Annotated in this window: 57 protein-coding genes (2 of these 57 cut by a window edge); 17 read left to right on the forward strand and 40 right to left on the reverse strand. The window is 36.7% G+C overall.

Annotated elements, in window-relative coordinates:
* The 5 genes from Q7I96_08780 to Q7I96_08800 form a co-directional block, all read right to left on the reverse strand.
* Positions 1–511, reverse strand: partial view of an ABC transporter substrate-binding protein gene (locus tag Q7I96_08780; protein ID MDO9627700.1) — the 5' portion only. 197 nt of this gene lie to the left of the window's left edge; 511 of the gene's 708 nt are visible here — the first part of the coding sequence; it begins with the start codon at positions 509–511; the stop codon falls past the left edge of the window.
* 141 nt (positions 512–652) lie between these two features.
* Positions 653–994 (reverse strand): DUF2149 domain-containing protein, encoded by a 342-nt coding sequence (locus tag Q7I96_08785; protein ID MDO9627701.1) that lies wholly within the window; start codon positions 992–994, stop codon positions 653–655.
* Positions 987–1,634, reverse strand: coding sequence for a MotA/TolQ/ExbB proton channel family protein (locus Q7I96_08790; protein MDO9627702.1), 648 nt, complete (start codon positions 1,632–1,634; stop codon positions 987–989). The genes Q7I96_08785 and Q7I96_08790 overlap by 8 nt, the downstream gene beginning before the upstream one ends.
* Positions 1,635–1,691: 57 nt before the next feature.
* Complete coding sequence (locus tag Q7I96_08795) at positions 1,692–2,516, reverse strand: hypothetical protein (GenBank protein ID MDO9627703.1); 825 nt, start codon at positions 2,514–2,516, stop codon at positions 1,692–1,694.
* A gap of 117 nt (positions 2,517–2,633) precedes the next feature.
* Positions 2,634–5,399, reverse strand: a complete 2,766-nt coding sequence (locus Q7I96_08800; protein MDO9627704.1) for a chitobiase/beta-hexosaminidase C-terminal domain-containing protein — start codon at positions 5,397–5,399, stop codon at positions 2,634–2,636.
* 338 nt (positions 5,400–5,737) lie between these two features.
* Here Q7I96_08800 and Q7I96_08805 point away from each other — a divergent pair, with 338 nt between their 5' ends.
* The 3 genes from Q7I96_08805 (at position 5,738) to Q7I96_08815 (ending at position 8,869) form a co-directional block, all read left to right on the forward strand.
* Entirely contained in the window at positions 5,738–6,808 is a 1,071-nt protein-coding gene (locus Q7I96_08805; GenBank protein MDO9627705.1) for an ABC transporter substrate-binding protein, read from the forward strand.
* A gap of 205 nt (positions 6,809–7,013) precedes the next feature.
* Complete coding sequence (locus tag Q7I96_08810; GenBank protein MDO9627706.1) at positions 7,014–8,033, forward strand: iron ABC transporter permease; 1,020 nt, start codon at positions 7,014–7,016, stop codon at positions 8,031–8,033.
* Positions 8,030–8,869 carry an ABC transporter ATP-binding protein gene (locus Q7I96_08815; GenBank protein ID MDO9627707.1) on the forward strand — a complete coding sequence of 280 codons (840 nt, stop codon included), beginning with the start codon at positions 8,030–8,032 and terminating at the stop codon, positions 8,867–8,869. The genes Q7I96_08810 and Q7I96_08815 overlap by 4 nt, the downstream gene beginning before the upstream one ends.
* Positions 8,870–9,015: 146 nt before the next feature.
* Here the strand turns inward: Q7I96_08815 and Q7I96_08820 are convergent, their stop codons facing one another.
* The 17 genes from Q7I96_08820 to fdhF form a co-directional block, all read right to left on the reverse strand.
* On the reverse strand, positions 9,016–11,040 hold the full coding sequence (locus Q7I96_08820) for a molybdopterin-dependent oxidoreductase (protein ID MDO9627708.1): 2,025 nt from the start codon (positions 11,038–11,040) through the stop codon (positions 9,016–9,018).
* A gap of 63 nt (positions 11,041–11,103) precedes the next feature.
* Complete coding sequence (locus Q7I96_08825) at positions 11,104–11,451, reverse strand: NifB/NifX family molybdenum-iron cluster-binding protein (protein MDO9627709.1); 348 nt, start codon at positions 11,449–11,451, stop codon at positions 11,104–11,106.
* 53 nt (positions 11,452–11,504) lie between these two features.
* Positions 11,505–12,950 carry a nitrogenase iron-molybdenum cofactor biosynthesis protein NifN gene (gene nifN, locus Q7I96_08830; GenBank protein MDO9627710.1) on the reverse strand — a complete coding sequence of 482 codons (1,446 nt, stop codon included), beginning with the start codon at positions 12,948–12,950 and terminating at the stop codon, positions 11,505–11,507.
* Entirely contained in the window at positions 12,943–14,484 is a 1,542-nt protein-coding gene (gene nifE / locus Q7I96_08835; protein MDO9627711.1) for a nitrogenase iron-molybdenum cofactor biosynthesis protein NifE, read from the reverse strand. The genes nifN and nifE overlap by 8 nt, the downstream gene beginning before the upstream one ends.
* A gap of 285 nt (positions 14,485–14,769) precedes the next feature.
* Positions 14,770–16,158 carry a nitrogenase component 1 gene (locus tag Q7I96_08840; GenBank protein ID MDO9627712.1) on the reverse strand — a complete coding sequence of 463 codons (1,389 nt, stop codon included), beginning with the start codon at positions 16,156–16,158 and terminating at the stop codon, positions 14,770–14,772.
* Between the two features lie 26 nt (positions 16,159–16,184).
* On the reverse strand, positions 16,185–17,654 hold the full coding sequence (locus Q7I96_08845; GenBank protein MDO9627713.1) for a nitrogenase subunit alpha: 1,470 nt from the start codon (positions 17,652–17,654) through the stop codon (positions 16,185–16,187).
* A 157-nt stretch (positions 17,655–17,811) separates the two neighbouring features.
* Positions 17,812–18,180 carry a P-II family nitrogen regulator gene (locus tag Q7I96_08850; protein ID MDO9627714.1) on the reverse strand — a complete coding sequence of 123 codons (369 nt, stop codon included), beginning with the start codon at positions 18,178–18,180 and terminating at the stop codon, positions 17,812–17,814.
* 70 nt (positions 18,181–18,250) lie between these two features.
* On the reverse strand, positions 18,251–18,568 hold the full coding sequence (locus Q7I96_08855) for a P-II family nitrogen regulator (protein ID MDO9627715.1): 318 nt from the start codon (positions 18,566–18,568) through the stop codon (positions 18,251–18,253).
* 38 nt (positions 18,569–18,606) lie between these two features.
* Positions 18,607–19,434: a nitrogenase iron protein gene (gene nifH / locus Q7I96_08860; GenBank protein MDO9627716.1), complete on the reverse strand. Its 828-nt coding sequence runs from the start codon at positions 19,432–19,434 to the stop codon at positions 18,607–18,609.
* Between the two features lie 379 nt (positions 19,435–19,813).
* Complete coding sequence (locus Q7I96_08865) at positions 19,814–21,112, reverse strand: formylmethanofuran dehydrogenase subunit B (GenBank protein MDO9627717.1); 1,299 nt, start codon at positions 21,110–21,112, stop codon at positions 19,814–19,816.
* Positions 21,113–21,131: 19 nt separating this feature from the next.
* Positions 21,132–21,935, reverse strand: a complete 804-nt coding sequence (locus Q7I96_08870; GenBank protein ID MDO9627718.1) for a formylmethanofuran dehydrogenase subunit C — start codon at positions 21,933–21,935, stop codon at positions 21,132–21,134.
* On the reverse strand, positions 21,932–23,650 hold the full coding sequence (locus tag Q7I96_08875) for a formylmethanofuran dehydrogenase subunit A (protein MDO9627719.1): 1,719 nt from the start codon (positions 23,648–23,650) through the stop codon (positions 21,932–21,934). The genes Q7I96_08870 and Q7I96_08875 overlap by 4 nt, the downstream gene beginning before the upstream one ends.
* Before the next feature lie 31 nt (positions 23,651–23,681).
* Entirely contained in the window at positions 23,682–24,077 is a 396-nt protein-coding gene (locus Q7I96_08880; GenBank protein MDO9627720.1) for a molybdopterin dinucleotide binding domain-containing protein, read from the reverse strand.
* A complete protein-coding gene (locus Q7I96_08885; GenBank protein ID MDO9627721.1) occupies positions 24,074–24,319 on the reverse strand; it encodes a 4Fe-4S binding protein in 246 nt (81 codons plus the stop codon). The genes Q7I96_08880 and Q7I96_08885 overlap by 4 nt, the downstream gene beginning before the upstream one ends.
* A gap of 27 nt (positions 24,320–24,346) precedes the next feature.
* The gene (locus tag Q7I96_08890; GenBank protein ID MDO9627722.1) at positions 24,347–25,396 is read right to left on the reverse strand and encodes a 4Fe-4S binding protein; all 1,050 of its coding nucleotides are present in this window, start codon (positions 25,394–25,396) and stop codon (positions 24,347–24,349) included.
* The gene (locus Q7I96_08895; protein ID MDO9627723.1) at positions 25,396–25,851 is read right to left on the reverse strand and encodes a 4Fe-4S binding protein; all 456 of its coding nucleotides are present in this window, start codon (positions 25,849–25,851) and stop codon (positions 25,396–25,398) included. Before Q7I96_08895 ends, Q7I96_08890 begins: the two co-directional genes overlap by 1 nt.
* 291 nt (positions 25,852–26,142) lie before the next feature.
* Complete coding sequence (fdhF, locus tag Q7I96_08900) at positions 26,143–28,902, reverse strand: formate dehydrogenase subunit alpha (GenBank protein MDO9627724.1); 2,760 nt, start codon at positions 28,900–28,902, stop codon at positions 26,143–26,145.
* Positions 28,903–29,367: 465 nt separating this feature from the next.
* Between fdhF and mobB the strand changes: the two genes are divergently transcribed.
* From mobB to moaA, 3 genes are all read left to right on the forward strand, one after another.
* Positions 29,368–30,063 (forward strand): molybdopterin-guanine dinucleotide biosynthesis protein B, encoded by a 696-nt coding sequence (gene mobB, locus Q7I96_08905; protein ID MDO9627725.1) that lies wholly within the window; start codon positions 29,368–29,370, stop codon positions 30,061–30,063.
* Positions 30,064–30,244: 181 nt separating this feature from the next.
* On the forward strand, positions 30,245–31,018 hold the full coding sequence (locus Q7I96_08910) for a methyltransferase domain-containing protein (GenBank protein MDO9627726.1): 774 nt from the start codon (positions 30,245–30,247) through the stop codon (positions 31,016–31,018).
* 220 nt (positions 31,019–31,238) lie between these two features.
* A complete protein-coding gene (moaA, locus tag Q7I96_08915; protein ID MDO9627727.1) occupies positions 31,239–32,177 on the forward strand; it encodes a GTP 3',8-cyclase MoaA in 939 nt (312 codons plus the stop codon).
* A gap of 838 nt (positions 32,178–33,015) precedes the next feature.
* Here the strand turns inward: moaA and Q7I96_08920 are convergent.
* The 10 genes from Q7I96_08920 to Q7I96_08965 all read right to left on the reverse strand — a co-directional run bounded on the left by Q7I96_08920 (position 33,016) and on the right by Q7I96_08965 (position 40,988).
* Positions 33,016–33,138, reverse strand: a complete 123-nt coding sequence (locus Q7I96_08920; protein ID MDO9627728.1) for a hypothetical protein — start codon at positions 33,136–33,138, stop codon at positions 33,016–33,018.
* A gap of 27 nt (positions 33,139–33,165) precedes the next feature.
* Positions 33,166–33,912 (reverse strand): class I SAM-dependent methyltransferase, encoded by a 747-nt coding sequence (locus Q7I96_08925; protein MDO9627729.1) that lies wholly within the window; start codon positions 33,910–33,912, stop codon positions 33,166–33,168.
* Positions 33,913–33,985: 73 nt separating this feature from the next.
* Positions 33,986–34,966 (reverse strand): NAD(P)-dependent alcohol dehydrogenase, encoded by a 981-nt coding sequence (locus Q7I96_08930; protein MDO9627730.1) that lies wholly within the window; start codon positions 34,964–34,966, stop codon positions 33,986–33,988.
* Positions 34,967–35,080: 114 nt separating this feature from the next.
* Positions 35,081–35,617, reverse strand: coding sequence for a DUF2812 domain-containing protein (locus tag Q7I96_08935; GenBank protein MDO9627731.1), 537 nt, complete (start codon positions 35,615–35,617; stop codon positions 35,081–35,083).
* Complete coding sequence (locus tag Q7I96_08940; protein ID MDO9627732.1) at positions 35,617–35,943, reverse strand: PadR family transcriptional regulator; 327 nt, start codon at positions 35,941–35,943, stop codon at positions 35,617–35,619. Before Q7I96_08940 ends, Q7I96_08935 begins: the two co-directional genes overlap by 1 nt.
* 249 nt (positions 35,944–36,192) lie before the next feature.
* On the reverse strand, positions 36,193–38,151 hold the full coding sequence (locus Q7I96_08945; protein MDO9627733.1) for a histidine kinase dimerization/phosphoacceptor domain -containing protein: 1,959 nt from the start codon (positions 38,149–38,151) through the stop codon (positions 36,193–36,195).
* Positions 38,152–38,297: 146 nt separating this feature from the next.
* Positions 38,298–38,678 carry a hypothetical protein gene (locus tag Q7I96_08950; GenBank protein MDO9627734.1) on the reverse strand — a complete coding sequence of 127 codons (381 nt, stop codon included), beginning with the start codon at positions 38,676–38,678 and terminating at the stop codon, positions 38,298–38,300.
* 5 nt (positions 38,679–38,683) lie between these two features.
* Positions 38,684–39,049, reverse strand: coding sequence for a hypothetical protein (locus Q7I96_08955; protein MDO9627735.1), 366 nt, complete (start codon positions 39,047–39,049; stop codon positions 38,684–38,686).
* A gap of 208 nt (positions 39,050–39,257) precedes the next feature.
* Positions 39,258–40,097, reverse strand: coding sequence for a histidine kinase dimerization/phosphoacceptor domain -containing protein (locus tag Q7I96_08960; protein MDO9627736.1), 840 nt, complete (start codon positions 40,095–40,097; stop codon positions 39,258–39,260).
* 9 nt (positions 40,098–40,106) lie between these two features.
* A complete protein-coding gene (locus tag Q7I96_08965; protein ID MDO9627737.1) occupies positions 40,107–40,988 on the reverse strand; it encodes a hypothetical protein in 882 nt (293 codons plus the stop codon).
* A gap of 547 nt (positions 40,989–41,535) precedes the next feature.
* On the opposite strand from Q7I96_08965, the gene Q7I96_08970 reads away from it, so the two are divergent.
* The 4 genes from Q7I96_08970 to Q7I96_08985 all read left to right on the forward strand — a co-directional run bounded on the left by Q7I96_08970 (position 41,536) and on the right by Q7I96_08985 (position 46,185).
* Positions 41,536–43,230: a SulP family inorganic anion transporter gene (locus Q7I96_08970; GenBank protein ID MDO9627738.1), complete on the forward strand. Its 1,695-nt coding sequence runs from the start codon at positions 41,536–41,538 to the stop codon at positions 43,228–43,230.
* Positions 43,231–43,422: 192 nt separating this feature from the next.
* On the forward strand, positions 43,423–45,105 hold the full coding sequence (locus tag Q7I96_08975; GenBank protein MDO9627739.1) for a SulP family inorganic anion transporter: 1,683 nt from the start codon (positions 43,423–43,425) through the stop codon (positions 45,103–45,105).
* A gap of 197 nt (positions 45,106–45,302) precedes the next feature.
* Complete coding sequence (locus tag Q7I96_08980) at positions 45,303–45,854, forward strand: hypothetical protein (GenBank protein ID MDO9627740.1); 552 nt, start codon at positions 45,303–45,305, stop codon at positions 45,852–45,854.
* A 115-nt stretch (positions 45,855–45,969) separates the two neighbouring features.
* A complete protein-coding gene (locus tag Q7I96_08985) occupies positions 45,970–46,185 on the forward strand; it encodes a helix-turn-helix transcriptional regulator (GenBank protein ID MDO9627741.1) in 216 nt (71 codons plus the stop codon).
* A 100-nt stretch (positions 46,186–46,285) separates the two neighbouring features.
* On the opposite strand, the gene Q7I96_08990 is transcribed toward Q7I96_08985, so the two are convergent.
* The 3 genes from Q7I96_08990 to Q7I96_09000 all read right to left on the reverse strand — a co-directional run bounded on the left by Q7I96_08990 (position 46,286) and on the right by Q7I96_09000 (position 47,864).
* Positions 46,286–46,714, reverse strand: a complete 429-nt coding sequence (locus Q7I96_08990; protein ID MDO9627742.1) for a pyridoxamine 5'-phosphate oxidase family protein — start codon at positions 46,712–46,714, stop codon at positions 46,286–46,288.
* Between the two features lie 72 nt (positions 46,715–46,786).
* Positions 46,787–47,158, reverse strand: coding sequence for a hypothetical protein (locus Q7I96_08995; GenBank protein ID MDO9627743.1), 372 nt, complete (start codon positions 47,156–47,158; stop codon positions 46,787–46,789).
* Between the two features lie 481 nt (positions 47,159–47,639).
* Complete coding sequence (locus Q7I96_09000; protein ID MDO9627744.1) at positions 47,640–47,864, reverse strand: hypothetical protein; 225 nt, start codon at positions 47,862–47,864, stop codon at positions 47,640–47,642.
* Between the two features lie 202 nt (positions 47,865–48,066).
* On the opposite strand from Q7I96_09000, the gene Q7I96_09005 reads away from it, so the two are divergent.
* Both Q7I96_09005 and Q7I96_09010 read left to right on the forward strand, forming a co-directional pair.
* Positions 48,067–48,384 carry a hypothetical protein gene (locus tag Q7I96_09005; protein ID MDO9627745.1) on the forward strand — a complete coding sequence of 106 codons (318 nt, stop codon included), beginning with the start codon at positions 48,067–48,069 and terminating at the stop codon, positions 48,382–48,384.
* Positions 48,385–48,494: 110 nt separating this feature from the next.
* A complete protein-coding gene (locus Q7I96_09010; GenBank protein MDO9627746.1) occupies positions 48,495–49,346 on the forward strand; it encodes a hypothetical protein in 852 nt (283 codons plus the stop codon).
* Between the two features lie 79 nt (positions 49,347–49,425).
* On the opposite strand, the gene Q7I96_09015 is transcribed toward Q7I96_09010, so the two are convergent.
* The 4 genes from Q7I96_09015 to nuoE are packed head-to-tail and all read right to left on the reverse strand — an operon-like array spanning position 49,426 to position 52,533.
* Positions 49,426–49,965 (reverse strand): GAP family protein, encoded by a 540-nt coding sequence (locus Q7I96_09015; GenBank protein ID MDO9627747.1) that lies wholly within the window; start codon positions 49,963–49,965, stop codon positions 49,426–49,428.
* Positions 49,925–50,119: a hypothetical protein gene (locus Q7I96_09020; GenBank protein MDO9627748.1), complete on the reverse strand. Its 195-nt coding sequence runs from the start codon at positions 50,117–50,119 to the stop codon at positions 49,925–49,927. The genes Q7I96_09015 and Q7I96_09020 overlap by 41 nt, the downstream gene beginning before the upstream one ends.
* Before the next feature lie 47 nt (positions 50,120–50,166).
* Complete coding sequence (locus Q7I96_09025) at positions 50,167–52,029, reverse strand: NADH-ubiquinone oxidoreductase-F iron-sulfur binding region domain-containing protein (GenBank protein MDO9627749.1); 1,863 nt, start codon at positions 52,027–52,029, stop codon at positions 50,167–50,169.
* A gap of 39 nt (positions 52,030–52,068) precedes the next feature.
* Positions 52,069–52,533 (reverse strand): NADH-quinone oxidoreductase subunit NuoE, encoded by a 465-nt coding sequence (gene nuoE, locus Q7I96_09030; GenBank protein MDO9627750.1) that lies wholly within the window; start codon positions 52,531–52,533, stop codon positions 52,069–52,071.
* 311 nt (positions 52,534–52,844) lie between these two features.
* Between nuoE and Q7I96_09035 the strand changes: the two genes are divergently transcribed.
* Both Q7I96_09035 and fdhD read left to right on the forward strand, forming a co-directional pair.
* A complete protein-coding gene (locus tag Q7I96_09035; GenBank protein MDO9627751.1) occupies positions 52,845–53,159 on the forward strand; it encodes a carboxymuconolactone decarboxylase family protein in 315 nt (104 codons plus the stop codon).
* Positions 53,160–53,257: 98 nt separating this feature from the next.
* Positions 53,258–54,007 carry a formate dehydrogenase accessory sulfurtransferase FdhD gene (gene fdhD / locus Q7I96_09040; protein MDO9627752.1) on the forward strand — a complete coding sequence of 250 codons (750 nt, stop codon included), beginning with the start codon at positions 53,258–53,260 and terminating at the stop codon, positions 54,005–54,007.
* Positions 54,008–54,110: 103 nt separating this feature from the next.
* Here the strand turns inward: fdhD and hxlB are convergent, their stop codons facing one another.
* Positions 54,111–54,695: a 6-phospho-3-hexuloisomerase gene (gene hxlB, locus Q7I96_09045; GenBank protein ID MDO9627753.1), complete on the reverse strand. Its 585-nt coding sequence runs from the start codon at positions 54,693–54,695 to the stop codon at positions 54,111–54,113.
* 261 nt (positions 54,696–54,956) lie between these two features.
* Here hxlB and Q7I96_09050 point away from each other — a divergent pair, with 261 nt between their 5' ends.
* The 3 genes from Q7I96_09050 to thiC form a co-directional block, all read left to right on the forward strand.
* Positions 54,957–55,820: a LysR family transcriptional regulator gene (locus Q7I96_09050; protein MDO9627754.1), complete on the forward strand. Its 864-nt coding sequence runs from the start codon at positions 54,957–54,959 to the stop codon at positions 55,818–55,820.
* A 239-nt stretch (positions 55,821–56,059) separates the two neighbouring features.
* Positions 56,060–56,968, forward strand: a complete 909-nt coding sequence (locus Q7I96_09055; protein ID MDO9627755.1) for a carbohydrate kinase family protein — start codon at positions 56,060–56,062, stop codon at positions 56,966–56,968.
* Positions 56,969–57,382: 414 nt separating this feature from the next.
* A protein-coding gene (thiC, locus tag Q7I96_09060; GenBank protein MDO9627756.1) for a phosphomethylpyrimidine synthase crosses the window boundary here: on the forward strand, positions 57,383–57,671 show its 5' end (the start). It continues 1,013 nt past the right edge of the window; 289 of the gene's 1,302 nt are visible here — the first part of the coding sequence; the start codon lies at positions 57,383–57,385; its stop codon lies off the right edge, out of view.

Here is a 57,671-nt window from a genome sequence, read left to right on the forward strand (position 1 = left end):
TAAGGTCTCTGATTTTCCCAATTTGCAGAAATCTGCCATCAATATTAGTAAAAGCTAGACCCAATCCAGCCATGGCCCCTATAACCCCATCTTCTGTTCCACCCAGGCCTTCTAATCTTATTCCCAGGTTTCTAGCAAGTGTTCTTGATTTACCTTGATTTAAGACAGTGTCTTTTGCATCTCGACCATATGCCACCAATGGAGGCAAAATCTGACTGTGATGAGCTACGGCCAGACCAGGATCACTGCCTTCAATAAAGTCGTTGAGCATTTCTTCTCGGGCAATTTCAAAAATATCCGTTAATTCATTCTGGTCATCTGATTCCAGGTGGATTACCCCACAACTGTTGTGAGAGGTGTAGGGAATATCCGGGTGAAAGTAAAGCTGGTGCCGAGTAACTCCCCTAAGCGGATAATTTTTGGCCAGTTCATCTGCCACTGCCCGGGCCAATCGTCCGGTGCCTCTTGAATGTAAATTGTCAGTATCATCCATGCAAACGTAAATAGTCATTAAATTACCTCTTAAGATTATTTTTAAAATAATAAGGTTTTTAAGATTTAAATATTGCGATTAGAGCCCATATTACTATTTTTTATGATTCGATAGATTAAATTATCTTCTTTAATAACATCATAAAAAAAAATAAAATGATTATCCTCCCTGAACCATAATCAATTTTCCGGTTTTAGGATCTTTATATACTTTCCCCATTTCTTCCATTCCTTTCCCTGATCCAGAAGCAGATTGGGGAGTTTCATTAATTTTTTCACCCATTTTAACTTGAGCTACTTCTTTCATGGCTTTTATTGTGTCTTGACGTTCTTGAGGATTCATGTCACTAAAAATTACACTCTGCATATTCCAGGAGATAACTAAAAAAATTAAAAACCCCACTGATAAGACCAGCATGGCATCCACCAGATTGGCCGAACCTGCCATGGGATCTTCTTCACCTCCAATAGATATTAACCTCCTACTACTTCTTCTAAGCATTTTTCATCACTTCCAGAACTGATTCAGCCATCACTTCCAAGTTAGAAAGATCTTCTTCATACCATCTTCTTCTAATCTTAGAAATTACATAGGCCAGGCCCCCAGCAGCCAAACCAACTACCGTAGTGTCAAAAGCTACAATAATGGCTTGGGATAATCCCTGGATATCTCCCCCGCCTAAAGCAGCTAATCCAGGACCCATTGGTATTAAAGTACCCATTAAACCCAGAGTAGGTCCTAATCGAGTAACTATGTCTGTTTTCTCTAGCTTCTTTGCCGCTTTTATTTCTTCTGATTCCAACAATTTCCTGGCAAATGCTTCCCGAGATTTAGAACTTATCCTGAAACTTTCAGCTAACTGAATCAAAGCATTCTTTTGATTTTGAGAAATAATGGCATTTTTTACCGTTTCAACTATTTTCTGAGGATTTTCAGTATTTCCCACGGAAATAATCATACTTTCAATTTGCTTAATGTTGATACGAATTCTATGATAATATTCATAAAATAGGGTTCCCAAGCTGACTAAGGCATAGGCAAAAAATAGTAATAGGCCTATTATTACTGGTATGAGAAGTGCTTGGGAAATTAAATGCAAAGCACTGGTTAAAATTTCACTGTTAAATAAATTTTCCATCATTTAATAGACCTCTTGAATTAACTGGAGATTAATCATTTATTTTTATCCTTTTATTGATTAGTTACCCCGTATCCCTTTGAAATAACCAAATACAATTAGACCACAAATTATTAAACCGGCTATTAAAGCTTGCAATAAATTTGAAGGTGTTTGTTGAGGTTCAGTATTTTCTTTAGTAACTTCATAAGCATTTTTTCCTTCCTGGCCTTCACCTCCACCACTGCTTTGTAATATATTTGCCTTGTATTCCAGATTATTGCCTATACCTGTAGTATTATCGCTTTTGACTATATTGCCAAATATTTCTTCGTAAAATGAAGCAGTGCCATTACCTGTGCCGTTACCAGCACCATTACCACTACCCGTACCATTACCCGTACCATTACCCGTTTCATTTTTATTTATTTTAACTTTTAATGTGTCTGGAGATGCTGAAGACACATGGCTGGCAAACTGAGCTTGAGTAGTTTCTAAAGTGATGCTATTAAAATGACCATTTGCTCTCACTGTTTTTCCTTCAGCAGATGGTAAAACTTCAAAGGATATGTAAATAGTTTTAGTTTTACCATTAGAATCATGTCTCATGTTTCCAACCACCCATGAACCTGAAGAAGATGAATAGTCAGCTTTAGAAACTGAGGTATAGTGAGATAAATATTTTAGCCCATCAGGAACAGGAAGAGAAACAATAACATTGTTCCAGCCCACAGTTCCAGTATTATACGCATTAACAGTTATTTGAACCTGATCTCCAACATTAACGGATTGTTTATTAAATTGAACAGTTAAAACCCCGCTTGAATCAGCAAAAGCTATCCCCGAACTTGAGCACACAATAAAAAATGTCAGAATAACGGTCAAAAAAGGTTTAATATTTATCATTTTCATCATCCAATAAATTAAAAATCTTGCTAATTGAAAAGCTATTTTCAAATAATGTAATTTTAGGTCTTTTATCTTTTTTTAGAATATTTTAAAAAATAAAAAAAAAATAATATTTTATTTACGTACAGGGACTTGTAAAACCTTGGCTTTTATTCCTGTGCTGGATATTTCCATCAAAATTGATGAATAAACCCTTTTAGAAGGATATACTTTAGTTAAGTATATTCTCTGAGTAAAAGCAGTTTTTCCAGTCATGGTAAGCTTGTTATACACGTTTATTGTCTTTCTGTAGGGCGATTTATTGTAGATGAACTTTGCAAAAGTGAATTTAGTACCCACTGGATATTTACCCAGGTTTAAAACATATGCTTTGTTAGGATACAGATTTGTGCTGAATTTCTTGTACTGTTTCTGATTGTCCGGTAGTTGAACTGTTAAGTAGTAAATTAAGGATATCTTTCCCGTGCCCTTGTTAGAAACTGTTAAGGAAGCCATTGGAAAAGCTAACTGGTAAGTTTTAGTATTAACTGCCGCCCAGTTTCCTACACTATCAACCGCGGAGTATTTTAAATAGTTTGTTCCTTGTTTACTTATTTTAATAGGTGAAGTATATTTAATCTTAGTTGGGCTGGTAACTGGGTCGCTTCCATCAGTAGTATAATATATGGTTGAAGAATCACTTGATGTAATTTTTACATATTTATAGGTGTTGTAATTACCACTGGGGACGTCTGATGCTACAGATGGTGCGTGAGTGTCTAAGGTGTAGTTTTTAGTGTAAACATCAGACCAGACATTTTTCCAGTAACTATAGTTTCCTATGGCCGCGAATTTTACTATGGTATTGCCTTCTGTACTAACATTAACTGGACCCACATATTCCAGTCTGCTGGAACTATTACGAGGGTCTGAACCGTCTGTGGTGTAGTAAATAGTTCCATTTTTATCTGGAGTTAATATTAAGCTCACAGGAGACTTATAAGAACCGGATTCTGGAGTAGAATTAATTTTTGCAGCAATTGGGTTAAGATAACCATAGTTCAGGTACCCATTACCATTAGAATAGGCTATTTGGGGAACTCCCAGAGAGTCCATGGCCAGAGAAATCCATGGAAAAGCACCAGAAGTGATATTTATGTTTTGTATATTCCAAGCTGCGCTATTTTGATCTTTATAAGCTAATTTCAATACTTGATTAATTGTGTCTAAATAAGCTATTTGGGGATTTCCTGCCAAGTCCAGTACCATATTAGTCCCCTGAACAGTTGAATTATCAAGTATTTCATATATCCAGTTTATTCCATTCCATTGGGCGTATTTAAGTCCTCCATCCTGTAAGATGTAACTTATCTGAGGATTTCCCTGTGAATTCAAAGTCAATGAGTTCCAGGATCCCACATGAGAAGAATTGTCCACAATTACGTTTTTCCAATTATTAGGGCCGATTCTCATAGCATATCTTAGATCCCCATAATAATCATCGTGGTAAGCGATTCTAGGATTTCCAGTAGAATCCAGAATCAAAGAGTTATAATGACCCGCCGATCGGGCAACAGACTCTACAACCCAACTTGTGCCATTTTTGTAAGCATATTTTACTGTTTCTGCCCCATTATCAAAGAAACTTATGCAGGGACTGTTATTATACATGATGATGTTGGTATAGGATACATCTCCTGAAAAGATATTTTCGAAATGCCAACCGGAATGATCCTTGTAAGCGTATTTAAGAGCCGTATTACCATCATTATATACCACATATGGATTATTAGATGAATCTAGGGCCAAATCTGGATAAAACCCAGTTCCCCGGCTAGTAGTATTATTTGCTATGGTTTCATTAATCCAACCATTTTCGGTTTTATAAATATATTTTAAAACTGGCAATTGGGTGTAGATCAGATGAGGGTTTCCTAAGGAATCCATTACCAGAGAAGTGTAAGAACTGCCATTATCCAGCAAATCGCTTTTCCATGCACTATCCTTAGGTTCCACTAAGGAACTGGTAGTATTGTTGTTTAATATACCCGCAGTATTGTTTGAAATTGACAGATTAACCAGGAAATCAGCGACTGTGGCATTTTGTACATTAGGCATTAATTTAAAATTTAAATTAGTTTGTTGACCAGACAGATTTAGAGATACCCTGGCAGTTATATTAAGATATTTTTGATTACCTGCTCTTAAATTACCTAGATACCATATCCCGTCAGTATAATTATTATTGGTTATATTATTCCCGTGGGATACATATTCTAAACCTGGGGGCAGTAGTGCTTGAATTTGTAAAGCTGAAAGGTCTTTGGTTCCATTATTTTTTATAGAAACCGTGAAATTAATCAGATCTCCCGGATTAACTGTTGATTTATCCACCATGCTTTTTAAAATTATATTGGATGTATTAGTGGCGTTAGTATTGTTGGTGGTGTTGTTGGTATTATTTGAAGTGGAATTGTTACTTATAGTGAGACTCACCAGCCCATTATTGGTTGTGGCATTTTGATCAGTATAAAACAATGACGATGTGAAATCCACCATTTGTCCTTTCAATGCTTCCAAAACATTTACGGTTATATAAAGCTGTTTTGAAACACCAGATTTTAAATTTCCCACATTCCAAATCCCTGTTGCATTAGAATAAGTACCGCTGGAAGAGATATATTGTAATCCCGGCGGCAATAAAGCTTGTATCTGAACATTTGTATAATTTAGAGAACCATTATTGGTTAAATTTACCATAAAGGTCACATTATCACCAATATTTACCAGGGGCTTATCTACCCCATTATTAATTATTATTCCTGAATCTGCAAAAGCATACCCCGCCATTAAACTAATTATTAAAAACATGAGTATTGTTGAAATTAAAGACTTTCTCATATACCCCTCTCCATTTATTTTTATAAAATTTGATATTTTTGATTTATTGAAAAGAATATAAATACATATCGATAATTCTTGATAAAAAAATTAAAAAATATCAGCGTATAATTTAAAATAAAAATAAAGAATTTTAAGTGCTAATAAAATATTATTACATCGAAAAAAAGTTAACAATATGTTTATTAATGCAATTAGTTAATTATGATTATCAGTTAAATAATAAAATAAAATTATTATCTCCACCCGAATAGAACCTAATCTTAAAAAACTATCCTAAAATATCCTTAATTTCTTATAAAGTAAAATCTTAATCAGAAAAAAGCTAGGTGAATACATTGAATAAAAAATCCCCTGTAATTCTAATAATATCCATTATTCTCATAGCCAGCGGAGTAGTATGGCTATTTTTTGACACCAACCAATCCATTGGCATTGATATCCAGCAAGTTACAGATATGCTGGGCCGTAATGTAGATATTCCATCTGAAACCAATAAAGTCGCTTCTATTTCAGCATCCACCACTGTAGAGCTTTTTATGCTGGCTCCAGAAAAGATGATTGGATGGAATGAAAAAAGAACCCGTGCAGAAAATATTTACATGAAATCAACTTATTCCAGCCTTCCGGTTATTGGAGGAGGTAAAAAAGATGCTAATTACGAAAATATAATCTCCATGAATCCAGACATAGTCTTGATAGGGCATGGGGGAACTGTAGACCAGGTGGATCAAATTCAAAGTAAGTTTGGGAGCATACCTACCCTGGATATTGAAGGAGACAACAATTTAACCAGCATCACACCTTCACTGGAGTTTTTAGGAAAAGTAATCGGCAAACAGGAACAATCTGACAAGTTAATTAGCTTCTACAATGACATGACCAAGGAAGTAAATTCCACTGTATCCACCATTCCAGAAAGTGAAAGGAAAAAAGTGTACTATGCACGGGATTCCACCGGACTAATGACCAATCCTCCTGGTTCTACCCATACTCAGCTTATTGAAATTTGCGGGGGAAAAAATGTGGTGGAAGCTCCTTTAACAAAAGGTAGTGTAGGAGTTTCCATGGAATTAATACTACAGTGGAACCCGGACATTATAATCACCAGTAATCAACATTTCTATGATAATATTTATTCTAACTCATTATGGGCCGATGTTAAAGCAGTGAAAGAAAAACAAGTGTATATGGTCCCCACATCACCATTTAACTGGTTTGAAGGACCTCCTGGTGCCAATACCATAATAGGTATACCCTGGACCGCTAAAATCTTATATCCAGATAAATTCCAGGACATGGATCTTAAAAAAATAACCAAAGAATTCTACAACGAATATTACCATTACAACCTAACTGACCAGGAAGCAACCAATATATTAAGCTCTTCTGGTTTGAAAAATACTTGAAAAATTGAGAAGAAAATTGTAGAATAATTTAAAAACAAATATTAATAGTTTAAAAAATTATTCTTAAAGATTTTAAACAATTTTTTTCAAAAAAATTTAAAGAAGTTATTCCAAAAAACAGGCTGCTGATAATTTGACTAAATTAAGGTTCAGAAATTCTTCCCAAGATGCGAATATTAATGATTCAAATGCTAGCAAGTCCTGGATAAATAATTCTCTGGTAAAAAAATTATCAGTGACTTCTTTACTAGTAATCCCTTTAATTATCTTATTTTTTATTTCATTTTTAATAGGCAGATATCCCATATCTCCTTCAGAGGTTTTAATGGCCCTGGCTGCGAAAACAACACTGGTGAATTATAATATACCTCCTTCAGTAGAGGTAGTTATTTTTCAAATTCGATTGCCACGAATTATGGCTGCCATGATGGTTGGCGCGGCTTTATCCATAGCCGGGGCCTCATTTCAAGGTATGTTCAAAAATCCTCTGGTTTCTCCAGATAAATTAGGAGTTTCAGCCGGTGCCGGTTTTGGAGCTGCTCTTGCCATTTTATTCGTTGCCGGTCCATTTATGGTACAATTTTCAGCATTTATGGGAGGACTATTGGCAGTGGGCCTGACTTACATGATTAGTCAAACCTTTAAAGGTACTTCCATGCTCACTTTGGTTTTATGCGGGATAGCCATTGCGGCCCTGTTTTCCGCATTTATCTCAATGATTAAATATGTGGCAGATCCTTATGAACAGTTACCCACCATAGTTTTCTGGTTAATGGGTAGTCTATCTGCCGTTACCAACCAGGACATATTAATGGTTACCCCGCCCATGGTAGTAGGCAGTGGGATTCTCTTATTAATACGTTGGAGAATAAATGTGCTTTCCATGGGCGAAGACGAAGCTCAAACCCTGGGAGTTGACACTAAAAAACTTCACATCATTATAATAACCTGTTGTACTATCGTTACTGCTGCAGCAGTCAGTATAAGTGGAATAATAGGATGGATAGGTCTGGTTATTCCACATATTACTCGAATGATTGTAGGGCCAGACCATAAAGTACTTTTACCAGCCAGTATTTTTATGGGAGCTTTTTTTCTCCTATTAATAGATGATGTGGCCCGTACTATCACCACCGTGGAAATTCCCCTGGGCATATTGACAGCCATAATTGGGGCTCCCTTCTTTCTATATCTTCTAGCAAAAAGTAAAGAGGGATGGTCATGAGTATTTTAAGGCCCGCCACTATTGCTGATAGGCCGAATTCAGACATTTTAAAAAATTGCTTGATGCAGGTATCTGATGCCAGTTTCTCCTATGACGGCCAACACAATATATTTGAAAATATTAATTTTTCAGTGAAAAAGGGAGACGTTTTTTGCATACTAGGACCCAATGGTACAGGTAAAACTACATTAATCAAATGTATTAATGGTCTGATGAAATTAAGCTCTGGAAAAATTTTATTTAATGAAAAAAATATTTATTCTCTTAATAAAACAGAAATAGCTAAAAATATCGGTTATATACCTCAAATACACAATTCAACATTTCCATTTTCCGTTCTAGACGTGGTTCTCATGGGCCGGTCCCCTCACCTGGATATGTTTGCTTCCCCTGGAGAAAAAGATATTAAAATTGCGGAAGAATCCTTGAAAACTCTCAAAATTACCCACATGCGAGATGTATCATACACAGAAATAAGTGGGGGAGAACAGCAACTGGTATTTCTGGCCCGCATATTAACTCAAAAACCCAGTATTCTTTTACTTGATGAACCAACATCGCACCTTGATTTTGGAAATCAAATGAGAACACTCAATATAATAGAAAAATTGGCCAAAAATGGACTTTCCATAGTAATGTCATCCCATTTTCCTGATCAGGCCTTCATTTCCGCCAATAAAGTAGCTTTAATGAAAGGAAAAAGCTTTATTGATATAGGTTCTCCTGAAGAAGTAATCACCAAAGAGAATATGGAAGAAATATACAATATAAAGGTAAAAATAGTTGATATAGAACACAGAAAGGCCTGTATCCCATTAAAAGTGAATGGGGAATGAAATTATCTTTTTTTCTTGTTTAAAGTTCTTTTTCTTTTTAAAATAAATAAATAAATAAATTAAAAAAATAAGTATCAAATAATAGAAAAAATGAAAGGATATGAAAAATTTAAACATGAAAATTAATTTATTCAATTAATACCGGATTAATTATCACTTAATTTTCTAATCCTGACCATAGTCTCGTAATATGGAGTCCCATTACCTTTTTCACTGATCATATCTTCTGTTAAAATATTAACACATTTATTGTGAACAATCCAGCCCCCCCTATAAGTAGATACGCAGTCTTTCCGGGTATCAGGGTCTGATGAAATTTTAACTTCTAGTGAGCCTGATTTTGACTCTAAAATTGCTAAATCGCCATTTTTCAAACCAAGGCTTTCCAGTATCTGAGGGTGAACCTTAAGTTCTAAATGGTCCTTTACCATTTCTTTATCTGGAATTTCAGAACCCACCCATTTTTCAGGCATTATGGAAAGCAATCTTAAAGAATAATCACCCGAATCGCGTATATTCTCTATTTTACTGTCATTCTCTTTGGAAGAAAAATTATCCGGGGTAAATTCATTTTTTTCAGAATATTGATCGCATTCATTCATTTCAAATTCGTTAATAAACTGGAATTTTCGAGATTCGGTGAAAAACTGCTTATCTGAATAGGGAGTAACTGGAGGGCCAGGAATTCTTTGCGGTTTTTCCAGGAGATTTTCAAGATTAATTCCTTTTTTAAGGATAGGATCCGCCAGTTTCTCCAGCCATTGCTGGTTGTTGCCAGCCATGTCATTACCAAAGCCTAATATATTGGCCAGTTGCTGAAATATCCACAATTCAGATTTACATTCACCTTGAGGATCTGCCACCGGATTTAATGGAGATACAATGTGATGACCATAGGCTCCCAACAAATCCTGATCCTCCAGGAAAGTGGTGGCGGGTAAAAATAAATCTGCAGTTTGTGAAGTGTCATTTAAGAATTGATCCACCATTATTACAAAATCTGCACTTTTAAAAGCCTTTTTAACCTTCATGGAGTTAGGGCACATGGCCACGGGATTTCCGGCGGTTAAAAATATCAATTTTATGGGGGGCTCGGCATCAAGAATGGCCTGACCAATGGTAGGCATGGGAAGTTTTCGATGATGTGGTGCGAGTTCTTCAGCAGCCCACTTATCATCAAAAAATCCAAATTCATCAAATCCCTGGCTTACTCCACCACCAGAAACTCCCAGATTTCCAGAAACCGCGGCCAGTGCATCAATCATTCTAAAAATTAAATGGCCTTTTAAATAACGGTGCAAACCCCAACCAGTTATAATGCTACTAGGGCCGTTTAAATAAATATTAGCCAGAATTTCCAGCTCAGATAAGGGAATATCACATTTTACAGCCAGTTCTTCCAGAGTATAATCATTCAGGATTTTCTGGTATTGGTCAAAGTTCTCACTGTGATTTTCAATAAATTCCTGGTCTTCTAGGCCTTCTTTTAAAATAATCTTGGCCATGGCCATGGCCAGATAGGAGTCATTGCCCGGTTTTGGCTGGTAATGAATATCACTGGCCCTTGCAGTTCTGGTTTTTACCGGATCTATAGTTACCACTTTTGCCCCATTTTTTTTGGCCTTTTTAATGATTTTCCATATATGAAGGTCAGTAACTGCCGGGTTTCGTCCCCATATAATTATAAGATTACTATTTAAGTGATCTATGGGGTCATGTGATATTCTTTCACCTAAATCCATCTCCTGGCCGGCTTGACCAGTTCCTCCACATACCGTACCATAGAGAGTGGATGCCCCTCCTAAAAGATTGAAAAATCTTCTATTAAGAATTCTTAGAGCAGTTCTGGCACCAAATCCTTGATAATAAAGTATTGATTCTACCCCATGCTCCTGGATGGTTTCTGATATTTTATCTGCTGCTATTTGAAGTGCTTCACCCCAGGATATTCTTTCCCATTCCCCATTTTTTTTTATAATGGGATGGAGTATCCTTTTAGGATTGTAAAACCTGTCTTTGAGGAATTTAGAAGTGCTGGGGCATAAAAAACCCTGAGTGTAGGCATGTTCCGGATTTCCATTTAAGGAAGTTATTTTACCATTATCTACCGTGGCAATTATGCTACAGGATCCCGGACAGTCCTTAGTACAGGCCGTTAAAATTTTTTTCAATTCGATACCTTCTAAATACTGATATTTTCTATTTCTAGACAATATTTTAGCAAAATAGTTATATTAATCTCTAATCATCTCTAATTCATTTTCCTTTAAGTAGTATTTTATAGCCTCCGCAATAGTCCCAGAGAATTGTAATGGAATTATACCTTCTTCTTCAAGTTTTGAAGCTGGTTTTTGGCCCATTCTGCTGCATAAAATGGCCTTACAATCTGTTATAATATCCAGAGATTGCATCCACCGGTCTGAATGCTCTTGGAGTGGTTTTTTTTCTTTTTCTCTTAGTTCCATGAAATTAACCTGATTTCCTTCCACTTCAAATATGAGAAAGTGCGAAACATCTCCAAAATGCATATTTACAGTTTTACCATCACTGGAAGCTATCGCAATTCGAATATTCTCACCCATATTTTAACCTCATTTCAATCTTAATCATTATTTAAATCATCTAATTTCTAAATTCACTCAATTTCCCATCCTGAGGCATCATAGTACTTTTCCAGAATCATGTTGGCCAGAGTATCCACTAATCTGATTCCTGCTGAATAACCAATAATAGGGGTTCGCTGAGCACCCATTCTATCATATATAGGAAATCCTACTCTAAAAAGAGGAATATTCTCTTCATTAGCTATACGCGCCCCGTAAGAATTTCCAATCAGCAAATCAACTGGATTGTCTTTTATATAATTTTGAAGATCATAAAGGTCGCATCCTTCCATTACTGCAGGTTTAGTAGAGTTTTCTTTGGCCACTTCTTTCATGTCGTCCAGAAAGCGAGTATTTTCAGCACCAGTACAGACCACTGCCGGTATCATGCCCAGCTCTGCAGTAAATCCAGCCAAACCACTCACCACGTCCGGGTCACCATATATGGCCACTTTTCTTTGATAATTGTAAGGGTGAGCATCGATTATAGTATCAATAAGCCGACCTCTATCCTTTTCCAGTTTCTCGGGGAGATCGCAATTTTGAATTTGGCAGATTGCTGAGATGAATTTATCTGTGTTTTTTAATCCCACGGGAAGAGGCCCAGATATGGATTTGACATCAAAACGTTTTTCCAAAAACTTTGCTCCTGAATTGGCATGTTTACATAAGGAAATAGTAGCTTTAGAATTTGCAGAATCAATTATTTCATTTACTTTAGTTCCTGCAGGCGGTAAAAATGAAACAGAATCTGTGTGGGGTGCATCAAGGGATTCTGAATTGTCCGTGAGTATGATACTAGAACATTCCATTAGTTCCAGAATTTCCTTAATTTCCCGGACATCTGCTGGGGAAATATTTCCCGTTATAATGTTTATTTTATCATTAGCTTGATTCTGTACAGCCATATTTTCCAGAAGCGATTTAACTGCTTTATCATACCCATCAACATGTGAACCAGAATAGCTGGGTGTGGATATGGGAATTATAGGTGGTAATTCTTCATCAGGATGCTCTGATCTGAATTTTCGGATTATGAGACCCATATCATCCCCAATGGTTTCAGTGAGACAGCTAGAGGTTACACCAATTAATTTTGGTTTGTATTCCCTCCAAATTGTCTCTAAAGCTTTTAATAAGTTTTCTTCTCCGCCATATACTACTGTACTTTCACTCATGGAGGTGGATGATATATTTACTGGTTCACGAAAGTGTCTGCACATCTGGAACCTCAAATAAGTACTGCATCCTTGAGAACCATGAATTAGTGGCATAGCTCCCTCAATTCCCAAAAGAGCCTGTACCGCACCCATAGGCTGACACATTTTTGAGGGATTAATCACTGCAAAATGTTTTTTTGATTTAGGAATGCTAATTTCAGCACATGACCCCTTACAGATTGTATGTGAACCTGAATCGCAGCCAGTTAAATCTTGGCATTTTGAATCTTCATTAGGGAGTAATTTATCTTCATTCATTTTTAACTATCCCCTGATAATATTTTGAGGTTAATTTCCATACCGGGCTGGAAACTGCCCGGTCTACTTCTTTGGCAAAGTTTATAAATCCATTGAAACTTGCAAATGAGCTTATTCTATCATGATTAAAGTCACAGAAAGGAATGCCTAACTTGTGAGCCATATATTTTTCTTTAGCCCCAGATACAATTAAATCAGGATGATATTTTTTCAGTAGTTTGGCCAGTTCCATAGAGTTGGCATCATCTACCACCAGAGTACCTTCACTTACTGTCTCCATTATTCGGTGGTAGTCTTCAGGTAGTCCGTTCTGAGTTCCAGTCATTATAACTTTCATTCCCAGCTCTTCAAAGGCACTGATAAGAGACCAGGCCTTATTACCACCCACGTAAACCGCTACTCTTTTTCCAGTTAATCTGGTTTTATAGTGGCTTATTTCAGATTTTACCTTTTTTATTTCTGTTTCAATTATTTTCTCAGCTATTTCCCTGATTTCAGGATATTGGTCCTGGAAAAAATCAGCAATGGAAAGCAGAGATTTACCCGTATCTTCTATTCCAAAGAAATTAACTTTAAGGTGAGGAATACCGTATTTTTCCTCCATTTGCCGGGCCAGATAATTAGAAGATTTCTGACATTGCACGATATTCAAAACAGCTAGATGGGCATTGGCAATTTCTTCTACGCAGGAGTCCCCAGTTATGGCCGATTGAACAGTTATACTCATTTTCTCAATTAATGGCTTTATAGCCCACAAATCACCAGCCACATTAAATTCTCCCACAATATTTAAATTGGGGCCTTTTTCTTGAGTTGAAACCAGTGATTTTTGATCTAATCCAGTTTCTTCCGGTTTTCCAGTCCCAATCAAATGATTTAGCATGGCATCGCAGGCCAGTTGATGGCCCAGAGATTTATTAAAACTTCTGAATCCCTCAGATTGAACAGGTATAATGCGACACTTGGTGATTTCTTCTGCTTCCCTAGCAACACTTTTTAAATCGTCACCAATTAATCCTACTACACAGGTGGAATAGACAAATATGGCTGCGGGATTGTAAATTCCATTGAGTTCAATAATTGTATCAAATAATTTTTTTTCACCACCAAATACAATGTCCTTTTCCTGAAGGTTAGTGGAGAATCCTTTTTTATATAATTCTTCTCCAGAACTCCTACTTCCACGAATATCCCATGTACAAGACGCACATCCAACAGGACCGTGTACCAAATGTATGGCATCAGTTATAGGCATTAGAACCACTCTCGCCCCACCATATACACAGGATCTTTGAGTAACTGCCCCAGGGACAGAGGCCATGTTACATGTGGGGCCTCCTTCATCACCTTCGTCTTTTTTCACACACATGTGATCTATTCGGGATTCCAGAGTTTTTATGATTGAGTCTGGAACTTCAGTAATAATCAAGTCATCATTTTGTGGTGATTCACTTGATTTTAATTCCTTTAAAGGCTCTTTAGCAGTTGATTTTAATGATTCAGATCCATTAAATTTTTTTGAGGAATTTTTCATAATACACCACCACGGCTTGATTTATGATATTTTAATGATAATTATCAACTAATTTATTAATTTCATGCAAATTATTCAGTAAAAACCCATATAATTATAAATTGAATATTGAATTTTAAAAAATTTAAATAAAAGTAGTATATTAATTTAATTAAATTCTCTTTTTTACTCTTCTTGAACAAAAAAGAGATTAATTAAATTTTTTAATTCAATAATTAACTTAGATTATTAATATCTCTCTTAAATTCAAATTTGATTTAATTTAATTTAAGCTAATTTATTGAATTATTGCTGAAGTTTCCAGTGCTGTTCATCGTAGTATTTTTCCATAACCATATTAGTTATACGGTCAATTAGGTTTACACTACCATTGTAACCTACAATAGGTACTCGATGGTATCCTGCACGATCATAAACCGGAAATCCTACTCTTACCAAAGGAATACCTAGATCTTTAGTTATTAAACGTCCTTCAGAGTTTCCAATTACTAAATCAACAGGTTCTTCCTCTAATCTTACTTCTAAAGCCCTTAAATCAGATCCGGGCATGACTTCTACTGGGCCCTCAGATTCTTTACCAACCTTTTTCATCTCTTCCACAAATTCAGGATTCTCCACACCAGTACAAACAAACGAAGGAATCATTCCCATTTCACATACAAATCGGGCCATGCCCATTACCAATGCTGGGTCCCCATAAATAGCAACTTTCCTTCCAAATAAGTATCTGGAACATAAATCTGCCATGGAATCTATGAGAAGTCCTCTTTCATCCAGCAGTTCTTCACTGGCTTCCAGGCCCGTCAATTTAGTAACGTTTCTCACGAATTCATCTGTGTTCTGGACACCAATAGGCATAGGCCCAATTTTAGCAGGCACATCATACTTTTTCTCCAGAGAATTGGCCGCATCATCACCATAGAATGGTAAAGAAATAGTTCCCAGACTATTAGATGAATCTGCGATTTCTTCCACCCGAGTACCACCTTTAGGATAGAAAGGCATTGATTCTGTGGTGGAAGGTCTTAAAGGAGAGTCAAAAGGATCAGAAGTATCCGTTAACATGATGGCTTCAGTTCCCATAAGACCCAGCATGTGTTTTATTTCCCTTATGTCTCCTGGATTTACCATACCTGGAATAATGTTCACTTTTTCATTATTTTCAGTAGGATCTTCAGCCAAAGTGTTCACAAAAGCCTTAACTGCATTACCATAGCCTCGAAAATGGTGTTCTACAAAACTAGGCGTGGCAATGTGTACTAATTTAGTTTTATTGGCCTTTTCTTCCCCTATTTCTTCAGCTAATTCTTTGTGGGCCACTTTCATGAACCCCTCCACGTCGTCCCCAATAATCTCACTGGAACAGGTGGTAACTACTCCAATTAAATCTGGCCTGAATCTCTTGGAAAGATTCTTAATACCACTTATAAGATTACTTCTACCTCCAAAAACAGCAGCGTCCTCGTGGAGAGAGGTAACAGCTATTTCAGCAGGTTCTCTGAAATGTCGGTTGAAAGCATATCTCACGAAAGTGTTACATCCCTGAGATCCATGCACCAGTGGCAGGCCACGGTGAATACCCAAGGTGGCAAACATGGCCCCCAGGGGCTGGCAAGTTACCAGAGGGTTTACAACCAGGGTTCTTCCCCTTTCAACAATATTTACATCACTCATTAAATCACCTAATTTTAAATTTTAATTTATTTGCCCGCGCTTGCTGGAGCCTCTTCCTCGGAGGTATTTTCCACTGAAAGTTCTTCTTCCATTTCTGGCTCGAATTCCATAAGTTTCCATACCGGGTTGTAAATGGCCGCATACATATCTTTGGCCAGATTAAGGAACCCTTCGAAACCAATGTATGGTCCGTTTTCATAGGAGTGGATTAATATACAAGGCACACCCATCTTGTGGGCCAGATATTTTTCCTTGACACCAGATAATACAATGTCCGGTTTGTATTTTTCAATGATTTCTTCAGCTTCCAGGGAGTTAGGATCGTCAATTATGGCCGTATTTTCCCCTACTCTTTTTTTGATTTTCTCGTAGCCGTCTTCGTGTTCAAACATGGTGGAAACCGCTACTACTTCCATTCCCAGCTCTTCTTCTAAAGGCTCGGGAAGGTGATAGTTTTTAGGCCCACCAGAGAAAACCCACACTTTTTTACCCTGCAGCTTCTCTTTAAGTTTATCCAGTTCTGGTCTGATCCATTTCATCCGGCTTTCAATAACTTTTTCTGCTTCTTCCTGCTTTCCAAAGTATTCACCCAAAGTTCTCAAGTTTTCAGTGGGGTATCTAACTCCAAAAAAATCCACTTTTATGTAAGGAATATCGTAACGTTCTTTTAACAGTTTAGCAATGTAGTTGGATGATCTTTGACATCTAACCAGGCTCAGTTTGGCCCGGTGCATCCATCCTATTTCGTCGTGACAGCAGTCTCCACTGAAGGTACTGAGGATGTTGATTCCCATCTCTTCAAAGTATTCTCTAAGAAGCCAGAGGTCTCCGTCAATGTTATACTCACCAATCAAATTTACGTCATATTCTGTGGTGTAAGGTGGCTCTTTGGTACCTACCAGGGTTTCAAATAAGGTGTCATTGGCTACCTGGTGCCCTTTGGACTGGGTAGGTCCGGCAAATCCCGGAGCATTTATAGGAATAACGTCTTTACCTATTTCTTCAGCAACTTCTCGAGAAACTGCATCAATATCGTCCCCAATTAACCCTGTAGTACAGGTTGCATAGGTATATATCGCATTAGCTTCTGGAAACTCTTTATTTGCTTCTAGTATACATTTTTTAAGCTTGTCCATGCCACCAAATACCACATCAGACTCCCTAATGTCGGTTCCAGTGATATATTTAAGATTAAAGTTTTCTATAGGAAATTTATCCCCATTGGGCATGTCTGGAGTAGTTGGGTATCTTTTGGTACCATAAGCATAGGCCGTACATCCTACCGGAGAATGAACCACGTGAAGTGCATCTTTAATAGCACCAGTAATTACTCCTTTTGCTCCAGCAAAAGCACAACCCCTCTCAGTCATGCACCCTGGAACTGTAGTGGTGTTACAGGCTGGAATGTGTTCTTTAGGATCTTTAGAATCCTTAATGTAAATGTGTTTTTTCCGTTCTGGAATCTCTTTATCAACTTCAAATAGATCGAAAGGCATATTACTCTCCCAAATACATGATTTTAATGATTTTACTGAAATGAAAGAATTATTTTAGTTAAAAATCTAATTTTGATGTGCTAATATCCTAATTATTATCTAATTTTCTTTTCAATTTCAGCAAAGGTTAAATTAAAAGCCATAATTAATTTATGGCTTAAGTTATGGCTTCTTCTCCTTTCTCTTTAGTCCTTACCCTAATGGCTTCTTCAACAGGACATACAAATATCTTACCGTCCCCAATTTGTCCGGTTTGATTAACTCGCATTATTGCTTCTACAACTAAAGAAGCATCTTCATCAGGCACTACTAGTATCATTAATCTTTTGGGGATGTAACGCATGCTGCCCTCTTTTTTATGAAGTTCCTCTTTTTGTATTTCAAATGAAACTTCATCGATTATGGCCTTTTGTTTGCCTCTTCCCATAACCCTATGGGCAGTCATTGCCGGGAATCCCAGTGCAGTGAGCACTTCTTTAGTAGCAGCCATTTTATTAGGACGGATGATAGCTATTATTTCTTTCATGAGGCACACCTGTATTTTATTTCTTAATAATCGTTAATTCGTGATTTGTACAATTTCAAGATTATATTATTTATAATCCCTTAGTTCTAGTTCTAACAGTGTATGCCTCATCAACAGGACTTATGAATATTTTTCCATCACCAAAACTTCCAGTAAACGCGGTTTCATTTACTATATCCACAATACCCTCTGTTTCATCATCTTCTACCACCAGTAAAAGCATGGTTTTAGGTAATTCATCATAGTAGATTTTATCAATTTTAATACCTTTCTGTTTACCTCTACCAATTACATCCATTTTCGTTAAGGCCACATATCCAGATTCTGATAATGCATCTACAACTTTTTCAGTCTTATCCGGCCTTATAATTGCTCTAATCATTTTCATTTTGCTAACCTCCAATATAACAATTCCAAGCCCCAGCCTTAATCCATCATTCCGTACTTCAATACCAGATCTTCCATTTCATCCATGGTCATAGGAGTAGGAATAACAAAATTTTCATTTTCAATAATTTTATGTGCCAGCTCTTTGTATTCATTAGCCTGGTTACATTCTTCATCGAATTCTATGACGGATTTTTTATTAAATTCAGCTTTCTGTACAATGTTGTCTCGAGGTACAAAGTAGAGCAGCTGAGTTCCAATTTTTTCACAGAATTCTTCCAGTAGTTCTCTTTCACCATCTACATTACGACTGTTACAAATAATTCCGCCTAATCGAACTCCACTTTGCTTGGCGTATTTTACCATACCTATACAGATGTTATTAGCTGCATAGAGTGCCATCATTTCACCAGAAGCCACAATATATATTTCTTCGGCTTTACCATCCCTTACCGGCATAGCAAATCCTCCACATACCACATCCCCCAGAACATCAAAGAATACGAAATCCAGATCTTCTTCATATACCCCGTGTTTTTCCATGAGTGTAATAGCAGTTATTACACCCCGGCCAGCACATCCCACACCAGGTTCAGGACCACCAGATTCTACACATTTAATTCCACCAAAACCGGTTTCCAGTACTGCCTCAGGAGTACAGCCGCTTTCTCCCATTGTTCGGAGAGTGTCCATCATGGTGGTTTGCATTTTTCCCCCTAAAATCAGTCGGGTACTATCCGCTTTAGGATCACAGCCGTGAATCATGATATTTTTATCATGAAAATGTGTCATAGCAGCTGCCGTGTTTTGTTGAGTTGTGGATTTTCCAATTCCACCTTTTCCATAAATTGCGATTTTTCTTACCATATTGAACTCTCTTGAAAATTTTTTATAATTCTAAATTTATTAATCGGAATACAGAAGCATACTTCCGATACTTCGACAATAGATGGTTGGTAAATCTCACATATAAATATTTCGATTCTCGAGAAAATTAGTAAAAAAAGTCAGAGCATAATACACATAGGTGTACACATTATTCAGTAATTTAGTGAAAATAGTGAAAAATATTCAATTTTAGAACAAAATACATGAAAATAGAAATAATATGCAAAAGTTTAAAAAAAATTTACAAAAATAAGCAATTTTATAAAAAAATTTTCTATTGTATTTAAAATAGAATTTAAATTAAAAAAATAAAATAAATTAAAAAAATAAAGTCCTGAGACTTTATCTTATTTTAACACTATTTAGAAGCTTTTAGTTCTTTTACTCTAACTAAAAGTCTTTCCAGAATTTGCTTGTCTGATAATAAATCAGAGTTCACTACTTTCCGCATACGGATAGGTACACCTTCCATACGGTAAGCAGAACCTGCAGCTTCCATACCTACTATTGCTGGCGGGATAATAATATCGGCCATTTCAGTGGTAGGAGTCCGGTGCGGCTCAATAGCAATAATTGGAATTTCAGCCATTCGGTGTAGAGCTTTCTGTGGGAAGTGAGCTCCCGGGTCAGAAGCAATAACCATCATGGAATCTGTTTCATTGCTCTGTAGAACATCATTGGATCCGGTTTCACCTGGATTGTACCTAGGTGTTCCATCAGCAAAGTCCACACAGAATGGGTAACCAGTTTCCCAGGTACAAACCTGGTTGAATCCAGTTACGTTGTAGTGTCCTCTCATTGGAATCAGAGTCCATTTAGAGTAGTTGTTCAGGTCCTGAACCAATTGAATAGCTGTATCAATGTTCCTGTGTTTTCCCCGACTGTGGGTAATACCCATTCCGAAGAAAAGACAACCAAATTGAGCGTTTTTCAAAGCTTCGACAACTGCTTCGATTTGTTCTCTTGATATTCCAGCAACTTCATCGTAGAGAATTTCGTGACCAGCCATTACAGTTCGTATAGCGTCTACTAATTCGTAATCCTTGTTGAAGTCCAGTTTTAAGTGTATATCTGCCAGTTTGGAAGAATCACTTTCTCTTGGATCAACCACTACAACAGTCCGGTCAGATCGGCCTCTTTCTCTGAAGAAACCTCGTCCATATACGTGACGGGACATGTGTCTAGGGTGAGCGTGGAATGGGTTGCATCCCCAGTAAATAATCACATCTGCCCTGTTTTTAACTTCACCAAAGGTACAGATCGGGTATCCGGTATCTTGTAAAGCAAGTACAGAAGGCCCATGACATACTGATGCAGTGTTATCAATTACTGCTTTTGATACTTCAGCCAGTTCTACACCTACAGCTTGAGCTTCACAATCAGTACAACTCCAACCGTACATTAAAGGCTTTTTAGAACCAGCTATGACTTGAGCAGCCTTTTCAATCGCGTCATCATAAGTAGTTTCTACGAATTCGTCACCTTGGCGAATCATAGGGGTTTTCCATCTCATGGCACCTTCAGTGTGTACGAATTTACTGTGACCGATTCGGCAGGCATTATAAGTACCTACAATTTCGTCATTTTCAACTTTACAGATGATATCGTCACATAGAGTTCCACAGAAGGGGCATACTACGTTTTTTACGAGTTCCATAATTTTATCCTCCTTTAGCTTATGGTGCTATGTGACTATTACCTGCAACTGCAGCATATATAGTCCCTTTAGCTCCTTTAATAGCTAGATCTCCTTCAAATTTGTAGAAAGCTCCTGGAATAGCTTCTCCTTCTACTTCAATGTTTTTCTCAACGCCCAGATATTTAAATCCTGGGAGGAATTCTTCGATGACTCCTTTAACCACAATGGTTCCGCCAGCCATTTCTCCACCAGTACGGGCTATAACATTACCTTCAATGATAACAACACCACTGTTCATGTGAATTCCAGGCAAGGTGTTTACATCGCCTTTAATAACGATTTTTCCACCGTTCATGTACTCAGCGATTTCATTTCCAGCGTCTCCATGTACGGTAATTAGGCCTCCACTCATACCTCTCCAGTCACCACGGTAAGCAGATCCTACATAGTCGCCAGCATTTCCCATAACGACTATTTCTCCGCCTTCCATGTCCTGACCTACCCAGGCATCAGCATCTCCTTCAACAGTTATTAAACCGCCTTTCATTTCAAGACCGACATATTTATTGGCGTTTCCTTTAATTAGGATTTCACCATCAGTCATTCCCTGTCCAATACGCTTTGTATTGTACACATCACCATCAATAATGATTTTAGGGAGATCAGAAGGTTCTCCTTCTACTTCAAAGAAGTCACCAAGTTTAGCCATCAGGTTACCATGCATGATTTCTAATTCTTTAATTTCATCCACAGTTTTACCGGCAAAAACGTCAGATCGGATGTTCGCGGCTTCTATAGGTACGGTTGGTTGTTCTTTAGGAGTTAAAATAATCTCACTCATAACATCACCCCATTAATTGGAGCAGACTTGTTAATATATTCATCCTGTACCGGGTAGTTCTGGAAGTTTACAGAGTAGTATTGTTTGAATTTTTTCTCTACATCAGCTAATACTTCAGCGTATAAATTTTGTTCCACTTGAGTGTTCGCCCAGTAGGTTCTACCACGCATTCCAGTGTTTACGACATTACCGTCGATTACTGCTGTTTCACCGTCTTTTAAAACCAGACTTGCTTTTTCAAATGCAGCTTCTATGGCCATGTAATCAGTAGATAGATCTTGGGTTTCAGGGTTGAGGTCGTAGATTGAAATATCAGCATCAGCACCGACACCTAGGTGTCCTTTAGTGTCACTTAGACCCAGTACTTTAGCAGGCGTGGATCTGGTAATTTGAGCAATTTCTGAGAGGGAGTATTCCCGGTCAATGGCAGCAATACTAGTTTTTCGGTGTGCCCAACTGTGTAATTTTTCATCTAACATGTCATTTCGGTACTGGTTACTCATTAACCAAGCTATAACACGTGGGTATCTGGTGAATGGACCTGCGTTAGGACTGTCTGTAGTTAAACAAACTTTTCCTGCGTCTTTAGTTAGTAAGAACAACTCCATACCAACTGCCCATTGCATGGCAGATACTGGTGCTTTAGCGGCGTAGATACATGGAACTACACCAGAACCGGTTTCCATTTCAACGTCACAGTTAGCCCATTTGAGCCCGTTTAAAGAGTGTAAATCAAATTCGAATGGACCATCAGCAGTCATGGTGGTGGTTTCATCCAAAGTTACTTGACCTACATCGAAAACAATGTGATCGTTTTTGTTTATGTAATCAGTCACTTCAGTAGCGGCTGAAACTACGTCTCTCCATGAGTTTCCACCATAACTGTGGAACTGCACGTGAGTTGCGTAAAGTACTGTGTCTCTTGCTCCAGTAGCAGGGTTAGCTTTTATCCCTTTTGGTAAATCAAAAGAAGCTAAAGTGGTTTCGTAGTTTCCTGGGTGTCCCAGGTCGTTACAGTGCAAGTGTATGGAGTGAGGGAGTTGTAATTTTTCGTTTACTTCTGCCAGTCCTTTAATAATTTCAGCAGGAGTTACATCGAAGTATGGTGTAGGGTCATGTATTCCGTGGACATTTCCACCCCATCCCCATGCTTCAGTTCCACCAGGGTTCACAATCTTTATGGTGTAACCTTTAGTGGCTTTTAAAAGCCAGGACGCGTAAGCTGCACATGAATCTACATCCTTGTCTCTTAAATATTCCATAACAAACCAGTTGTTTCCAAATAGAGGGAAAGCAGCGTGATCTAAAATAGGGGTGTCGTGGAATTCTTCGTGAGTGTGTCGGGCCAGTAGCGGAGGCATTGCTGCTTCCATAGCAGTGGTGTAACCCATTTGAGCGTATCTGTAACCGGTCATGAAAGTAGATGGTACTGAAAAACCACTTCCACAACGTTTACCGCCAACCCCACAGGCTTCAACGTCTTTTTTACTGTCTTCTGGTCGGTACATACGTCCGACATTAACTTTTGCCCCTGCAATGTGAGTGTGAGGGTCCACACCACCAGGCATTACAATTTTGCCTGAGGCATCTATGACTTCTGCATCGTCGCTGACACTGTCAACAATTTGTCCATCCTTGATACAGATGTCCTTTTTTTCACCATCAATATTATTTAATGGATCATAAACCATTCCATTTTTGATAATTTTTTCCATGAAAATCCTCCTCATGATTTAAAATGGATAATTAAATTTGCCCTACCTTGTTATAGACTTTCATTAAAGTAGGCATATCCAGTACAGGCTTATCAGTAGGTAAAATCTCTACTGGGATATTTTTGAAACTTGGAGTTGCAGTTGAATTGGTCTCCGGGTCAATAACCCGGTTCGCCCAAGGGCCCATAGGCATGTAAATCATTCCTTCTGGGAGAGTTTCTTTGGTTGCTACAATTTTAACTACCACATTTCCAAAGTTAGAAATAACTTCAATGTTATCTTCAGGTTTTATACCAAGCTGGCTCATCATTTCTGCACTCATATGGGCAATAGCTGCTGCGTCCACATACATTTCCAGATCTTTACCAGATTCTATGGCTTGTCCCTGCCATACAGTTCTTCCAGTGTTTAAAATAACCCTCATCATAATTCCTCCAATTTTATGGCCTCTACAGGACAAGCTTCCATGCAAGTTCCGCATTTTCCACATAGATCAGGATTTTTAAGTTGTACTGCGCCATCTTCAACGATCATGATAATATCTACATCGTCAGTAGGACCCTTTCCTCCAGCCACTTCTGGGCTTCTAAGAGAGTTTACAGGGCAGGCTACAACACAGTTACCACAACCGTGGCATATTTCTCGGTATGCTTTTAATCCGATTGCCATCTAATTAACCTCCATTATTCAACATTCTTAATTTTCTAAAGATTCAAAGGCCTTTTTCCAGGCTTTTGATTTAGTTGGGGTGTAGTTTATCTTGGTCCGTTTAACTTCAATAGCATTGACCGGGCATGATTTTCCACATGCTCCACAATAAATACAGAATCTTTCATCTTTGTGTAGTTTTTCTGCGTTTACTCCTGATTTAATAGATTTAGGGAATGAAAGCACGTTACATGGGCAAACCATTACACATGTTTCACAGCCTTGACAGGTTTCAGAGTCAATTTTTAATTCCCCTTCAAAAGGCTTGGTGACTTTAGCTGCATCGACTGGGCAGATTTCCTGGCACCAGGTACAGTTTACACATAATTCTGGGTCAATGTAAGAAGTTCCAGTTATTTCTGGTTCAGCAATTTCGTATTCACCATAAGGGCAGATACGACAAACTTGAGTAATAGCATCTACAGGGCAGATTCTCTTACAGATTCCACAGTGCACACACTTGTCAGTATCAACATTAATATCAGTAGCCACTACAGGGTTGTCTGAAGTAGGCATTTGATGATCAAGTTCTATAGCATCAACCGGACACATTTCTTCACACATTCCACAGGAAATACAAGTATCTTTGTCTATATCTATTTCTCCAGTAATGAGTTCTGCTCGGGAAGGTAATTCACGAGTAATAGTTATAGCATCCTGAGGGCATGCGGTTTCACATGCTTTACAGTTAATACACTCATCATCATCAATATCAGCAGATTTAATAATATGAGGATATCCAGCAATCTCTTTTATTGATACACCATCAATTTGCAGTTCTAAAGCTTGGAAAGGACATATGGAACTACACATTCCACAAAGAACGCACTTTGCCCCATCAATATCTAACTTACTTGCGTCTTGCTCTGTTCTCACCATTGCACCAGTAGGGTTGGTTTCAATGGCACTTACTGGACATATGCTTTCACACAATCCACAAACAGCACAGAAATTGTTTTTGAATATGAGTACTCGGTCTTCTTCGCCTGCTCTCTCCACAGTAATATCTTTACCATCTAATAGTTCAGTTGTTTCCATCAATCTACTACCTCCTTAATTTCTATCGAGTTGGTCGGGCACATTTCCACACAAATCAGGCATCCGCAACACCATTCGTAATTTATATGCGCCTTTAAGTCGTTCAACACGATGGCCTTCATTAAACACGTGTCCACACAAAGGCCGCACCCAATACAAGAATTTCGAATTGCTCCTTTAAATTTTGAGTCGGTGCAGGTCTGGATTATGGTCCTGGTCCGCTCAGTATCTTTTAAAAGAGCATGGGTTAAAATTAAAAAATCTTTGGGACAAAAATTGGTTACCATTTCCGCAACTTCTATGGAATTCCAAGAAAGGTTTCTTCCATTCAAATAATGAGAAACAGTAGATCTATCCATGTCCAGCGCTTGCGCTATCTCTCTCTGAGTTTGGCCTTGTTTCCTCAGGTTGACAGCTGCGATATATTTTAATCCAGAAACTATATGTTTGGGCATTGAGTCACCATGTGTGTTAATTACACTTTCACTTAATCATTTATATATAAATTCCTACTAGAAAAATATAGAAAGTTATATATATTGAAGTGGAGTGAGCACACAAAAATTGTTTTAGAAATATATGGCTTAAATCAAGTGAAATAGGTTAAAAAAGATTATTGCGGATTAAAAAGAATTAAAACAATAAAAGAATTACTTTATTGAATAATAAAAGAATTTTAAAAATTTTAAAAAAAATTAAAGAAAATTAAGGCTTTAAATTTTAAGGAAAAAATAATCTAAAAAAGACTATAATTTCTGCACCTGAACTGCAGAAATTTTTAGCTCAGGAATGCCTGAAATAGGATCTCTTTCTGGATTAGTGAGACAGTTGGCCGGGGCTTCTTTATAATGAAAGGTCATGAATAATGTTCCTTTCTGAATATGGTCGCTGATTTTGGCATTAAGTTTGATTTTGCCACGCCTGGATTCGATTTCCACCAGGTCATTTTCCTGAATATTCCTATCATCTGCATCATAGGGATTAATCTCCACAGTTGCTGGCTTTTCCAGTTTATCCATGCCCTCAATCTTCCGAGTCATGGTGCCGGTGTGATACTGATACAGGCTACGGCCGGTGGTGAGAATTAAAGGATATTCTTCACTGGCCACCTCTGATGGAAGACGGTATTCCAGAGGGTGAAATTTGCCCAGTCCACTAGGAGTATTAAATTTTTCCTGATGCAGTGTGGGAGTTCCAGGATGGTTTTCATCAGGACAGGGCCATTGTATGCCTTCTTTTTCCAGTCGGGCATGTGAAATACCGTGGTATATGGGAGTTATTTCTGCCATTTCCCTGAATATTTCTCCAGCAGATTGGTAAGTAAATTGAGATTTAAGGAGGTTCAGGGCGTCTGATTCATCAGATTCTCTTTCAGTTGAAAGTTTTTCTTCCATCTTACGGGCCAGTTGGGAAATTATCCACCAGTCTGGTTTAGCCAGGCCCGGAGATTTTACAGCCCGCCTTATGAGTTGCACCCTTCTTTCAGTATTGGTAAAAGTTCCTTCCTTCTCAGCAAATGATGCTGCAGGTAAAACCACGTCCGCCAGCTGGGCAGTTTCTGTTAAGAATATGTCCTGTACCACCAGAAATTCCAGGTTTTCCATAGCCTTTTTAACGTTCTGAATGTCCGGTTCACTTAAGAGGGGATTTTCCCCCATGATATAAACTGCTTTTATCTTTCCTTCCACTGCATTTTCCAGTATCTCTGGTAAAATCATGCCCTTAACCGGACTTAAATCAGAATTCCAATATTCCTGAAATTTTTGAATTACATATTCATCTTCCACAGATTGGTAACCGGTGAGAACATTAGGGAGGGCCCCCATATCACAGGAACCCTGTACATTATTCTGCCCCCTAAGTGGATTGACCCCTGCATTCAATTTACCCAGATTCCCAGTTAAAAGAGCCAAATTGCTTATGGCCAGAACATTTTCAGTTCCGTGGGTGTGCTGAGTGATGCCCATGGCATAGAGCATAGAAGAAGGTCCCTCAGTGGCGTATATTCTGGCCGCCCCTCTAATTTTTTCTTGATTAACCCCAGTAATTTGTTCTATCTCGTCCAAATTCAGTTTTTCCAGGGATTCTAGGAATGGTTCCAGGTTTTCAGTCCTTTTTTCTACGAATTCCTTATCATACAAGTTTTCTTCCCATATGACCCGGGCCATGCCCATTAAAAGGGCCACGTCAGTTCCGGGATATTGCTGAAGGAATAAATCAGCATGCTTACATAGATCAATTTCCTGAGGATTTATTACAATAAGTTTAGAACCACTTTTTGCAGCCTTTACCACTTCCAAAGCAATAACCGGATGGCTACCTGTGGTGTTGGTTCCAATGGCCATTATACATCCAGCTTGGGATATTTCATCTATGGAATTGGTCATGGCCCCGCTGCCGATGCTCATGGAAAGTCCCACCACCGAGGGGGCGTGACACAAACGGGCGCAGTGGTCAATGTGCGGGGACTTCATTAAAACCCTGGCGAACTTTTGAAAGATGTAATTCTCTTCATTGGTGCATTTAGCCGAGGAAATAGCAGCAAACTGACTTTTTTGGTACTGATTTTCGTCAAATTCGCTTTGGCAATATTCTAATAATTTTTCAGCCACCACATCCAGAGCTTCTTCCCATTCCACTTCCTCAAAAACACCTTCTCTTTTAATAAGTGGTTTTTCGAGTCTTTCTGGATTGTTGACAAAATTAAACCCATATCTTCCCTTGACACACAGTCGTCCTTTATTGGCTGGTCCTTGAGGGTCTCCTCGGACTCCCGTGATTTGATTTCCCCGGACTCCCAGGTAGATTCCGCATCCCACACCACAATAGGTGCAGGTGGTTTTGATTTCCCGGGATGGTTCTAGTACGGCTTTGGGAACCAGGGCCCCTACTGGACAGGCCACCACGCACTCTCCGCAGGAAACACAGTTAGAATCAAGGATGTCCCTATCTCCAAAGGTAATTATCTTGGTTTCATAGCCCCGGTAACCGAAATCAATGGCATTTACTCCTAAAATATCCGCACAGGTTTGTACACAGACCCCACAGAGAATACACTTTTTAAGATCCCTTATAAAGAAGGGGTTGGACTCATCCAAGGGTATGTCGGAAAGGGATAATCTGAAGTTTTCCATCTCCTTCTCATCCACCTTCAAATAGGCGGCCACTTCCTGAAGCCTACAATTATCTGATTGGGCACAGGAGAGACAATTTCTCTCGTGGTTGGCAATTAAAAGAGATACTAACATCTTTCGAGTCTGATTTAGTTCTTTAGTATCAGTTTTAATATCCATGCCCTCTTCCACCCAGTTCTCACAGGCAGTGATCAGTCGGCCCTCGGCATTTTCCACCAGACACAAACGACAGGCCCCGTAAGGTTTGACCTGAGAGTTATAGCAAAGATTTGGAATATAAATACCATTTTCTATGGCAGATTGTAGGATAGTAGTTCCTTCCAGTGCTTCAAACTCCAATCCATCCATTAAAAACTTTATTTTTTTCTTCATGTGAATCTTAAATCTTTTTTATTACAATCCGACCTTATTAGGGGGGGTCAGATTATATTTTTAATAGTTAATTAAAATCGGCAATTATTTATTTTATAAGTCTTTTAGTTTATAATATATAAGTTAAATTATAGTCTATTGACCTTATTTTTAGTTTTGATTTAAATTATTGACTTATAATCTAAATTAGTTTATTATAGACGTTATTATTGAAATTTAATTCAATTTAATATCAGTTATGTTTATAATGAGAATTTTAATTTTTTAGGGAATTATTTTAATTAAAATAGGTTTCATTATCTTTAATGAAATTTATAATATTATATTAATTGTTATTCTACTCCATTATTCTATAATTATTATAATTAACATAATGTATTTAACTACTATAACCTCGGTTATTTTATTTAAATGTGAATCAGTAGAGTGGATATTTATATTTATTAAACTTCGTTGGTGATGTAAATGAAAATATTAGGAGTCATGGGAACCAAAGATACCGGTAAAACAACTTTAGTGACTAAAATTGTTGAAAAACTGGTTCAAAAACAATATAAAGTGGGAACGGCCAAATACAGCCACGTTACATTTGACCTAGCTGATAGAGACACTGGTAGACACCGCCAGGCCGGTGCTCAAATCGTGATTGGGACGGGAAAAGAGACTTTTATTCTATTTGACCATCCACAGGAACTGGAAAAAATTATCTCCACCATCGAGTTCAATGACGGGCTGGACTTTCTAATACTAGAAGGATTTAAGACCTCGAAATTTGCCAAGTTTTCTGTTTCTGATTTAAAAGACGAATACACCATCCAGCAGGTTGATGTAAATACTATGGACGAAGATAAAATTGATGAACTGGTTAAGCTGGTTGAAGAGAGGAGTTACGGCCTCTTGCAGGATCTTAACTGTGGGAAGTGTGGTTTTGACTCCTGCTATGAATTCGCCACCGCCAAGGTACAGGGCCAGGCCCCAGATGTTGACTGTAAGAGTCAGTTTAGGCAGGCCTTATTGCAAGTCAATGGTCAGAGGATACCTTTAAACCCCTTTGTACAAAATATAATCTCTAAAACCGTTACGGGGATGGTGGATTCCCTGGACAAAGACTCGGAGTCACTGGACAGCATCGAGTTAATGGTGCGCCATAAGAAGAAATAGGGAATAACACAATTTAAATCCACTTCTGGAAATAGAGAAACACTGATGGACGATAAAATATAATTTTTTTCTATTTTATTTCCCATTTTTTTAAAATAATTATGTCTATTTTTACAGGAATAATGACAAATAAATGCCATATTATGTATTATATGCCCATAAACAATAAAGGACTGATTAAATGACTATCAAAGATTTTGACGGCAATGTGGATGCCCAGTATTTGCAGGCCATGGCACAAATGCTGCAGGATTTGAAAGAAACCTCTTACCAGATGATGAATTTAAAAAAAGATAGCATAGTACTGGATGTAGGGTGTGGGCCTGGAGTGGACGCTTATAATATCTCCCAAATATTATCTGCTGAAGGTAGAATAATTGGTCTGGATAACGATCCCCAAATGATCAAAGAAGCTGAGAATAATTATAATGAATCTAATCTGGAATTTGTCCCGGGCGATGTTAAAAATCTCCCCTACCCCGATGAATTTTTCGATGCTGTGCGTGCAGAAAGGCTCTTTCAGGTGCTTCCAGAAGAATTTGACCATACTGAGGTCCTGCAGGAGATGATGCGAGTCACCAAAAATGGTGGGGCCATAGTCCTGGCGGATGCTGACTGGGGTTCTGCCTCGGTGGGCTATGATGACTACGAACTCACCAACCGACTTTTGCATTTCTTTGCCAATGTCTGCCGGCCCAACGGATTTTCAGGAAGGGAATTCTTGGGACTGATGAAGAGAAACGGGCTGGAAGTGGTAGATATGGAATCCCAACCGGTTATAACCCTGGACTTCCATGAAACTGTCTTTGGTGAGTGGTTGACCCGGGAGGCACTGGAGCATGATGTGGCCACCCCCGAAGAAATGGATGCCTGGAATAAGGATCTCCATGAGAAAAGCGAAAAGGGCGAATTTTATTCCTGTATAAATATGGTTATGGTGGCGGGGATTAAATAAAGAGTTTCTGGTCTTATTTTAGATAATTTCTAAACCTATCAATTTTTCTTCATTATTATTTTTAAAATTATGTGATACAATCCTATCAATTTTTATAGTAAAAACAAAAATATCGATATTACTTATAAATACAGTTTTATAAAATAGTGTTTAAATTAATTTTATACTTAAAAAAGGCAGTCCAATACTGTCCCCTAAAAAATCCAGCTGTTGATAAGAAATGGAAATAGAAAATAAAGTCCAGGACCCATTTAAAAGGCCAGTGATTTCCCTCAGGATATCCATAACCAGCCGCTGCAATGTGAATTGCCTTTACTGTCACCACGATGGCATAATGCCTCAAACTGAGGAAATGACCGCGGACGAGATATTCAGAATAGCTCAAGTGGCCCGAAGGATAGGTATTCGCAAGATAAGACTCTCTGGAGGAGAGCCACTTATCAGGCCAGACATAGTGGAGATTGTAGAGAAAATATCTACCCTGGACTTTAAAGACGTTTCCATAACCACCAATGGGACACTAATGGAACGCTATGCTGAAAAACTGGTAAAATCTGGGCTAAATCGGGTGAATGTAAGTCTGGACACCCTCAATCCAGAAACCTATAAATTCATCACCACTAAGAATTACCTGGAAAGTGCTAAAAATGGAATAAGAGCCGCAGCTCAGGCCGGTATGGACCCGGTTAAAGTGAACATGGTGGTTATGAAGGACCTCAACCACGAGGAAATATGGGACATGTTTAACTTCTGTAAGGAAAATAATGCAGTTTTGCAACTCATAGAACTTTTAAAAACAGAAAGCTGTCCGGATACGGAATTCATAGACCAGTACCACTATGAAATGGAAGACCTAGAAGAAGAACTGGCCCAAACCGCCGATAAGGTCAAGACCAGGGACTTCATGCAGGATCGAAAGAAGTACTACGTGGATGACGGGGAAATAGAGATTGTTAAACCCATGGATAACACCGAGTTTTGTAAAAACTGTACTCGTTTGCGTATAACCCCTGATGGGAAGATTAAACCATGTTTACTGCGGAATGATAATTTAGTAGATATTATTGGGGCCATTCGGAATGGTGCGGATATGGAAGAGCTGAAGAAGATCTTCATTGATGCAATTGACAATAGAGAGCCTTATTATGGTGGTTGTTGAAAAATTAATAATTAAAACCTTTTTTAAAAACAGTATATACTTTTTAGCTTAATATGTAATTTCATAATTAAAACAAATTATATTAGCAAAATGAACATTAAAAGAATAAATGAGAGTAAACTTTTGAGTCCATCATTTTGAGTAATTTTAGAATTATTTCTGACATTAAAATTCACAGGCAAAATAAAAAATAATAAATTGTTATTATTATTGTGATAAGTTAGTTGAATAACATGAAGTATTTGATTTGGGAAATAAACGTTAATATTGTTTATTTTTTGAAACTAGACGACCTGGGATCCAATATTTACTCTATTTAATTTCAATATACTTTATAAACTATGATGTAAGATTCAATACAAATCTAAATAATTCAAGAATGGTTCTGATAAGATCCAATACGGGAATATCCTTATTTATATTCAAGAAAATCACCTCTCTTTGTACCAAATACGAAGAGCGAAATCTTTTGGAGTATAGTTTAAATAAAGGAATCGCTCTTCGACTAATTTATACTGTCCTCGTTCATGAGAGGTACAGTTAGTCATCAATCCGATATACTATTCCATTATTTGGACATTCATTATAACAGTCCTATCTATACTTTGTAAGTAAGTTGTGAAAAGTAATGATTTCTATTTTTGAATTTCAAATATATTTCTTTACTTTATTTTTATCATCTCTTAAAAAACCTATTTTTTAGTTTATGTTCATATAATGGCCCTAAAATCTGTTTAAATATTTTATTTTTGAATAAAAAAAGTTAATATATTTATTTTAAAAAATTAGCGAATTAAAATTTTAAAGAAAGACATAAATCATTATTTCAGCCTTTTTCTTACTGATAATCCCTACCATCTCCCCTATTCCAGGAAGCATAGATTCCCACATGGCCGTGAATATCATAAAGCACGCTTGGATATGGATAAGAGAGTATAATCTTGTTTAGGACATATTGCACCAAATAGCATTAAAACTATTCAATATTTTATTTCTCCAATAAAAAATACCGGCCAAAATTAATATCTCCTTCTTCCAACAACCTGAAACCGGCCTGGTCAAAGAGAGATCTCCATTCCTTTTTAGAGGTCATTAATAAAGAAAATACACTCATCACGGCAAAGGTGTGCAGGCCCGGCACCGGAACAATAACCAGTAATTTTCCACCTTTTTTAAGAACCCTGAACAACTCAGCCAATCCAGAAAGTTTGGCCGGACCTAAATTATTCAACAAAAGGGCGCTGACCGCTGAATCAAAGCTATTATCCTCAAATTCCATGTGAGTTACATCCCCCTGGACTATGCGAACCCGGTTACTTATTCCCGCAATTTCCAGATTTTTCTCCAGCAAATCCCTTCCACCAGACATGGAGTCCACCTGGGGATCAAAGAGATCCAGGGCCACTATCTGTCCATTTTTCAATAATTTGGCCACTTCAATGGTTACCCGGCCGGCGCCACACCCGGCATCCAGGACCAAGTCATTTGGTGAGGAAAATAAATCAACAAAGGGAAGGACCATATAATCGGGAGAGATTACCTTGCGGGCCACCATACTCCCTATAACAAAGTTTACAGCCAGTAAAATAAAGGTCAGTGATAGAACCTGTAGATAAGGCCACCAGGTATTGAAAAATAGCACTAAACTGGCCGCCAGAGAGATTATTCCCATAATCCTAAGGCCATAAATGAGACTATTGGTCTTATAATAGAATTCATATTGTTGTTTGTTCATTATTCTCACCATTTTTTGTCTTTCATTATTTTAACTGCCGTTTTGGAGCTGAAAAACGTGTAGAAATACATTTCTAGGCAGGATTATTGTTTCCCACACTAATGACCACATTCCCCTTTTTGTGCCCTTTCTCAACATGCCGGTGAGCATCAGCAATCTGTTCCAATGGATAGCACCTATCTATCACTGGTTTAAGTTTTCCTTCCTCAATAAGCTCTTTAATAAAAGTCAGAGATTTAGTTTTTTCAACTGACATGTCAAATATTACTTTTTTACTGCCTATCACTCTGGTCCATAGCGTTTGTAAAATTGGTGTAAGCCCCATTACCGTCACCAGATAGCGTCCATTTTTATTTAGTGAATCCTTACAATGTGAAAATGAGCTCTTGCCTACCGTGTCAAAAATAATATCATATTTTTCACCTTTTCTGGTAAAATCTTCTTGAGTGTAATCAATTACTTTATCGGCACCCAGAGATTTTACCAGTTCTACATTTGAGCTGCTACATACCCCGGTGACCTCTGCCCCAAAGTATTTGGCAATTTGTACTGCAAAAGTACCTATACTTCCTGAGGCACCATTGATAAGGACTTTTTCTCCGCTTTGGATGTTTGCCTTTTCTTTGAGGAAAAACAAGGCGGTTGATGCTCCATCAACTACAGCGGCCGCTTCTTCATAGGCCATATTGGTAGGTTTTAGTACTAGTGATCCTTCTTCACTCATGCATTTGTACTCGGCATAAGCACCCGGTCCAAAACCAGTGAATCCATAGACCTGATCGCCTTTATTGAATCGTTTTACATCTTTACCTATGGATTCAATTTCCCCGGCTAGCTCCAGGCCTGGTATTTTGAATTTCTTTCTGGGTTTTCTAAGGCCCAAAATGATCCTGCTAACCATGGATTCACCCCTCCGCATCATGCTGTCAGCGGTAGTTACTGTGGTGGCATGTACTCTTATCAGTACTTCATTATCCTGGGGAACAGGTTGAGCTACCTCTTTGAGTTGCAAAACATCTGGTGATCCGTATTCGGTGCATACAATCGCTTTCATATTTTTTTCCTCCAAATTAATTGATTAACCTTCCCATTTATTATCCAATTCATACTGCTCATTTTAGCTATTATAGTGATTGAATTAATCATTCACACGTTGATTAGGCCCGTATTAACATTTAATGGCATTTGTTTTTAGTTTTTTATTATATTGGCATAATTGTACTATTATGTAGCCATAAAAGACCATGGACAGGAATAAAAGTGCGGAAATCCATTTAGAAAAACTGAAATTGACAATTGAAACTAGGGCTATTAAAAATAGAGTTACTAACACTCCAAAGATGACCGTCCTGATTTGACGATTGTTTCTTTCAATTAATGATTTTGTATCGGTGTAGATGTTGGGCCTTTCATCAGCATCATCATCATAGGGTTTACGCCAAATAAACCATGGTCCCATTTTATTATCCATTGATTCCCAACCATCTTCTTTGAAAAGCTCAAAATAATTATCTCCAGGAAACGCAGGATAATCCCAACAATATCTCATTTTCCTCACTTTTCCTTTCTTAAAACTGAACCTAATTTGGGCAAAATCGACTTTAGTCAGATTCCAACCATTCTTTTCCATTTCTTCCAACCAATTTTCTACTTTCGGAGTGTTCCAGCCCCACCACCAGTGCCACACATTTTTAACTTCTTTCATTATGAATCCCCCATTTCGGTTTTGCCAAGACTCAGAAGCTCTTCTAAACGTTCAAGTTCAAGTTTTTGCACAGTTTTACCTTTTTCACTGAGTTCATAGACTTTTTTACGACTTTCTTCAGCAACTGGAATTATTAATCCTTCTTTTTCCATTCGGGACAGATTTCCATACATAGTTCCCGCCCCGATATTAATACGTCCATTGGTAATTTCGTTAACGTGTTGCATTATCCCATAACCATGCCGTGGCTTATTTAGAGAAATAAGAACATAATAAGCTGCTTCTGTTAAAGGTAAATACTTTTTTTGTAATATTTTAGTATCCATATTGATCTCCCAAATTTATACATCGTGCAATGTTATACCATACTGCGATATATCGCGGCACGTTATATATAAACATTCTGATTCAAAATAAATTAAGAAAAAAAAAATGATTTAACGACTAATAAAAATAATATGGTGCTGGAAAATTAATAAAAACGATTTAAAGCTCTTTAGGTATTTATTGAACAAAAATTACTTTCAGACCATTACTCCCCACGAAATTGGCCTAAATCAATAAGAGACCCGGAATTATAACCTTTCTTTATACTTTAATTCCTGGAATTTAATCTTATAAAAGGTCCCTTCTCCTTTTAAAAACTCTATATCCCCATCTAATTGGTCCACCAGGGAATTAATCAAAGTCAGGCCCAGTGTGGCACTTTCTAATTCAGACTCATCTATAAATCCTATTCCATCGTCTCCCACAATTAAAACGTATTCATCATCATCCTGGTGCATTTTAACAGTTATTTTACCACTCTTACCAGAAGGAAAGGCATGCTTCAAACTATTGCTCACAATCTCATTTATTATGAGGCCACAGGGAACTGAAGTTTCAATATTAAACTCTATTTTTTCATCAATATCCAATTCCAAATCAATATTAGCCAAATTTTTAGAATAATCATATATTAAAGTACTCAAAAGAGTTTTCAGATAATCAGAAAAGTTTATGGAACTTAAGTTCTCAGAAATATAGAGTTTTTCATGGATCATGGCCATGGTCCTCACCCGATTCTGGCTCTCTACAAAAAGTTCAAGATCTCGATCATCCACCACATTTCTAGACTCTAAATTCAAAAGGCTGATGATAATCTGTAAATTATTATTCACCCGGTGGTGAATTTCTTTGAGTAAGGTTTTCTTTTCCCGGAGTGAGTTTTTAACAAATTTTGCAGCTTCTCTCTGTTCAGTGATATCCCTAGTGCTGTAAATAAATCCTTTAAGCTTATCATTTTCAAAAATAGGCTGTCCAATTGACTCCAACCAAAGGTATTTACCTTCTGCATTTTTATAACGATATTGGGGCCGGGCCATACTAATGGATTCCACTGATTTTTTAAGACCATCAGTAACTTTTTGCGCATCATCAGGGTGAACAAAATCATAGAATGACTTTCCCCATAGATATTCTGGAGGGTAACCTAAAAGCTGCTTAGAAGAGGGACTTACATATTTGAAAATACCCTTTTCATCTGATTCTGTGATAAGATCCAGCATGTTAGAGGTAATAAAGTTAAGTTGTTCCTCCCTATCAGAAATTGTTTTTTGGGCTTTTCTTATCTCATTTAAAGACAGTATTTGCCGGACAATTACCATTACCACAATAATCCCCACTCCCCAAATTAAGGCCTTATCGGGTTTGGTAAGGATTAGAAGACTGTAGGCAAATAGAACCAATATTAAGGGCAAATAAGAACCCCAATTATTTGAAGATTTTAAGTGCCTATAATGAGATATTAAATGTTTAAAGTCAATATTAATATTGTTTAGATAGCTTATGATAGCTAATACTAAAAATATCATGTTGGAAGCGTAGAACACATTGAATACCCATTGATATATTAAAAGAGGACTCACCACATCATAAGCATATATCATGTCACCTAATACTTGAAAAAACATTCCTAAAGCGAATAAAACTAAGGATAGTTCTGAAATCTTCTTGTTTTCACTGAATAATAATATGAGTATTGATAATAGGATTATGAGATCATAAAATAGGTAAGATATTGAAAGCATTACTGATATAGCATCTGGTTGACTGGGCCCCACTGTGGGCCAGATAAACAGAAACCATACTATAAAAAATGCAGAAACCATGACTATAGCCGAATCTAATAAATTTTTATATTTAATTTTAAATGGTTTTTTAATAAAAAAAAGTATACCTAGCACCAATAAAGGGTAAGCCACCATGTAAAATATATCTGCCATGGAAAGTGAAGGAATTACACCAATATCCTTGAAAGCAAAATAAAAAAAGTTGGCCACAAAGTACATTATCATGCCCATAGCCAGTATCAACCAGGGCTTAAAAGTGTCCCTATGCATTTTATAGGACCACCATGTCGTGTAAATTAGCATTCCTGATGTAAAAAGACTAATTATTGGCGTTAAAATTTCAATGTAGGGTGAAAATAAGTTAGTATTCCATATTAAAATAGGAATGATGATTAAAGCGATTAAAGCTCCTATTGCTACCATTAACAATGATTTAAATCCATTTGATGAAGAGGATAAATACATTTTTGACCTGAAATTCATATCTTAATTATAATTATGTCTTCAGTATTAATTATAATTAATTGAAGATATTTCAGGAACATCTGAAAAGTACTGGATTTAATGAATTATAACTTACTTTTTTGATATAATCTAGGTATTTGTTCTTTTCTAAGTGTAAAAAAAGGCCAGATTATTGTGAAAAGTACTGCACCTGCGAGCAATGGTAAATAAGAATAGTGTGAAACAGGCCCCTGATAAAAATATATGTATATCACAATAATATCATATAAAACGGTTAATGCCATTGCTAAAATCCAAAATAGATTTTTAGTAAAGCCATTGTATATTAAAATATTAAATAAAACAAATTGCAACCAAATGAATGTCATTGCCAGTTTATAAGGAGATTGAGTTCCTATAAACGTCATAAAAGATAAAATAGCATTCATAGAAAATACAATTACTCCAAATTTTAACCAAAGTTTGTTTTTACTTATAAATTCCATTCCCTTCACCATTCACTTTTCCAAGGCATGTTTTCATTCTTTTCCCGGCCCATGAATTGGTAAATAAACACACCAGTGGCCACAATCATGGCTAGTATCCAGGTGTAGAACCAGGCCAAATCATTTAAAATGAAGTCCGGCATGTACAAATAAAGATAGATTATTAATGCTGAGAAAATTCCAATTGTTGAGAAAACGGCCAGATAATAGGTTTTATTATAATATCCCTTGTTTATGAACAGGCCGCTGATTATTATAAGCAATCCAAATAGAATAAAGAATACGGAGCTTGTTTGATCTACGAAAATGCTTCCTATTCCAAGTAAGGCAAATACTGTTCCAGCAATGATATCTATAGTTCCTCTTCTCAAGTCAATCATCTCCTTATCGGATTTTTAAATTACTTTGATTAATAATTTTTCTATTTATTCTAAAGATAAAATGAATAATCAATATATGATATTCCAATAATATTCACCAAGGCCAGTTATATCCTCGGTTCATAGCTCAATTCCCGGAAAATAATCCTATAAAAATTTCCTTCCCCGCCCATAATTTCCATTTGACCATCTAATTGGGTTAAAAGCATATTAACAGCTTTACTCCCAAATCATTAGAATCATCATTTTCACCACACCAGATTCCATTGTCACCTACCAGTAAAACATATTTTTCTTGTGCTCGGTGCAGTTTAACCGTTATTTTACCAGCAGAAGGATAGGTATTTTTTAAGGAATTTGAAACCAATTCATTTATTATAAGGCCACAGGGAACTGCAGTTTCAATATTAAGGTCAATTTCCGCAATATCCAGATCCAATTCAATTTTAGATAAATTATGATGATATTCATAGACCAAATCAGTTATTAAAAGTTTAATATAATCTGAAAAGTCTATGGAACTCAGATTATCAGACCGGTAGAATTTTTCATGTACCATGGCCATGGCCCGCACCCTGCTCTGGCTCTCCTTAAAGAGTGCCTGGTCCCAGGGATCAACCACATTTATAGCCTGGATATTCAAAAGACTGGATATAATCTGAAAGTTGTTGTTCACCCGATGGTGAATCTCACGCAGAAGAGTTTCCTTTTCTTCTAAAGAACTTTTAACAAATTCTGCAGATTTTATCTGCTCCGTGATATCTCGGCTGCTGTAAATAAATCCTTTAATAGATTTATCATCAAAAACAGGTTTTCCAATAGTTTCCAGGAATATATATTCTCCACTTGCATTTTTAATGCGATATTGTAATCTCACGCTTCCCTGAGAGGCCACTGCTTTTTTTAGATTACGGCTAATCTCAGGTAAATCATCAGGATGAATTAAAGTACGGAATGATTTCCCCATTAGATCATCTGGAGCGTAGCCTAAAACCTGCTCACAAGAGGGACTTATATATTTAAGAATCCCTTTTTTCATCTGATTCTGTTATGAATCCAGCATATTAGTAGTAATGAAACTTAACTGTTCTTTCTTCTCAGAAATTAGTTCTTTATTCCTTTTAATCTCATTTAAGGATACTATTTGTCTAAGAATTACCATTACCACCACTATTCCTACCCCCCAGATTAAGGCCTCATCAGGCGTGGTGATAATTAAAAGACCGTATGTGAAAAGAACCAGTATTAAGGGCAAGTAAGAAATAAAGTCCTTTTGTGTTTTTGATATTCCATAAGATGATTTTAAATATCCTAAATCCAATTGGACATTTTTTAGAAATGATATGGCTGCTAAAGTGATTAATAGAGTATTATAAACATATAATATATTGAAGAGCCAGCCACTAAGCAGAGTGGGTACCACCGTGTAATAAGAATATATTATGTCCCCCAATATCTGGAAAAATAATCCCAAGGCAACTAATGCAACGGGTAAATCAAAAATCTTCTTATTTTGATTAAATAACAATGCCAGTACTATAAAAAGTACTATGAGATCTAAAAATATGTAAAATAAAGAAAAAATCATGGATAAAGTGTCTGGCTGACTGGGCTCAACAATGGGCCAGATCAGTGGGAACCATATAATAAAGAATGCAGAAATCATGACAATGGCCGTGTCCAGTAATGATTTAAATCGGATATTAATTGGTCTTTTAAAAAATAATAGCAGACCCATTATTAATAAAGGATACATGGCCAGATAAAATAAATCTGCAATGGAAGGAGAAGATATTACTCGCAGGACATCTTCAAAAATAAAATAAAACAAATTAGCAAATGAATACAATAGTAATGCCAGTCCAATCAGCAACCATGGTTTAAAAACATCTTTTCTGTTTTTATATGACCACCAGGTAGTGTAAATCAATGTGATTGCACATAAAAAGCTTATTATTGGGATTAAAGCATGTATATAAATAGAAACGAGACTATTATTCCAAAATAAAAAGTATGGTTGTTAAAACAGTTAAAAGCACAGCGAATAATATTATCTGTGATTTTAACCTGTTTAATGAATTAGAGACATACATTTTCCACCCGAAATAGTATTAAGTTTATAATTTTATGAATGTCCTTATTTATTAAGTTTATTAAGAGGGGATTGTAATTTTAGACATACTTTATCCATGAAAAACTATTTGGATTAACATAGACATTAGATTATCGCTGGAAAGTAATCTAATAACTTCATAGAAAATTATAAAAAGTCATCTATAAACCTAATCCAGAAAAATTATAAAATACTACTTTTTCCAGATTTGATTAAATTATCTACATTATCACCCCAATTATATTTAAGATAAAAAATATGCCTTAATTAACAATATAAACTAAAAAATCATTCAAAACAATACACTTTATTTAAATTAAAATATAAAAATAGACTTAATTTAAAAACTTATTTTGGAAAAACCATGCCATCCATCTCCTCCTACTTACCCATAACTAAATGGGCCAAAAACTATGATAAAGGCTGGTTACGCCCAGATATCATAGCAGGTATCACTGTAGGGGCCTTCACCATACCAGAGGTCATTGCTTATGTGTCATTGGCCAATTTACCACCACATGTAGGATTATATTCTGCTCTAATAGCGTTATTAGTTTATATGGTTTTTGGAACGTCCAAACAATTGTCTATTGGGCCCACATCCACATTATCTATATTGGTAGGCTCCACTCTGGGTTCTTTAATGCTTCCCAGTGCCAGCCACTATTTAATAATAGTCTCGCTGGTCGCTGTGGCCGCCGGAGTTTTGGCCCTTATTTCTTGGGCTTTGAGATTTGGTTTCATAGTTAAATTTATTTCAAAGACTGTTTTAACCGGTTTTTTAGCGGGCATTGCATTATTTATTGCTTCCACCCAAATACCTAAATTATTTGGAATGCCCGGAACCACTGGGAATTTTTTTAATAATATCTATTATTTGATAGTACATATTGGTCAAACTAACCTTTATTCTCTGGCTCGGGGTGTGGGAGGAATTATTTTCCTTTATTTGGCCACTAAAAAATTCCGCAAAATGCCAAATACCTTGTTTCTAGTTATTGGGTCCATAATACTGTTTAATTTTACTAATTTAGCTGCTTTAGGAGTTAAATCGGTTGGTTATATTCCCCAAGGGCTACCCGGAACATTTATTCCCGATCCTACATTATTAGACATTAATATGCTGGTGACCCTGGCCGCCACCGTCTTTTTAATTAGTTACATCGAGGGATATATGTTTGCAGAAGAATACGCCACTAAATACAGGTACAATGTGGATCGTAACCAGGAACTGCTGGCTTTAGGAGCTTCAAACATATTTGTGGGTCTTTTCCAGGGACTACCTATTGGAGGAAGCTTAACACGTACCGCCGTAAATGATGAAAGCGGAGCCAAAACACAGCTAGCAGGCGGTTTTGCAGCATTATTAATTTTATTAGTAATATTATTCTTTACCGGAGCATTTTACAACTTGCCCCAAACCATACTGGCCGCCATTGTATTATTTGTTATAAAGGGCCTGGTAGACATCCCCCATTTTAAAAAGATATATCGTTTCAGCAAAACCGAATTTGCCATTGCCATGGTAACACTGTTATCCGTGCTTTTTTTCGGCGCCCTGGAAGGAATCGTTATTGGAGTGATATTATCCATTTTTGGGCTTTTAAAAAATATGTACAACCCAGATGTAGTTGTATTAGGGCGGATTCCTGGAACTGAACAGTTTTTAGATATTAAACGCCACCCTGAAAGTCAAATAATATCCCATACCCTTATTGTAAGGGTGGATGGTTCTCAGATATTCTTGAACACCGATAGTGTAAAGAATACTATTATAAACCTGATAGATAACAAATGTGAAGGCACTAAACTGTTTGTTCTGGATTTTGAATCTTCTGCATTCATTGATTATTCAGGGATTCAAATGCTGGAAGAACTCAACGACGAACTAAAACGCCGAGGTATAAAAGTCATAGCAGCTAATATGCATGGGCCTTTAAGAGATTCCATTAGAAATAGTAGTCTGGAAAAAGAAATAGTGGACAGCACTGTTTGTTTAAGTATTGAAGACTGTGTAGAGAAATGGGAAGCTCAACATAAGGCTAAAAAATTACTTTAATTTTTGAATAATTATCTGCAAGTTTTATATATTCAATTCCATTTATTTCTAGAGCTTTTTAAACAAAAGCGAAATTTAATAAACTTTATCTATTTCTGAGTTCAATTTTATTATAAAGGCAATTATATGTCTTATTTTAACATATAATAAAAAAAATAGCTTTAAAAAATAAAATGAAATCATCCCGATAAAATGAAATCAATTTCATCATATCTACCCATAACTCAATGGGCCCGAAATTATAATAAAGACTGGCTTAGACCAGACATCATAGCCGGAATAACCGTAGGGGCCTTCACCATACCAGAAGTTATGGCCTATGTTTCCCTGGCCAATGTACCTCCCGAAATTGGTTTATACTCGGCCATGGTGGCTCTACTAGTTTACATGGTTTTCGGGTCATCCAAACAACTATCTATTGGACCCACTTCCACCCTTTCCATACTGGTAGGGGCCACCCTGGGTTCTCTGATGATTCCCAATGCCAGCCAGTACCTCATGATGGTCTCCCTGGTTGCAGTAGCCGCTGGGGTTTTGGCCCTGATTTCGTGGACATTACAGATGGGTTTTATTGTTAAATTCATTTCTAAAACTGTTTTAACCGGTTTTTTAGCAGGTATCGCCTTATTTATTGCCTCCGGACAGCTACCCAAATTATTTGGAATAGAAAGCAGCTCTGGAACTTTTTTTGAACGGATATACTATCTCATCATGCATCTGGACCAAACTAACTGGTACACACTGGCCATAGGAGCAGCAGGTATCGTTTTCTTATATGTAGGCCATAAAAAGTACCCTAAACTACCCCACGCCCTCTTTCTGGTTATTGGTTCCATTATACTGATTACCATTACCAATCTGGCCTCTTTCGGTGTTGATTTAGTGGGTGCCATTCCTCAGGGTTTACCTGGCCTAGTTATTCCCGATCCATCATTAATAGATGTGAATATCCTGGTAACTTTAGCGGCCACCGTTTTTTTGGTAAGCTACATTGAAGGTTATTTATTTGCCGAGGAATATGCAGCTAAATACCGTTATAAGATTGATGGAAATCAGGAACTGCTTGCTTTAGGGGCTTCCAATGTTATGGTGGGCCTATTTCAGGGACTTCCCATTGGAGGGGCCCTTTCCCGTACGGCCGTGAATGATGATAATGGAGCTAAGAGTCAATTATCAGGAGGCGTAGCTGCTTTACTAATCATAGTGGTACTTTTATTTTTCACCGGGGTTTTTTACAACTTACCCCAAGCCATACTGGCCGCCATTGTACTTTATGTTATTAAAGGCCTGGTGGACATCCCTCATTTTCGCAATATTTACTATTTCAACCGCATAGAATTTGCCATTGCCCTGTTAACCATGTTGTCTGTGGTGTTTTTAGGGGCCCTGGAGGGAATTGTCATAGGAGTCATACTGTCCATTTTAGGACTACTAAAAAACATGTACAATCCACATGTAGCTATATTAGGACGTATACCTGGCACTAATCGATTTTTAGATATTCAAAGCCGACCAGAAGGTGAAATAATTTCCCACACCCTCATTGTGAGGATTGATGGTTCCCAAATATTCCTGAACACCGAAAATATAAAGAATACCCTTATCGAACTGGTAGATCACGAATATAATGATACCAAACTATTTATTCTTGATTTTGAATCTACAGCTTTCATTGATTATTCCGGAATCAAGATGCTAGAGGAGCTTTATGAAGAAATGAACCACCGAGGCATTAAAATTAAAGCAGCCAATGTTTATGATCCTTTAAGAGAATATATTAAAAAAAGCAAGCTGGAAGAACAAATAGTGGAAAGCGAGGTTTCTTTAAGTATTGGAGATTGTATTAAACGATGGAAAACCGAAAAAAAGGATTAGTATAATGATATTCCAGATATTAATCTATCAAATAACTTTAAATTCTTTTTGATTAATCTATAGATTTATATTATTATTTTTTCATTAACCAAAGATTTAAATAGTAAAATGTTATATCTATCAAACATAATGTTAAAAAAATATAACATAATGTTGCAAATAAACAACATATGCTAAAATAAAAATGAGGTGAAGTGATGAAAATAGAATTTAATTATTTTTGGGGCATTCTCGGTTTTCTAGGAGTATTGGGGTATGTTTTAGAAAATCCAATATATTATGCGTTTTTTGCATTTTTTATACTATTTTTAGTGCCTCTTTTTAACAAAAAAGAAAATGTTGAAGAGGGTAAAAAATGGTTGGGCAATTATAATTGGCATAACATAAGTATATGGCTTGGATCTGCTGCTTTAATGCTTTCAGGATTTATAATGATGGCTACCAAGACCATGAACGACTTAGTATCAGTTATGCTCTTATTAGGAATAATGGCCTTAGTATCTAATTTTTTCACCTATGTGGGAATGGATAAAAAAGCCCAAGATGAGCGATTACGAAAAATAGGTACATATGCCACGACTTATTCCTGGTACATAACCTTAACGTTCGTTTCTTTCCTGGTATTAAGCATGTATTGGGGGCAAAATATACGCAACCCCATCGAATTAATGGGAGTGACCATTTTCGTCATGACCTCCACTATGCTTGTAGCAAACACTATTTTAGGCCATAAAGGCGACATAGACTAAAATAATAATCTAATATTCTTCAATAAATTATGCTAGTTAGGTAGTGGTCAAAAACGATTTTATAGTAAAAAATTGTTCTTTATTGATTGAATTATGGAAATTAAGGAGATATGGGATGAAGACCAGAATAAAAGAATTACGGGCCAAGTACGATCTAACCCAGGCCCAATTAGCAGAAAAAGTTGGAGTCAGGCGGGAAACCATTGTCTTCTTGGAGAAAGGTAAATACAACCCCTCTCTGAAATTAGCTTATATGATCGCCAGAGTTTTAGAGGCCGATATTGAGGATATTTTCATTTTTGAAGAGAAAGAGTTGGAAATAGATAATTAAACTATTCTCTTTCTTCATAAAATTGAAGAAAATTAATCGAACTGCGTTTTAATAAATTATTCCTTAATAAATATAAAATAAATTATAATTAAGAAATAATTTAATCCCCAAACTTAATCATATCTTTAGGCTGGAAATTAGTGGCCATGGTCCAGAAATAGGCCTCACCCTTGGCAATGCGGAAAATTATCAGTCCTGGGTGGTCAAAGGTCATACCAAATTCTTTAAGAAATGGCCTATCTTCTAAAACTTTCTTTTTAAGTTCCACATCATCTACAAATTCCACTTCACCAGCCACCCGCATCATGGTCCCGGTCTGTTCGTCAGGTTGCCAGAAGCAAGCTTCAACTTTGTGATTGGCCTGCATTTGTCCATACATATCCTTTACAGCACCAATTTGAAAGTAAAATCCAGTCTCATCAGCAAACCAGAAACCTAGGGCCCTTACTCTTGGTTGATCTCCCTCGGCCGTGGCCAGATAACAGACTGGTGTTTCATTGGCAAATTTTATACAATCTTTAAAATCCATTTTATCACCATTAGTAATATGATTGGGCCAATTTATGTTTTTATCTAATTAAAATTTTAATGAATTTCAAAGTCACATCAGAACCTCATCCAATCTATGCCTCTCCTCAAAGATAAGGCCCACTAAGAAAAAGGATCCCAGGCCAGCTATCAGAGCATAGAATAAGAAACCAGCGGCTGATTGATAAAGGGAATTTACATAACTATATACTACAATTATATCCAGAGCAGCTATTCCTAAACCCATAATAATCCAGAATATTTTATTATAATGACCTTTGAATCTAAATAAATCATATACTAAGAATAAAAAGAATGCTATGGCCATGAAGAGTTGGAAAATCGAATGAGAAATTATGAATTCATAAAGGCTGGAAATACTAGCTATACTGAATATAATTACCAATAAGATCAGCCAGTACTTTTTTTTACTTATATTTTCCATTTTTTATTCACCATTCATTTCTCCAAAAAAACCTGATTATTTTCCCTATGATAGAATTCATAAATTAATAATATTAACATCCCAATTAAAGATGCAAAAGTCAAATAAATAAAAAATATTTTATTTCCAAAGAATTCTGGTATAAATAGATAGATATAAGCAAATATAATTCCAAATATAATGATAATTGAAAATTGAGTCATGAAATAAGTCTTATTATAATATCCTTTATTTTGGAATACCCCATTTAATACTAAATAAAATCCCAAATAAATATAAGGTATTGAAATTTCTTGAACCGATAAAAGTCCCATTAATCCTGAAAATCCGAACATCACGCCGAGAATTATATTTAATAAACCTTTCCTCATTAATTAGCCTCTTATTTAATAATATACTAAATTAAGAACCATACAATAAAAAATTTTCTAATTGAAACCAAAATATACCAAATAAAATGGATTTAAGAGATTAAATAATATTACTTCTTAAAAACAACCAAATTCCCATCAATGCGGGCCACATTGGTAAATGAAGCCAGTGTACCCGCCCCGGCATCCAGCTCAGGATCATGATACTCCGCGGTGAAGGCCTTGTGTTTTTCATGTATTTTAGTTATTTTTCCTTCTAATTGCCTTCCGTCTTCTCCCCATTTAAATATAACGTCTTTGCCTTCTAATAATTCTAATTGAGATGAGATATCCATATTATCACCTTTTAAATATGTTTTTAAAATCTAATAATTATAATTGATATAAACATGGTGTCATTTAATTAAATATTTAAATTAATATTTGTTTTTATTAATTAATATTAAACAGTTATCTCCTTAAACACCTAAGTCGGTGGTGTTTATATTTACTAATATCCAATCTTTAAAGTAAGAAATTAATATTTGAGGTAAAAAAATGCAAAAATCAATTTTATATATAATTCTAGGATTATTGTTCTTATTACTGGGTATTGGGGACATTAATACAACAAGCCTTACCGTGGGAGCAATATTTCTAATTTGCGGCCTTTTCATGTATAAAAAATATGAAAATAAAACTATTTTCGTGGGAGTGACCTCCGCCGTTCTGGTAGCAATGTCAATTATAACCTATCTACAGATTACTAACCCCAATTATAGTGGTAGCTTGTTTTACAACGGAACTTTCTTTATTCTGATGATATTAGCTGGACTGTTTATCATTTACAAGTTCCCTCAAAACTGGAGATTATGATTCACCACAGCAATATAGTAACCAATTTAATGCTTAACATCTATAATCAAACCATTAAAATAATATTATGAATTTAGATTAAAAGTTATACTGCCAATGGAGGCTTAGTTTTGAATAAATTTTGGAACAATTTTAATTATGTGGCCGTTATTGCCGGGCTTTTGGCCGGGCTTTTACTAAGCATTATTTTAAAATTTTTTATAGGAAATAATGCTCTATTTTTACTGCCCCTTATGGCCAGCGTGATTTCCGTGTATTTATCAAAGGAATCAGACTATATCACCGGAATAAGCACCGGGCTTTTGGCGGGATTAATTTCTATAATATGGATTGGTCCCTATTTCCTGATTTTAGGGCCTTTAGGTGGTTTTTTAGGAGTTATATTAAACCGCTATTTAGGTGATAAGCCTGAATTAAACCCAGTATTAAAAACAAAAAATAGTGTTAGTGAAGGTCGAGTGAAACCTATTCAAACTTGGATTGAACATTTAAACCTTGCTAAGCCCATTATTTTAGTTGCTACTATTTTATTAGGAGTAGTCTTGGTTTGGGGAGTTTTTACCGTGCCTACACCGGGCATGGAAACAGAACATGCTAAAACACCAGTACACACCAATACCACTCCCCAAAATCAAAGTTCAGTCAATCCTGAGGATGTGGCCTTGAAGAAAAACATTACAAAGTCTTTAGAATTATTTTTCAGTGATTTTAATCTATTATTCAAACAGAATGGTGTCACCAGAGGATACATTATCAGCAGCATACAAATAGAAAATATCACCAAAATTTCTTTAAACCAGGTCCAGGTCAGTGTAAAATTAACCAGAATAACCAGTAATGGGGGCCAATTTAATTCCGAATGGAGGGGCCCTTTCTTTTTAGTTAATGGAACCTGGATAGATAAAGGTGAATTTATCCAGATACATTCTTATAATGCCAGTTCTGGAAAAGATACCATGTAATTTTCCATTTATTTATTTATTTTTCTTAAATAATGATCGTATAAATAATAGAATTCTGATTTTGAATTAAAATTAAATTTTATATCCAGTTTAATCCATCTAAACCATTAGAAAGGAAATATAATCCAATTAAAATGACTAAAATTGCATTTAAATAGTGACAATTCCTTTTAATCCACTTTTTCAATTTAAAAAGGATTTTATTTGCTTTTTGAGGAGTTAAAAAGTATATCAAAACCGGCAAAGCTATCATTGACAGAGTAATAGCCATTAAAACCAATAATGAAATTATGGTACCCAACCATCCTAAACCAGCTGCCGCTATTTTACTTCCACCCAGAAAAACAAGCGCAGTGGTAATGAAATTGAGAGCAAAGAGACCCATGGCCAGAAACAAGCTACTAAGAAATTCTGAAGTGGCAGATTTATTATTTGTAGGGAGTTCTAGTTCTTTCTCTTCAAACCATGCTTTCTTCTTTAATAGGATTTTAAAACCGTAGTAGAGAACTATGATTCCTAAAATCAAGTCTATCCATGATTTAAGTGGGCCTGGATCGGCCCTGGTCAAAATAAAACCTTCAGCAGTTACCATGCCTAACAAAGCTGCTATCAAGATCATCAGTGTTGATCCCAGTAAAAAACCAGCCCCCGCTAGTTTTAGGTCTTTTAGAAAGAGACAGTAGAACTATTAGTAAAGCAAAACTGGTAGGGCTAATGGCTGCTGCTAGAGATATAGGTACGATTTCTAAGAGTAAAATGACTATTTCAGACATGTTATTTCCCTGATTAATAAAAAAATTAATAAAAAAAATGTAAAAAATTACTTCGCATCAACCAATTTAACTGCATTTTTCTTTCTTTTGCATAAATCCAGACAAGTACCACATTTAACACATGTTTCAGCATCAATAACATGGATTTCATCTTTAAATCCGGTGATGGCTGATACAGGACAGGATTTAAGACAAACCATGCACCCATCACAAATTTCAGCATCAATGGTGTACTCTATAAAGTCTTTACAGTCCAAGGCCGGGCAAACACCATCTTTGATATGGGCCTCGTATTCGTCCATGAAAAAGCGAGTGGTGGTTAAGATAGGGTTGGGTGATGATTGTCCCAGTGCACAGAGCGATCCTTTTTTAATGGCCTGAGCCAGATCAGGTAATAGCTTAAGATCTTCTTCTGAACCTTTACCTGTGGTCATATCAGTCAAAATATCCAGCATCTGTTTGGTTCCCAATCTACAAGGAACGCATTTACCACAAGACTCCCTTTGAATAAATTCCAGGAAATAGCGAGCCACTTCTACCATGCAAGTGCTCTGGTCCATGACTACCAATCCACCAGATCCCATCATGGCCCCCACACCGATGAGTGAGCTATAATCAATTGACGTATCAATATGTTGGGCCGGTATGCATCCTCCAGAGGGGCCTCCAATTTGCACGGCCTTAAATTCACCATCGTCAATAATTCCCCCACCTATATCAAATATTACTTCTTTTAGAGTGGTTCCCAGTGGTACTTCAATTAAGCCCGTATTTTTAACCTGCCCCACCAGACAAAAAGTTTTAGTTCCTTTACTCTCCGTGGTTCCCAGTTCCGAATATTTATCTGCACCTTTTTGCATAATAAGTGCCGCGCTGGCCATGGTTTCCACATTATTTATGACTGTGGGCTTGCCAAATAGGCCCTCCGTAGTTGGAAATGGAGGTCTAGTTCGAGGAGTTCCCCTTTTACCTTCAATGGATGCCAGAAGTGCAGTTTCCTCACCACAAACAAATGCCCCTGCACCTTCTTTTATAATAATTTCCAGATTAAATCCAGATCCTTGAATATTTTCACCCAGGAATCCTCGCTCTGTCATTTGGGAGATAGCAATTTTTAATCGCTCCAGAGCCAGCGGATATTCTGCTCTGCAGTAAATGTAGGCTTTTTCTGCTCCAATAGTCTTAGCCGCAATTAATATTCCTTCCAGAACAGAGTGGGGATCACTTTCTAAAAGTGAGCGATTCATAAATGCTCCTGGATCTCCTTCATCAGCATTGCACACCAAGTAATTGGTCTCCTGGTCAGAATCTATGCAGAATTGCCATTTCATCCAAGTGGGGAATCCAGCTCCCCCTCTTCCCCGGACACCAGCTTTTTTCATTTCCTCAATTATCTCGGAGGAATCCATTTCCAAGGCTCTCATGAAACCAGCATATCCTCCTTGGGCCAAATAGTGTCCTATATTAGTGGGATCAATAAAGCCGCAGTTTCGGAGAATTCTGCGTTCCTGCATTTTCATAGATTTTTGTTCCAAAAGAGGAGTTATTCCATCAATATATCCTTCTCCCCAGCTTCCCAGAGCATATTCTGGTAAAGGAATATCATTGATAAGATGAGATTTGGCTATCTCTCTGGCCACTTTTTTAGTGACGTTTCCATAAATTAATGCGGGTTTTTGTGGTTTTGAGACCATGATAATAGGTTCAGCATAACATAAGCCTATGCAGCCCACTTCAATTATTTCAGCATGATATTTGGCTTTTTCCATTTCAGATTCAATGGCTTCTTTTGCAATTTGAGCTCCAGCCGAGTTTCCACAAGTAGCTGATCCAATTAAAACAGCATTCTCTTTAGAAAATAGTGAATCATAGGCCTTTTTTTCTTGCTGGACCATTTCTTTAAAGTTCATGATTTTTCCCCTTCAAATATACGTCTAAAATAGTAATCATTATTTTGACGGTTTTTCTGGATTATAACCTCTAAAAAGTTTTTTAATGCTTCTCAAAGATAATTTAGACTTAATTTCATCATCTACCATAGCTGCAGGAGCCAGAGCACAGCATCCCAGACATCCTACTGATTCCAGAGAGTATTCGCCGTCAGAAGTAGTTTCTCCATCAGTTATATCCAAATGGCGTTCCATACCCTCAATTATTTGCTTGGCCCCCGTTACATGACATGCAGTTCCTGTGCAGACAGCTATGTGTTTTTTTCCTTTAGGGTTGAACCTGAATTGGGTGTAGAAAGTAGCCACACCATATATTTCACTTTCCGGTACCCCCGTGAATTTTGAAACTTCCCTCATGAGTTCCTCACTCAGGTACCCGTATTCCGATTGAATGTCCTGAAGTAAGGGGATTAAATCTGATTTTTCTCTTTTGTAGTTGGATAAAATTTTATCTAAATCTTGCATGTTATCCTCCCAATAATTTCGCTGCCAAATAAATGGCTAATTAATAATTGTGAATTATTTATCCTGTAATTAAGTAAATAAAATTGTATTTCGCCTTATAATCATGAAAAATAGTATTGAAAACCTATTTAGACCATTAGAATTGATTTTTAATAAAATTTATTATAGCCTTCGCATATATAAATTAATGCATGAGAAATCATATATTAATTACCTGAAATTAGGTGAAGAAATTCGGTGAAAATTGATCTTTAAATAATAAACTATAGAAATTACATCCAGATTTTATTTAAAAAATTGAGGTTTAAAAAATGGCTGAAGAATATCCAAAACACCACGTAAGTATAAGAGCCCGGTACCAAGATTATAGTAATGTTTTATCAGATTTAGGAAAAGTAGTGAGAGAAAGTGGGCCTATTGACCACAAAAACTCCCATCTGATTCAGTTAGCTGCATCCGCTTCCATAAGGTCTGAAGGAGCTGTTCACAGTCACGTTAAAAGGGCACTTGATGCCGGAGCTACCCCAGATGAGATTTATCATGCCATAATGCTGGCCACTAGCATTATTGGGTTTCCAAGTGTTGCAGCAGCTATTTCCTGGGCCGACGACATAATAAATGAATAAATTTCCCTTATTTTTTTAAAGATTAGATTTTATAACCGGGGGATTCGTTCCCTAAACTAAAATACCCGCATATTGTAAATATTTATTCAGGTGCTCCCATGAACATGTATGAAACAGTTCCCGCTATCAAAGTCCGTGCAAATTCTGAATCTGTAATGGAAAAAGTGGTAAAAGACGAAGAAATAGAATTAATTGCCAATGAAACTTTAAAAAGGAAATTTTCCATTAGTCCAGATTCTCTAAAGGAATTTGCTCTAGGATACCTCCTGGGAGAAGGTCTCATCCGTTCTATGGATAATGTTAAGGACATTAGAATAGAAGAAAAGACCATTTATGCTCAGGTGGACATGGAAGATTTTGATATAATCCAGGAACTAGTAGTTGGTTCTGACTGTTTTGGTGGGTGGAGACAAAAAATAGAATTTGTTAATAAGGTAGAATCTGATTTTACAGTAGATAAGCAAACCATCCTTGACTCCGCCCAGAAATTAAAAGATAGTGCCCATACCTGGCAGGAAACAGGTGGAACCCATGTGGCAGCCCTGGTTTATAAAGATAAATTCTTATCTAGGGAAGATGTTAGCCGGCACGTGGCCGTGGATAAGGTTATAGGAGCTGGTTTAATAGAAAAAGTGGATTTTAAAAATAGTTACATCGTATACAGTGGCCGTATGCCCGCCGACATGCTGATAAAAATTGCCCGGGTGGGAATACCAGTACTTACATCTAATGCGGCCCCCACCACATCAGGTTATGCCGTGGCACAGGAAGCTGGTGTTACCATGGTAGGATTTGTCAGGGGCGACCGTTTTAACATTTACACCCATCCAGAGCGGATTATACTTTAAAAAAAATACTCCTCGTCTTCTATTTTTAAATTAAGATAATAAATAGATAATAAATAATTAAATAAATCAGAAAAATTTTTTTAACAAATAAAAGGAAAATATTTCACTCCAACACATTATGCTTAAGTTTCATATCCTCTTCTGTTTTTTCCATTTTATTCATAAGCTCAGCAATGAAACCATCCAGAACTATGAGCGTTGAAATCTCAAATAAAGTTCCCAGTGGAGCTAAAGACTGATGTTTTCCACCCATCTGCCGAGTGATATAATCTTTTTCCATATCTATTTTGGTTCGGCCCTTGACAGGTACCACCAAGTCAGATAGGCTGGCCAGAGTAGATTCCTCATAAGAAGTAACAGCAATGATTTTAGCCCCTCTTTTGTCAGTGATATTGGCCGTGCTGATAATATAGCTGGTCTCACCAGATCCAGATATGGCCACTAAACAATCATCATCGTGAATAGCAGGAGTTATGGTCTCTCCCACCACGTAAACACTAAAACCTAAGTGCATCAATCTCATGGCAAAAGCCTTGGCCACTAACCCGGAACGGCCCAATCCCAGCACGAATATATTTTTAGAGGCAATTATGATTTCCATCATTTCATTTATGGTTTCTTTATCCAGTTCCCCCGAGACTTCCTGCACATTTTCCATTATTTCATTAATAGCATCATTTATAATCATTTTACGACCCCATCATAATTTAAATAATTTTATAATCAATATAATCTTTTAATAAATCAAATTTAGATAAATAAAGAATTATAATGCATTTTTAATTTGGATATATAATTCCATAAACACAATACTAAATTATAATCAATTGATTCTATATATAAGGTTATGAAATTTTTTATAATTATATTCTCACATATCTTAGGAAATATTTTGATTTAAAAAATAAAAATATAGCTAATAAAAATAATAGATAATTTTAGAAAACCCATGAAATTTAATCCACTCTTAGGAATTGAAATCAATGGCCAGGCCTTTAGTTACAAATTTTTCCGGACCCTGCAATTGATATCCCAGACCTGGTCCCAGCGCAAGGCCGCAAAAGAATTGGGTATTTCCGCCCCGGTTTTGAACCGTCGCATACTGGAAGCAGAGGCCAAATTAGGTTTTAAAGTGGTGGAAAGTACCGGCGCCGGATCTGAACTGACTTCTCAGGGACTAGAAATTCTGGAAAGCCATCACCGTTATTTAACTAAAATGGAACCCAATAAAAAACCAGTTATATGTGGAGGGCATATTTCTTCCGGTCTTTTAGCCACACTTGCCGCGGAATTTGGCCTGGACGCAGTAATATATGGCAGCGACGATGAGAGCTCATTTTATCTGGCCCAAAAAGAACTCCTGGATATCCTAGCATTGGACGATCCATTAATTGGCTTTCAACGTGATTTAGATTTTACACCCATTGCTTTTGACCACTTGGTACTGGTATCCAGTCCTGGAGACGAAATAAACAGCTTGCAAGAACTTATAAATTCTCAGTTTATTGCGGTTTCCAGTTCCTCCCAAAGACTGGCCTGGAAAACATTGCAGGATAGAAAAATTCCTTTTGAAGTAATAAAAAAAGTTAAATCGCCCTATGAAGCTTATAAACTGGTTGAAAAAGGAGATAATATCCACACTTTCTTAAATGCCAGTTTCTTTTCAGGTAGTGACATTTTAAAAGAAGAAACCACTCACGTAATTAGTCTAGTGCGTTACGGGGACTTTAACCCGGAAATTGAAACATTTATTGATTTTATACTGGGGCCCGGGCAGAGAATTGTTGAAAATCAGGGTTTTAAGTCGCTTTAAAATAAATTAAAAAAAAATTAATATACTATTCAGATTTATTTCGTTTTTTTAATTTGATTATCACCAGAATAATTATTCCTGCGATTATTAAAAGAATTAAAAGCAAATTGACGACTTTTCACAACCCAAAAAAAGGAATTGTGTTACTAATATTTAAATTATTATTCTTAATTGAAACAAAATAGCAAATCTTGAAAAATTTTAAGTACATTAAAAACCAACATAAGCCAGGTGATTTATTGAGTTATAATAGGGATTTACTGGCCATAGGCCACACTGCTTTTGACTATATTATACAAGTAGGGGAGTTTCCAGACCCCAATTCATCAACGGCCATTAAGAAAATGAAAAATCTTCATGGTGGAGCCGCGGCCAACGTAGCCGTGGTTGGATCCAGCCTGGGACTTGATACTGACCTTATATCTGCCGTGGGTGGCGATTTTAAAGAATCAGAATACCGAAAATTCTTAAATGATGCGGGGATTGACACCAAGCACATGATAGTGTTTCCAGAAGACAATACTCCCACTGCATTTGTATTGACTGATGCTAATAACGATCAGATCAGTTACTTCTACTGGGGAGCAGCTAAAAACTTTAAAAATGCTCCAGTACCAGAAAAGGCCATTGAAAATACTAGAGCCGTGCATCTGGCCACCGGAGACCCCATTTTTAATCGTAAATGTGGGGAAGTAGCTCGGGAGAAAGGTAAATTAATATCCTTTGATCCTGGTCAGGACCTGCACATGTACTCTCCCGAGGAATTAAAGGAAGTAGTATGCCTTTGTGACATTTTATTTGGTAATCACTTTGAAATAGACCGTATAAAAGAAACTCTAGGCATTAACATGCAGGAGCTTCGAGAATGCGGGCCAAAAATTGTGGTAAAGACTTATGGTAAAGAAGGAAGCACGGTTTATGCTGATGGAAATAATATCAAGGTACAGGCCGTTTTCCGAGAGGCAGTGGATCCTACAGGGGCAGGAGACTCTTATCGTGCCGGTTTTTTAAGGGCCTATTTAGCAGATAAACCGCTGGAATATTGTGCTAAATTTGCATCAGCCGTTTCTTCATTTATTGTGGAAGCACAAGGCTGCCAGACCAATGTTCCCGATTATGAAATGGCCTTAAAGAGAATGAATGAGTGATTAATAAAATGGATGAAAATTAATTCTTTTACATTCTTATTTTTAAATATTCTATAATCCGGATTAAAAATTAAAATAATGAGATAATTGAAAAATGAGTGACTACTTTTATTATTTTAGTATATAAAAATATTATAACTATTGTTAATATATACTAGAAACTCTAATAAGAGCATACTGGAATCGTCTTATTTATATATAAGGGAAAATTAAAACAGTATATCTTTTATTATGGAACAGAGATATTAACTGCACTATGATAGATTATTTACTATTGACTATCATATCAACCATGATATTATTGATAAAGATATTATTGATAAATCTTGATTCCAATATTGCTCCGGCCCCAAAAAGTCTTGATTATATTTCAAGTAAGGCTGTGAGTTTAAAAATTTAAAAAATGGTGATTCTATGACACAAATGGATGACGCAAAGAAAGGCATAATAACAGAGGAAATGAAAGCGGTGGCTCAAGCCGAAAACGTTTCTGAAGAATTCATCAGAAAATCTGTAGCTCAAGGAACCATAGCCATACCCAGTAACATAAACCGGGACAATGCAAAAGCTGTGGGTATTGGAGCTGGATTAAGAACCAAAGTAAACGCAACTATAGGCACTTCAACCGATATCTGTGACTTCGACTTGGAAGAAGAAAAGGCCAAAGTAGCCATGGCCCATCACGCTGATACTTTAATGGAAC

The organism is Methanobacteriaceae archaeon (assembly GCA_030656015.1).
In the GTDB taxonomy this organism is placed as follows: Archaea; Methanobacteriota; Methanobacteria; order Methanobacteriales; family Methanobacteriaceae; genus UBA349.

Bases quoted from the DNA above. Each gene is read 5' to 3' on its own strand.
- Q7I96_09020 (MDO9627748.1), bottom strand. From the start codon at position 50,119: ATGTCTGAAATAGTCATTTTACTCTTAGAAATCGTACCTATATCTCTA.
- Q7I96_09005 (MDO9627745.1), top strand. From the start codon at position 48,067: ATGCAAAAATCAATTTTATATATAATTCTAGGATTATTGTTCTTATTA.
- Q7I96_08885 (MDO9627721.1), bottom strand. From the start codon at position 24,319: ATGGCAATCGGATTAAAAGCATACCGAGAAATATGCCACGGTTGTGGT.
- nifE (MDO9627711.1), bottom strand. From the start codon at position 14,484: ATGAAAAATTCCTCAAAAAAATTTAATGGATCTGAATCATTAAAATCA.
- Q7I96_08865 (MDO9627717.1), bottom strand. From the start codon at position 21,112: ATGGAACTCGTAAAAAACGTAGTATGCCCCTTCTGTGGAACTCTATGT.
- nifH (MDO9627716.1), bottom strand. From the start codon at position 19,434: ATGGTAAGAAAAATCGCAATTTATGGAAAAGGTGGAATTGGAAAATCC.
- Q7I96_08845 (MDO9627713.1), bottom strand. From the start codon at position 17,654: ATGCCTTTCGATCTATTTGAAGTTGATAAAGAGATTCCAGAACGGAAA.
- Q7I96_08870 (MDO9627718.1), bottom strand. From the start codon at position 21,935: ATGAGTGAGATTATTTTAACTCCTAAAGAACAACCAACCGTACCTATA.
- Q7I96_08970 (MDO9627738.1), top strand. From the start codon at position 41,536: ATGCCATCCATCTCCTCCTACTTACCCATAACTAAATGGGCCAAAAAC.
- fdhD (MDO9627752.1), top strand. From the start codon at position 53,258: ATGAACATGTATGAAACAGTTCCCGCTATCAAAGTCCGTGCAAATTCT.
- Q7I96_08875 (MDO9627719.1), bottom strand. From the start codon at position 23,650: ATGGAAAAAATTATCAAAAATGGAATGGTTTATGATCCATTAAATAAT.
- Q7I96_08990 (MDO9627742.1), bottom strand. From the start codon at position 46,714: ATGGATTTTAAAGATTGTATAAAATTTGCCAATGAAACACCAGTCTGT.
- Q7I96_08800 (MDO9627704.1), bottom strand. From the start codon at position 5,399: ATGAGAAAGTCTTTAATTTCAACAATACTCATGTTTTTAATAATTAGT.
- Q7I96_08880 (MDO9627720.1), bottom strand. From the start codon at position 24,077: ATGATGAGGGTTATTTTAAACACTGGAAGAACTGTATGGCAGGGACAA.
- Q7I96_08950 (MDO9627734.1), bottom strand. From the start codon at position 38,678: ATGGAATTTATAAGTAAAAACAAACTTTGGTTAAAATTTGGAGTAATT.
- hxlB (MDO9627753.1), bottom strand. From the start codon at position 54,695: ATGATTATAAATGATGCTATTAATGAAATAATGGAAAATGTGCAGGAA.
- Q7I96_08985 (MDO9627741.1), top strand. From the start codon at position 45,970: ATGAAGACCAGAATAAAAGAATTACGGGCCAAGTACGATCTAACCCAG.
- Q7I96_08825 (MDO9627709.1), bottom strand. From the start codon at position 11,451: ATGGGTGAGAATATTCGAATTGCGATAGCTTCCAGTGATGGTAAAACT.
- Q7I96_08895 (MDO9627723.1), bottom strand. From the start codon at position 25,851: ATGCCCAAACATATAGTTTCTGGATTAAAATATATCGCAGCTGTCAAC.
- Q7I96_08960 (MDO9627736.1), bottom strand. From the start codon at position 40,097: ATGAAAAAAGGGATTCTTAAATATATAAGTCCCTCTTGTGAGCAGGTT.
- moaA (MDO9627727.1), top strand. From the start codon at position 31,239: ATGGAAATAGAAAATAAAGTCCAGGACCCATTTAAAAGGCCAGTGATT.
- Q7I96_08790 (MDO9627702.1), bottom strand. From the start codon at position 1,634: ATGATGGAAAATTTATTTAACAGTGAAATTTTAACCAGTGCTTTGCAT.
- Q7I96_09050 (MDO9627754.1), top strand. From the start codon at position 54,957: ATGAAATTTAATCCACTCTTAGGAATTGAAATCAATGGCCAGGCCTTT.
- Q7I96_08890 (MDO9627722.1), bottom strand. From the start codon at position 25,396: ATGGAAACAACTGAACTATTAGATGGTAAAGATATTACTGTGGAGAGA.
- fdhF (MDO9627724.1), bottom strand. From the start codon at position 28,902: ATGAAGAAAAAAATAAAGTTTTTAATGGATGGATTGGAGTTTGAAGCA.
- Q7I96_08995 (MDO9627743.1), bottom strand. From the start codon at position 47,158: ATGGAAAATATAAGTAAAAAAAAGTACTGGCTGATCTTATTGGTAATT.
- Q7I96_08815 (MDO9627707.1), top strand. From the start codon at position 8,030: ATGAGTATTTTAAGGCCCGCCACTATTGCTGATAGGCCGAATTCAGAC.
- Q7I96_08980 (MDO9627740.1), top strand. From the start codon at position 45,303: ATGAAAATAGAATTTAATTATTTTTGGGGCATTCTCGGTTTTCTAGGA.
- nuoE (MDO9627750.1), bottom strand. From the start codon at position 52,533: ATGCAAGATTTAGATAAAATTTTATCCAACTACAAAAGAGAAAAATCA.
- mobB (MDO9627725.1), top strand. From the start codon at position 29,368: ATGAAAATATTAGGAGTCATGGGAACCAAAGATACCGGTAAAACAACT.
- Q7I96_09000 (MDO9627744.1), bottom strand. From the start codon at position 47,864: ATGGATATCTCATCTCAATTAGAATTATTAGAAGGCAAAGACGTTATA.
- Q7I96_08925 (MDO9627729.1), bottom strand. From the start codon at position 33,912: ATGAACAAACAACAATATGAATTCTATTATAAGACCAATAGTCTCATT.
- Q7I96_08975 (MDO9627739.1), top strand. From the start codon at position 43,423: ATGAAATCAATTTCATCATATCTACCCATAACTCAATGGGCCCGAAAT.
- Q7I96_08840 (MDO9627712.1), bottom strand. From the start codon at position 16,158: ATGAGTGATGTAAATATTGTTGAAAGGGGAAGAACCCTGGTTGTAAAC.
- Q7I96_09025 (MDO9627749.1), bottom strand. From the start codon at position 52,029: ATGAACTTTAAAGAAATGGTCCAGCAAGAAAAAAAGGCCTATGATTCA.
- Q7I96_08795 (MDO9627703.1), bottom strand. From the start codon at position 2,516: ATGATAAATATTAAACCTTTTTTGACCGTTATTCTGACATTTTTTATT.
- Q7I96_08940 (MDO9627732.1), bottom strand. From the start codon at position 35,943: ATGGATACTAAAATATTACAAAAAAAGTATTTACCTTTAACAGAAGCA.
- Q7I96_08935 (MDO9627731.1), bottom strand. From the start codon at position 35,617: ATGAAAGAAGTTAAAAATGTGTGGCACTGGTGGTGGGGCTGGAACACT.
- Q7I96_08945 (MDO9627733.1), bottom strand. From the start codon at position 38,151: ATGGTAGCAATAGGAGCTTTAATCGCTTTAATCATCATTCCTATTTTA.
- Q7I96_08930 (MDO9627730.1), bottom strand. From the start codon at position 34,966: ATGAAAGCGATTGTATGCACCGAATACGGATCACCAGATGTTTTGCAA.
- Q7I96_09035 (MDO9627751.1), top strand. From the start codon at position 52,845: ATGGCTGAAGAATATCCAAAACACCACGTAAGTATAAGAGCCCGGTAC.
- Q7I96_09015 (MDO9627747.1), bottom strand. From the start codon at position 49,965: ATGATCTTGATAGCAGCTTTGTTAGGCATGGTAACTGCTGAAGGTTTT.
- Q7I96_08855 (MDO9627715.1), bottom strand. From the start codon at position 18,568: ATGAAAATGATTAGAGCAATTATAAGGCCGGATAAGACTGAAAAAGTT.
- Q7I96_08850 (MDO9627714.1), bottom strand. From the start codon at position 18,180: ATGAAAGAAATAATAGCTATCATCCGTCCTAATAAAATGGCTGCTACT.
- nifN (MDO9627710.1), bottom strand. From the start codon at position 12,950: ATGAATGAAGATAAATTACTCCCTAATGAAGATTCAAAATGCCAAGAT.
- Q7I96_08785 (MDO9627701.1), bottom strand. From the start codon at position 994: ATGCTTAGAAGAAGTAGTAGGAGGTTAATATCTATTGGAGGTGAAGAA.
- Q7I96_08910 (MDO9627726.1), top strand. From the start codon at position 30,245: ATGACTATCAAAGATTTTGACGGCAATGTGGATGCCCAGTATTTGCAG.